This window comes from Cyanobacterium stanieri LEGE 03274 (genome assembly GCF_015207825.1).
Lineage (GTDB): Bacteria > Cyanobacteriota > Cyanobacteriia > Cyanobacteriales > Cyanobacteriaceae > Cyanobacterium > Cyanobacterium stanieri_B.
In genome coordinates this window covers 57672-115342 of sequence record NZ_JADEWC010000003.1, presented here as the reverse complement: position 1 = coordinate 115342, position 57671 = coordinate 57672, and the positions used below count along the sequence as shown (strand labels likewise).

Below are 57671 nucleotides of genomic sequence, written 5' to 3'. Positions count from 1 at the left end.
TTTGAGATTATCTATATGACGGCCCCCATATAAGATGTGGTAAGGGCGATCGGAGTTTGCTTCTGAGGCGCTGATGGTGCGCATTAAAGCCCTAATATAAGGATTTCCCCCTTCCATTTCCAAGGGTTCTATGTCGTAATTTTGGGTAATATTAGAAATGATCTGTTGTCCTGCTCGTCTTATTTGTGGCTCTTTTTCCCTGAGCAACACTTTACCTACTCCCCATAAAATAAGTATTAAAATAAACGTCTTGAGAATATTTTTACTGATCATAAATATTTTATTGGGTTGGGAATTTGTCAGGTGTGTCATACAGTAGTTAATTTTTGCTCCATACTTTTTGTAACATAAATTTAAGATTTAGTGTAACAGTTCATACAGCAAAAAAAGAAATAACACCAAATATCATGACCATTGACATGAAAATCATATCAAATCCGATGGGTAAAATATATTCTCACTCCCCTTGCAATGGATTATATCAAGTTTGGATAATTCGTTATAAATAGATTGTACTTTTGCAGTTGCCCCACCGTGTAATGAATTACACGGCTAATAGTAGTTCGTTCAATTTATTGAACTATTCTACCTTTACGGACATATCATGTTACGTCCCTACCATACTGACAAACCCCAACCCGAGGTTAAAATATATTTTCTAACCACCCTGGTTTAGGGATTCGGTATCAGAGAGTAGGTATGATTTTTTTAAAGTCATTATCCCTACTTCTCATCATCCAAGAATTAACCGTTAATGCCTTGCCCGAAAAATTTAGGGGGTTGTTTCATGGTGTAAACCTCCGTTTCATTTTTAATAGCCTGACGAATATAACCGGGGGTATGTAACATTCCTAAAAGACTTATGCCATCAAAAGAGCGAAAATCGTTGGTCGTTTTCTGCTCGAGGAGACGATCAATTTTTTCAGGATTGGGCATGGTGTCAAAACTTTGCTCAGAAGCAATGGCAAAGCCCCAAGCTGAACCATAGGTACAAGTGGGGGTAAAATAAGAATGAACGTTACTAAAGACGGTTTTCAGGGTATTTACTAAACGTCCGTGGATGTGCAAATTAGCGGGGGCAACTGGCCCGGCTTGTATCACCACAATACCGTTATCCCGTAAACATCCTTTTAGTTGAGCGAAATATTCTTGGGTAAATAGTTGAAAAGAAGGACCTTCTTCGATAGGATCGGAAAGGTCGGAAATAATCACATCCCATTGAGCTTGACTATTATCCAAAACATTAAAAGCATCCCCGATCACTAATTCTAAACGAGGATCATCAAAAGAGCCTTGGTGCATTTCGGGTAAATGTTCCTTACAGGCTTCCACCACATCCCCATCAATATCTACCATCATTGCTTTTTTAACAGAAGTCCAGCGGAAAACTTCCCGGGTGGTTGCCCCTTCTCCACCTCCTAAAATGAGAACATTTTCAGGGTTAGGGTGAGCTATCATGGCAGGATGTACTAACGCTTCATGGTATAAAAATTCGTCTCCCGTGCAAGATTGCCATTTACCATCTAATACTAGGGCTTTGCCATAAACTCCACTTTCGACTATGGACATATCCTGATAGGGGGTTTTTTTATGGGCTAAGATGTTGGTGATTCCGTGAACATAAATGTCATAGGGGGTTATATATTCACTAATCCAAATGTCTGCGTTTACTTGAGATCCTGCCATAGTTTGTTTATTTTTCTGTTACTTTTGTTACCGTTCACATCGAAATCGACTAATCTTCTATAGTAACTTAAAATAAATTTTCAGGCTAGATATTAAAAACCCCCATCCATAGACAGGGGTTGTGAATATTTTACTTAACCAAAAAATTAATTAACGAACGCAACCTTGTAGGGTGTCAGCTTCGATGGGTTTGATGAAGTATAAACCGATGAATTGTACGGCGTTAGATGCAAAGATAGGTAGTTTGCGTAATAATTTGATAGGTGCGATCGCCTTTGAATCATCAATGGCTCTTAATTTCTCACAATTATCAAAACATTTTTCTAACTTGTTGTAGAATTTAGGATTTTCAATGTCAAGGATAACGGGGAAAACTCTACCAGCGGTTTGATTAGTTTTCTCGATGACTGTTTTATCATATTCCTTTGCATCTAAACCGATGGAGGCATAAAAGCCAGAGCGATGTAAGTCATTAAGATACATGGTAGCGAATACAGATAACAAGAAGAAACGACACCATAATTTTGCTTTCCAATCGTTGAGAAATTCTGGTTTAGCTTTTAAGACAGCATCGAAAAAGTCTCCGTGACGGTTTTCATCCTGACACCAATTTTCAAAAAATTTGAAGATGGGATAGATGCGACTTTCGGGATTTTGCTCGAGGTGACGATAAATGGTGATATAGCGCCAATAACCAATTTTTTCAGATAGGTAGGTAGCGTAGAAAATGAATTTAGGTTTAAAGAAGGTATAGTTACGACTTTTGGTCAAAAATCCAAGGTCAAGGGATAGGTTAAAATCTGTTAGGGCTTTGTTGAGGAAACCTGCATGACGGGCTTCATCACGAGACATGAGGTTAAAGCCTTCAGCCAAGAGGGGGTTGGTGTTTTTTAAACGTCTGCCTAATTCTTTGTATAGTAAAAATCCAGAAAATTCTGCGGTGCAGGAGCGTTCTAAAAATTCTACGAATAGGCGACGGGTTTCACCGTCAATGTGATCCCACGATTGTTCAAAGTCGGCGTTACGGACAAAGTGATGACGGTTATAATCTTGTTTAAATTCGGCGATAATTGCTCTTAATTCGTCTTCGTTAACGCTGATGTCCATTTTCGCCATCTCGTCAAAATCTGTGGTGTAAAAACGAGGGGTGAGGATGGTTTCTTTGGCTGGGGTTTTAATCCCAGGGCGTAGTTCTTCAAATTCTGGTTTTTGAACTGTTGTTACCATAATTTTTTGATTGAGACAGTATTTTTGAATTTATATGTAATATTTTAATTCCTTCCTCAGTTTAACAGACCTAGGACTATATATTTTCGTGAAGTTTATTAATACTTGTTACAAAAATATTAACTTTTTTATCTTTTTTCTTGACTTCTATTAATTTTTATGGATAAACGATAAATAATTGGGCATTGCACGGATTATGGTATGAAATATAGTTGAATTACGCTAAAAACCAAGATTTCTAAATATTATAACCGTTCCCTATTCGCTTTCTCAACGAGAAATCATACCTAAAATCAGTAAAGCTAATAATGGATAATTGGAACAATGGTTAGATGGGTTTGATATAGGCGATCGCACTTAACCAAATTAAAGTTTTTTCTCTACCTTCCTCAAGAATGCAGATACAATTTTCATCTTGCCAGAGGATTTGTCCTTCCGTGCTTTGACTGGTGATTAAACCGATTTGGATGTTGGTTTTATCTTTTATAAATGCTTGGATTTGACGTACACTAGGAAGACCAGTATTAAATGTAGGCATCTTTTTTTATCTACTTGAGCGAAAAAATAATTATGCAGTTTAGCAAATATCACGGATTAGGTAATGACTTTATTTTGATCGATAATCGTCAATCTGATCAACCCCTCGTTACGCCCACAGAAGCAGTGAAAATGTGCGATCGCCACTTCGGCATCGGCGCCGATGGGGTAATTTTCGTTTTACCGCCCCAGAATAATTGTCAATATACCATGAGAATCTTTAACTCTGATGGTTCAGAACCTGAAATGTGCGGTAATGGGATTCGTTGTTTTGCCCAATTTGTCACGGAATTAGAAGGAAAAGAGGAAGTAGGTAGAACATATCCTATTCACACTTTAGCAGGTACTATTACCCCTACCATCAAGGGTGAGGGTATGATTCGAGTAGATATGGGAGAGCCTGAGTTAAACCCCGCCAAAATCCCCACCACCCTCAACCAAGGGGGAGAAAAGGTGGTTAAGGAATCTTTAACCGTAGGAGATAAGGAATATCAAGTATCCTGTGTGAGTATGGGTAATCCCCATTGTTTGGTATTTGTGGATAGGGTAGCGGATATAGATTTGGAAAAAATTGGCCTTTTATTTGAAACCCACGCAGTTTTTCCCCAAAAAACCAATACGGAATTTATTGAAGTAGTACGCCCTGATTATGTCAAAATGAGAGTATGGGAAAGGGGGGCAGGAATTACCCTCGCCTGTGGTACGGGAGCTTGTGCCACGGTGGTAGCTGGGGTTTTAAATGGTAAGTGCGATCGCACCTGCACTGTAGAATTACCAGGGGGATGCTTGGAAATTGAATGGAATGAAGAGGATAACCATGTATATATGACAGGGCCTGCATTGAAAGTATTTTCAGGCAATATGTAACCCCAATTCGGGATAACACAATTGTTCATTGTCAATTGTCCATTGTCCATTATCAATTACTCCTCTAGGGTTTTTCGGGCGCGGCGAATCAACTCCTCAGGGCTTAATTCTGCCACAAATTCTCGAAAAGCCTCCATTTCTTTCTCATCGGCTTCCCTATCCACAGGAATGGAGGCATCTAAAACCACCTCTTCCATTACCCAAATGGGGCAACCTTCCCTCACGGCGATGGCAATGGCATCACTGGGGCGACAATCGATGTTTTTTTCCTTCTTACCCATTTTTGTACAGAGAAGGGCATAAAAGGTGTTATCCTCAAGGGCATTAATTACCACTCGATCTAGTTTAATATTCCAAGTATGGAACATATTTAACATTAAATCATGGGTAAGGGGGCGGGGGGTTGGTTGTTGCTCCAGGGCTGCAATGATTGATCTGGCTTGATCTTGACCGATGTAGATAGGCAAAGCACGGCGCTCGGTAGCGTCTTTTAGTAGTACGATGGGGCTACGACTTACTGCATCAAGGGCGATCGCCGCTACTTTCATTTCAATCATTTATATTATCTCACTATAACAATATGGGTTGTGAACCATGACCTCCCCGTATGAGGTTGTTATCATCCTACCACAGTTTTTTGATTTTATAACCAGATTTTTTTTAATTTTATTGTTTTAAATAAACTTTTATAACCATTTTTATTGATTCTTTTTTTAGTAATTATAATAACTATGATTAATTTAATTAATTGTCGTATCATTGGTGAATCTACCTTAAAAAATATCACCATTAATAACCATAAAATTACCCATATTAGTAAGAGTGAAGAACAAAGCCAAACAGAACAGACCATTTTAAACTATATCGATATGGAGGGAGATTATATTTCCCTTGGTGGCTTAGATCTACAAATTAACGGCGGACTGGGTTTAGCATTTCCCGATTTAGCATTAAATGATTTAGAAAAACTCCACCAAATTTGTGCCTATTTATGGTCAGTGGGAGTAGATGAATTTATGCCAACTATTGTGACAACTTCGGTAGAAAAAATTCATCAATCTTTAGAAGTAATTAAAGTATTTAAACAGTCTAAAAAAAAGGATAATGAAGCAGAAATATTAGGAGTTCACCTAGAAGGCCCATTTTTAAATAAAGATAAAAAAGGAGCTCATCCCGAAGAATATTTATTATCTTTAAATTTAGAAAACGTAAAAAAAGTTTTCAATAATTATGAAAACATCATCAAAATTATTACTCTTGCTCCAGAATTAGACACCCAAGGGGATGTAATTCCCTATTTAACTGATTTGGGGGTGATTGTTAGTTTGGGACACTCTATGGCGACGGCAAAGGAGGCAAAACGAGCTTTTGAGCAAGGGGCATCTATGGTAACCCACGCTTTTAATGCTATGCCCAGTTTACACCACCGAGAACCAGGGATGTTAGGAGAGGCGATCGCCCGTAGCGGTGTTTATTGCGGTTTGATTGCTGATGGTAAACATGTTTCACCCACCATGTTAAAAGTCATTTTACAAGCCAGTAACTATGATGCAGGGATATTTTTAGTTAGTGATGCCCTTGCACCCATCGGCTTAGATGATGGCATATACCCTTGGGATGAACGTACTATAGAGGTAAAAAATGGTACCGCTACCCTTCCCGATGGCACGTTATCGGGTACAACCCTACCTCTATTCGTTGGCGCTCAAAATTTAATAAATTGGGACATTTGTACTGTTGAAAGGGCGATCGGCCTTGTTACTGATGCACCCCGAAAAGCCATGAAAATGCCAACCCTCACAGTGGGGCAAAAAGCGAATTTAATCCGATGGCATCATTACCCAGAAACGAAACAACTAACTTGGGAGAGAATTTTAATTAATAATAGTCTCAGTTAGAGATTTATCAGTATGCTTCAGCGCCCCTTGCAACATCCATGAGTTTAATTCATTAAACTAAAAATCCGTAGCCTCGGAATTCATTACGAGGCGGTATTAAACGATAGTCGATTATTACCATTATCCCACCATGAAATAAATTTCATGGCTAATGATTTCACGTTCAATAAATTGAACTAAGAGAATCATCACACCAACCGGCGCCCCTTACAACATCCAGCGCACCCTACCTCTTCATAATCGCCCCTTAACACCAAATCCCATCTAAACACCACCTGCCTTGCAATGAATTACAAGGCTAACGGTTTATCGTTCAATGAATTGAACTAAGGTATATTTTTATTGAGTATATCATCACCTTTCTACGGCTCTAAGCAATCTGTTAAGATGATCGGAGTATACTCTATGAAAAACAATGAGAATATAGATGAAAAATGAAAAAATTAATCAAATTAACCATTGAAAAATTAGTGGAAAAAGAAGAAGAATATTTCATCGCCACCAGTGAAGATTTACAAGGATTAGTGGCAGAAGGAAAAACTATTGCAGAAGTCATTGAAATTGCACAAGATGTGGCAGAAATTCTCTGGGAATTAGAAAAAGAACATAATCATATTAACTCAAATATTCAAGATTTTCCTTCTACATTTGAATATCCTTTAATTTTGGAGGTTTGATGGGTAGATTATCGGGTTTTTCTTACTTACAAGTAACCAAAAAAATGAAAAAACTAGGATTTCAGTTTTATCGAAGTGCAAAAGGAGATCATGAAATTTGGTTTAATCCAGAAACTAAAGCTAGAACAACTATTCCTCATCATCGAGAATTAAAAGAAGGTACTTTAAGAAATATATTAAAACAAGCAAATATTGATGTTGATACATTTCTTAATAGTTAACCTAAACAAATACCTAGCGCACTCTACCTCTCTATAATCGCCCCTTACAACAAACAGCGCACTTTAACCAAAAAATTGCATTCCTAATTCCTAAACAACATTAGTAATTGTTGAGGTGTCAGAATAGTGATGGTAGTATTTTGTGGATAATCTGTGGGATTACGAGTGAGGATAGCATCTAAATGATTCCAAAGTGCAGTATGATACTGTACATCATCTTCAAAATCTTTGTAGTGTTCTAATAAGGCTTGTTTTACAATTGTTTCATCTACGGTAGTAACTTTGCAAATAGTCAATAATTGTTGTAAAAACATTAATGTCCATTCTTTTCCTCTTGGTTTTTTAAAATGTAAAACATATCTGTAAAAGTTGTGGCACTAATATACGCCTCTAATTTTTCTTGCTCTATCAGACTAAAAATAAGATCCGCATCATCATAAAATGGCTGACGTATCAAAGCATAATCAATGATAATGTTAGTATCTATTTGAATTTTCACAGGTTATATTTTTCCTTAAAGTAGTCTTCTTTAGCTTGATCAATGTCAAAACTTTGGGGAATTGGTTTAACTTGTTGTAGTAGGCTTTGAAAAGTTTTTGTACGATATTTAATATTATTTTGTGTCTCTTGTGCTATGGTTTGACTCAATTTTATTTGCTCCGATGTGAGTAATTTTCTGACAAGATTTAATATATCTTCAAAAGTAAAATTAGAGTCCTTTATTTGTGATTTCATATTATTAAATTATATTGGTAAACAATTCTATTTTACTTCTACATGAACCCAACCAGCGCACTTTAAACCCACCCAGCGCACTCTACAACATCCATGAGTTTAATTCATTAAACGAAAAATCCGTAGCCTCGGAATTCATTACGAGGCGGTATTAAACGATAGTCGATTATTATCATTATCTCACCATCAAATAAATTTCATGGCTAATGGTTTCACGTTCAATAAATTGAACTACGATAATCATAAAACCCCAGCGCACCTTACCTCTTCATAATCGCCCTTAACCCCAAATCCGATCTAAAAATCATATCACTATCCGCCTTGCAATGAATTACAAGGCTAATGGTTTCACGTTCAATAAATTGAACTATGATAATCATAAAACCCCCGGCGCACCTTAAATAAAAAACGCCCCCTTACTAAGGGGGATATAGGGGGATCAAACCCAGCGCACCTTACTTTAAGCAACAATTTTTTGAAACGAAAAATGCTCATCGTCTGATAGTCGTTCAGAGAACTTTAACCAATTTAGTATGGCTTTTAAAATAATCGCACCATAACACTCAAAAATCGCCCCGAAGGGGCGATTAATTAAATTTAATTATTGGATGCTTCTACTCTTTCATATCCTTGAATAGAGCCAATACGAACAGAGGTAGGATCTGTTTTGAAAAGTTCTAAATATTCAAAGTTTTCGGCAACTAAAGAAGGATTCATCGTACTATTACCGCCACCACGAACGTTAATCGTTTCAGCCCAAATAGGTCCTGTATGAGTTCCGTTGCCACCACCGTTAATTCTAAACTCAGACTTGGGGGCAAAAATGAAACCAGATGAAGTTAAATTACCTCTTGTTAAAACATCTCCAGATGCGACATAGTATTGAATATGTTTCCATTGATCAGCATTGGATAGGGTAGAACTTCCTCCAAAATTTAAACCATCATTACTATAAACAATTACCCTACCTGGATTATCATTCATACCCGTTGCTTGAATTGTGGGAACTGCTACATCAGAATAAATAGTAACGGTTTTATTCCCACTCACATCTACTGAAATGGAAGAACCACAACCGCCAGTATATTCATAGGAAGATGAACCTGTGGGATTTAATGTACACTTTCCACTTGTGATAGTATCTAAACTATCAGGAATATCAAATTTATCTTGGTTATTTAGTGCTAATGGTAAAGGAGGGAAAAGTTTATTAAATTCTACATGATCTCCATTATGCTTAAATGCTCCGCTTGGGGGTTTAGTCCAAGGAACACCATTAACACAATCAGAAGAATCAAGAATATCTGAGTTAATAGTTTGATTACCACCTCCGCTGACGCTAAAGTTTTGAGCCCAAAGGCCAGGTGCGTCAGGAAGTTCGCTTGAGGGAAATCCTCCAAGATTTACTTGTCCAGGCTCTGGTGGTATGACGGCAAACTTAACTTGTATTCTAGCTTTAGAGTCTTTTGATTTTCCTTCAACAGTTAAGGTCCCTGTTTCTTCGCTATCATCAAACTGATAACTAATTAATTCAAATTGTTTTTCGTTTGATTGTTCAGACTCAATACCTTCTTCAGACTCTGAATTCGGCACAGAAATCAATGCTGTAATTGTTGATAGATCATCTTCTGTTAGTTGTGGAATAGAGTTTTCACTGTCTGTATTATTCTGTCCTAAGGGGGTACAGGAAGCCCCTGTTGTACTGGATTCAGAAGGTTGTTGAGTGTTGTTATTGGAAGGTTCTTCCTTGTTTTTATTATTTCCTTTACCCGCAGGAGGTCCAGCTATTAAAAAACTATTGGGTAGTTTTGCCATTACACTATTGCCGTTGGTATCTAAGTCCCATATAGATACATCACTAACAATCAGATTGTAACGACCTATATTTTTTGCTGTGTTACTATCAGATGCAAATCTTTCTGCTAATCTTTGATTTAATTGATCTATGGTAGTCTGCCCTGTGGCTAAATCTTCCCAATCTTCTTTACTAAAAAGTGCTAGAGTTGGATTCTCTACCAACATTGCTTGAACTGTAGCTATTCCTGCTTCTGCTTGAGCAACTGCTTGTGCCGTTTGCTCTTGAGCTACCACATTAGTTTTATTCTGGCTAGAAGTGGCGATCGCCATGGTTGTCCCTGCAATCATCAGCGCCCCTAGCCCAACACCTACTGCAAGGGTAGAGCCTTTTTGAGAGCTATTTTGTAACACAGAAAGGAGGTTAAACTTGAAGTTTGCTCCGAAGCTATCTTGTTTTGATGTTTTATTTTTGTGTGACATAATATTTACCCGTCCCCTTTTTTTACAGTAAGTGTAATTTTAGTAATCTTGTAATTCTAATATTTTCAATTTTTATGCCCTTAATGATGATCCACTATCGCTGTGTTTTTCTTATCACCCGTCGAGCTGTTTAAACTTTGTTTATGAATATATTTTTACCTACACTATTAATGTACCAAAAAACTTACTAATTAATAACAGTAAATATACGTAATCTTTCTATGTGTTTCGAATAAATGCTAAGTATTTGTAAGGATATGACAGTTTATGTGGAGGATAATATAATAGGATGTATTGTTAATTTACTTATTCAAAGTTTAACTCACCTAAGACAGTAATGGCTAAAAATTATTTAATTTCTTCGATGAAGTAGTTGATTAATATGACCATAAAAAAAGGGTTTATCTTAAACAAATATCTATACTTAAGGTTTTTTGATATCCAAAGTAAAATATTTTTTTGCTAAGATAAGAACCCCATAATATGATGTTTACTAACTTAAAATTGATCCATGACAATGGCATTGGCTTTCCTGGAGGCGATCGCCCTTTGCAAACAATCCTGAGCCACATCGATTAAAGTGCTAGAATGAATGGCCTGGGTAGGAATGCCCGTGGCTAAACCAAAACTAAAGGTAATATATTCACTAATAGAGGAGAAATGATGGGGAATCTGGAGAGCCATAATATGTTCCCCGATTACTTGGGCAACCCTTTCTGCACCCATGGCATCGGTACTAGGTAATAGTACAGCGAAAGTATCTTGATCAAATTCTGCCACTAAATCCCCTGCTCTTTTGGCAGTATCTTTAACATCTTCAGTAATTATACGGAGACAACTATCAATAATTTCTTTTTCATGGTTCTTTTTATAGGACTGAAAGTCATTAATTTTTGCTAAGATAACCGAAATATTTGTTCCTTCTGTGTCAGAAAAAGAGGTTCTTTGTCGAGAAGCCCTTAACCATTCTTTTTGTAACATTTCTTCAAAATATTTACGATGGGGAATAAGATTTAACTGTCCTTCATGGGAATTTCTTTGAATAGTTAAATGATGTTTTTCGACTATTTCTTGTAATCGTTGATAGTGAGGGATAATTTTATGTAACCGATTGGTCGTTTCTCGTAAATTATCTTTTAGGTCTTTAATAAGTAGTTGTTGATTGAGACGATGAATAACTTCTCTTTTTATGAAGGGATAATTAATATAGTCGTCCGCCCCTGCGTCAAAGTTTTGTTCAATATTAAAATAACGATCATCTCGATTGATAATGATAATGGGGATGTTTTTACCCTTATCTAAGAGTTTAATTTTTTTACAAACGAGATAGCAGTTAAGATCTGTTATGGTGCTACTAATTAGGATTAGATCAGGATCTTGTAGTTGGACTAAATCTAGTAAGTCAGACTCGTTGTTAACATCGATAAAAGAATGATTTGACTGGGTGATTAGTTCTCTAAAAAAACTTATTTGCTCCTCTAAATCATCTAAGATAATTATACTTTTCTTCATAGATTTATTAAATATTAATTAAAATCCAATTAACTTTTACTATCAAAATTTAAAATCTCGGTAATAATAAAAATGATACTAACAATCTGATTAATTATTCCGATTACTTATGAAACCTTTACTAAAAGCAAGACTTAATGACAATAACCTTTCGGCGGAAAACACTAGCACTCAAAGACAATTAGAAATTAGTGTTCAGGCGGTGAAAGATTCTTCTTTAAATCGTTTACCTCTTAATTTATGTATTATTTTGGATCATAGCGGTTCAATGGTGGGTAAACCGTTAGAAAATGTAAAACAAGCGGCGATCGCCCTTATCGAGAAATTAAACCAAGAAGATCGAGTTTCGGTGGTGGGTTTTAACCATCAAGCGACAGTGGTAGTCAATAGTCAACCCGTTGCCGATTTAGAAACCATCAAAACCCAAATCAACCAACTACGTGCCGATGGAGGCACAGCCATTGATGAGGGCATGAAACTAGGAATCCAACAAATTAATTTAGGAAAAGAAAATCGAGTTTCTCAAATTTTACTCCTTACCGATGGGGAAAATGAGCATGGTAGTAATGAAAAATGTTTAAAACTTGCCAAAATGTCTTCGGAATATAATATTACCCTCAATGCCATGGGCTTCGGTAATAATTGGAATCAAAAAGTATTAGAGGCCATTAGTGATTGTGCCAATGGTACTTTAACCCATATTGAATTTGCTGAACAAGCCAAAGATGAATTTCAAAAACTGTTAACCCGCATGGAGTCGGTGGGTTTAACCAATGCTTTCTTGATTATGGAATTAGGGGAAGATGTACGCATGGCAGAATTAAAACCCATGGCCCAAGTAGCCCCCGAAACCGTGGAATTAGAACCCCAACGGGAAGATGATTACACTAATAAATATACCGTGCGTTTAGGGGATTTAATGACCACAGAAAGGATTATTTTAACTAATCTTTATCTCGGTAAACTTTCCCTTGGTTCACAGGCGATCGCCAAGATTAAGGTACAATATGACGACATAAAAGGGCAAACCATGACCTCCGAGGAAATTCCCGTTAATATTCAAGTACAAGCCCAATATCAACCCCAAAACGATGCAGAAATTCAAAAATCATTACTTACCCTAGCTAAATATCGCCAAACCCGCCTAGCCCAAGAAAAAATTGAACAGGGAGACAATAAAGGTGCGGCTACCCTGCTCCAAAATGCCGCTAAAACCGCTTTGCAACTAGGGGATCAAAGTGGTGCAACCGTGCTACAAACCAGCGCTACCCGTTTACAAACAGGGCAGAAGTTGTCGGAGTCTGAGAAGAAAAAAACTCAGATGGCAGCGAAAACAACCTTACAATTATAATTTTTTTTACCCCATACCTTTTAAAAGATGAATCAATCTAACCTTCGGCAACAGGTACAAAATTTCGTAGCGGAATGGTTTAACCGTAAAAAAGTTCGGGCGCTTTGGCGCTGGCTTAAATTATCCGTAAATCGTATTTTACCCCGTGTTTCTGCTACCCGCATCGCTAAGTTACATCAAGAGTTAACCAGTGATTCTCGTTGGGGGGTTGACTATATTTTATGTACCATTGCTTCTTGTCTAATTGCTTCTTTTGGGTTACTTAGTAATAGTGCAGCGGTGATTATTGGGGCGATGATTGTTGCCCCGTTGATGTTACCTTTACGGGGGTTAGCTTTTTCTGCTTGTGAGGGAGATTATCGACTATTTGAAAAGTCTATTCTTTCTTTGGTGGGGGCTACTTTTTTAGCTCTTTTATTGTCTTGGTTTATTGCGGTGGTGGTGGCTTTACCCGATGTGGGTTCGGAAATTGTGGCTCGAACTGAGCCTACCCTCATTGATTTGGGTATTGCCATTAGTGCAGGGTTAATTAGTGGTTTTGGTAAGGTGCGATCGGGGATTAGTGATACTTTGGCAGGAACTGCGATCGCCGTTGCCCTCATGCCTCCTTTATGTGTGGTGGGAATATCCCTTGCTTCGGGTTTGTATGGTTATGCCACAGGGGCTTTCTTATTATATATTACTAATTTATTAGGTATTACCCTTGCTTGTATGGTGGCTTTTATACTTTCAGGCTACACTAAAGCCACAAAAGCCCTTGGATGGGCAAGTATTACCACTGCTTTTTTAGTTATCCCCCTAGGGGCTAGTTTTTTTCAGTTAATTCAACAACAACAAATAGAGAAAGAAATTAACCGTCAGTTAGCCAATGAAACCATTACGGTGGGGCAAGATGTAGAAGCGGTTAAGGTGGGCATTATCTGGACACAAAAACCACCTCTTATTAATGTAACAATGCAAACAGACAAGGAAATTACCCCCCGACAAGTGGAGTTGGTGCGAGATTATGTTAGCGTGAGGATGAATCGGGATTTTGAGTTAGTTTTTTATATTGTCCCCGTGAAAAGGGTTACGAGGGAGGTTGAGGCAGATTTTCCCGTAAATAACTCTAACGTTTTTGAAGATTTTGACCAAAATTCTAATTTTTCTATTCCTCAGGGTAATAATAGCCCCAGATTTAGAGTCGAAGGAGAATAGCACCTAGTAAATCAGCCCTGTTTAAATACCGTGGCTTTTACCTAATACCCAATGACGACGGAAAAAACGATATAACGATGATTCCTCAAGGGATAAATAAATAGGGCGTCCATGGGGGCAAGTATGGGGGTTTCTGGTCATTTTCCATCTATCTACGATGTCTTGCATTTGTTCTATGGTCAATTTTGTACCGTTACGAATGGCACTACGACAGGCAACGGCCACCATGGCATTATCGACATTTCCTCCCCAGCTTAACTCCATCAACGCATCTGCCATATCATTCCTTTGGGCTAACATTTGAGGTATGTTACGCACTGCCCATAGATTTTCGCCAAAACTTTCTATATCTAGTTGAAGATGGGTTAATTGTTCGATTTGTTTGGACAACAGATTTTCAAGGATGATGGGTTGAGAAAGGGGCATTAATTGCCAGTTATCTTGTAATTGTTCGTATAGTATCCTTTCGTGGGCAATGTGTTGTTCTATTAACCACATTCCTTGATCATGTTCAGCGATAATATAAGTATTTCTCGATTGGGCGATTACTTGTAAGTTGATTAAACCGAGACTTTCTTTTTTATCAATTTTTTTGGGTTTTTCTTCTATGTGATAAAGGGCTTTATTTTCTGCTACTTTTAGGATGTTTTCTACCCTTGAATTGGGAATTTTTTGATTTATATTATTATCGGTAATTTTAAAAATATTGTTAATAGCTGATATGATTTGTTCTTGCCAAAAATCGAGGTTATGTAAATAAATTTCTGCCTTAGCAGGGTGTCGATTCCAGTCTATTTGTCGGGGGGAAGTTTTGAGGTGTAAAAAGATTACGGGAAAACGATCGCGCCCTAGGGTACGATGAAAAGCGGAATAGATGGATGATTCTAATTCAGGGGATTTGATAACCCTACCATTCAATCCTATTTTGACCCAATCAGGACGGGGGCGAGAAAGGCGATCGGGTAATCCTAAGACTAAATCAAGGTGTGATAAACTATTTTCCTCGGGAGTATTGATGGTTATTTGTTGGGAAGTTAAATCATGATATTTAATAGTTTTAGATAGTTGAGAAAGAATTTTTTTTATTTCATTATCACCATGGATATAAAGGGTTAATTTATCATCTACAAATAGTTGCCAAGTTACCTGAGGATGACATAAAGAAAGTTGTCCGATGAGGGTTTGAATTTGTTTTATTTGTTGTTTAAAAGGGGGATTGGCTTGGCGACGCAGGGGAATATTTTTAAATAAGTTTTCCACCGTAATAATAGTTCCGGGGGCGATCGCCACGGGATTTATGGTACTACAATGATTATCATGGCAACAAATTTCATAACCACAATCATCCGCCACCCGACTAACAATTTTCACATCCGCCAATTGAGCAATACTATGTAAAGCCTCCCCCCGAAAACCAAGGGTATTAATACGATGTAAGTCGTTATAATCCTTAATTTTACTGGTAGTATGGGCTTGGGTACACAAAAAAAGATCATCCCTATCCATACCCCTACCATTATCCGCCACCTGCACCCGCCACAAAGAAGGCTGAATCGAAATCACAATACGCCCTGCCCCAGCATCCAAACTATTTTCTGCCAACTCCCTTACCACCGCACTCAGAGAGTCTATTACCTCCCCCGCAGCAATAAGTTTAATGACATCTATCGGAAGTTTTTGAATTAACATCACTCAACAATTAACAATGAAAAATTTAACCTCATAGAAAATCTTTATTGATTGTGTTTAATAATCTTTAACACGAAGTTTAAATGAAAAAAAATAAACTTTCCTCATAATTTGAAGACTACAAAGAGCAAAACCAAGCTCTTTTTTTATCACTAATCATTCAAACTTAATACAAACTCTTGCTTTTAACTTCTTGCTCCCCATTTTTTACTTTAACTTGGTATATTTATTTTAGTAATCATCCACATATAAAAGAATATGGCAGGTAAAATCAAAAAAGGATCCTTTGTAAAAGCAATCAAAGAAAAATTAGAAAACAGTCTCGAAGCCAAAGCCAGTGATAGCCGTTTTCCTAGCTACATATTTGAGAGTAAAGGAGAAATCCTTGACTTAAACGATGAATATGCCCTAGTCAAATTTTACACCCCTACCCCCAATGTTTGGTTTCGTCTCGATCATTTAGAAGTCATCGAATAAAAACCTACCATGGCAGAATCCATTTACCTCTCATCCTGTAACAAACTCGCCAAAGTATCCATTATTGGAGCGGGAAACGTAGGGCGCACCCTTTCCCAACGACTAATAGAAAGAAACTTAGCTGATGTCTGTCTTTTGGATATTGTGGAAGGTTTACCCCAAGGCATCGCCCTTGATTTAACAGAAGCTCAGGGGTTACAATCCCATCACTGCGAGATCATGGGTACTAACGATTATGCAGATACCAAAGATTCAGATATTGTAGTAATTACCGCAGGGGTTGCCCGAAAACCTGGAATGAGTCGAGATGATTTATTAAAAATCAATGCCAAAATCGTCACTGAAGCCACTCAAAAATCCCTCCATTACTCTCCCGATGCCATTTATTTAGTCGTTACCAACCCTTTAGATGTAATGACTTATTTGGTGTGGAAAACCAGCGGTTTGCCCCATGAAAGGGTTATGGGCATGGCAGGGGTGTTGGATTCTGCAAGGTTAGAAACTTTTATTGCCTTTGAATTGGGGGTATCTATTCACGATGTGCAGGGGATGGTATTAGGAGGGCATGGGGATTTAATGTTACCAATTCCCCGTTATTGTACCGTTAGCGGTATTCCTATTACGGAGTTATTATCACCCGAAACCATTGATAAGTTAATCCAGCGCACCCGGGATGGGGGAGCGGAAATTGTCCGTTTACTCAAGACGGGTAGTGCTTATTATGCCCCTGCCTCTTCGGCTTGTTATATGATTGAGTCGATTTTGTTTAATCAATCTCGGTTGCTGACGGCGGCGGCTTATGTGCAGGGAGAATATGGTTTGAATGATTTATTTTTGGGTGTACCTTGTCGCCTTGGTAGTAACGGAATCGAGCAGATTTTAGAGATTAAGTTAACGACGGAGGAAAGGGAAATCTTACAAAAATCGGCGAAGGCAGTGCGTAGTAGTATTAATATGGCTTTGAGTAAGTAAATTATTATGCCCATGGGGAGGGAAGTAGTATATTTTTCCCTTAAGGTACTAAACACAATACATCCCTAGATTTTTTTTATGATTGAGAGGATTTTCTAATTATGCCTCTGCTTCAATTTGTAAAAATAATAGTGCCATGGCTACTGCGGGCATAACTAAACCTACAGCGGGAACTAAAATGGATGGTAAGAAAGAAGCTGCGTATTCTCCAAGCATGATTGTTATTATCCTTATGCTAAACAATAAAATTAACTACCATGGATATTACAGCGAACCTAGGCAAAAATTGACGAAATATAAAGATTCTTAACAAAAAAACTTCGAGAATCAAATCTCAAGTTAAAGTAAGCTACAAACAATAATTTTTTGTGAAAAAACTATAAGGAGATCGAATAAAAGTCCATGAGTACTAACGTAGTTCATTCTGGTGGCGATCCTCAAGTAGGAAATCTTAGCACTCCTATTAACGGATCTGGTTTTACAAAAGCATTTATTAATGGTTTACCTGCTTATCGCAAGGGTTTGTCCCCTAACCGTCGTGGCTTAGAAATTGGCATGGCCCATGGTTATTTCCTCTATGGACCTTTTGCTTTATTAGGGCCTTTAAGAGATACTGATTTTGGTGCGCAAGCTGGTTTGTTGGCAACCATTGGCTTAGTTGCTATTTTAACAATTTGTTTGTCTATTTATAGTGCTGTAGGGGTTGGTAAACCTACTGAAACTCTTACCACTCCTCAAGTTCCCGCTGAATTAGCAACCAAAGAAGGTTGGAGCGAGTTTGCTTCTGGTTTCCTTCTCGGTGCTTCTGGTGGTGCTTTTTTTGCTTTTTTCCTCTGTCAAACTACTTATTTACAGCCTTTAATTGAAGCGGCCAAAAATGTTTGGTAAGTGAGGAATATTTTCTTAACTATCGGCAAAATTATATAAAAATCATTGGCAAGGGGATTTTTTCCTCTTGCTTTTTTTATAACTCTTTGAGGGCTTCTTCTAAACTTTGGGTTAAGTTAATGCTATTACGTCTAGGATTTTGAGAAGAAATATGATAATCTTTGACTATTAAGGGTTTACCAATGTTAATGGTTACACTAGCTCCCTTTCTAGGTATTTCTTGATCGTAGCTAACTCTGACGGGTAAGAGTTTTATTTGTACTTCTGGTTTTACTTCTTCAGTGTCGAGGGCAATTTTTGCGACTCCTCTTTTTAGGGATTGTACTTCTTGGGTGCGGAAAATTCCGCCTTCGGGGAAGATAACGACCATTTCCCCTTGGGATAGTAACTCAAAACTATGGTTTAGGCTTTCGATGCCGGGGTGTTCGGTGTTAACGGGAAATCCTCCTAATCGACGGATAAACCAACCTTGAATGCCTTTCATTTCGTTAGCGGATACCATAAAATGAAGATCTCTACCGCTAGATAGTCTTCCTACGGCGTAGGGTACGACAAGGGCATCCCACCTAGAGCGGTGGGTGGGGGCGACAATTACCGCACCGTTGCGGGGAATGTTTTCTTGTCCTGTAATGGTTATATTTTTGAAGAATAGAGGGAGAATGGTTGTTTTGCCGAGAAAGTAAGCGATTTTACTTAACCATGGGGCTATTTCTGAGGTAATTTGGGAGGAATGATTATGGCTAGGGGAGTGGGTTTGTTTTTGTTCACTAATCATTATTATTTTGATGATTTTGATTGGTTGTTATTTCTAGGTTAAAAGTTATAGTTATTTATTTGAGGATGATAATGACAGTTTTTTGAGTGTCTTTTTAAGGGTTGGTATGGCATATTTAATGGTGGTGAATATGATCATCATGGATAACATTAAGAAACCCATGGTTAATGGATAAATATTTAATGTCCACAAAATTATGAGGATTATTCCTAGTAATGCTCCTAATAATTCCCCTATTCTTTTATTTATTGTCCATGGATAAATGATAACTTCTTGGTTGACGATACTAATTTTTATTTTTGCTAAGCTGTTGAACCATAGTTGACTTAATAATATTATAGTTGCTCCAATATTTATGTAATAATACATCCAATAAAATCCTATGATTTCAAGGGCGATCGTTATACATAAAACAAAAAAATAAAAGGAAATATGTTTATTCTTATAATCTTGTGTTGCGATAAAATAATTGTTTAAATCAACAATAGCCATTCGACATTGTTCTAAACAAAATAGAAAAAGACCACCGCTAAAAAAACGGTAAGATAAATTATTCTCCACTAAAGCTCCCATTAATAAGTTTAGGGCTGGAGGAAAAAAAAGTAAGGAAATAGTAACTTTAATTAATAATATCTTCACCCAATAAAAGATAAAATATTGTTTAAACAGCATCTAATCTATCACACCACAGATAAAAAATGAATTTAGATACAATTATCCATAATCCTCCTACGGGGCAAGAAATTAAATATATTTTTGTTTTATTGCATGGTTGGGGGGCAAATTATCATGATTTATCGTCTTTACCTCCTCTATTAGATTTGCCCCATTGTCAATATATTTTTCCTAATGCACCATATCCCCATCCCCATGTATCTGAAGGTAGAGCTTGGTATGCCTTGGAAAACAATAACGAAGGTATTAAGGAAAGCGTTGATACTTTTTATCGTTGGTTAATAACCTTGGAGGATAAAACTAATATACCTCTGAGTAAAACTATTGTGGGAGGTTTTTCCCAAGGGGGAGCAATGAGTTTAGATGTGGGGTTACAATTACCTGTGGCGGGAGTGTGTAGCCTTAGTGGATATTTACATTTTGAGCCTAGGGCAGATAGAAATCCTTTTCCGCCTACTTTAATTTGTCATGGTACTAATGATCCTGTTGTGCCTATTAAGGGGGCAAGGGATGCTAGGCAAAAATTGGAGGCTGTGGGGGTAGAAGTGGAGTATAAGGAGTATTCTATGGCACATGAGATTATCCCTTTAGAAATTAACGTGATACGAGATTTTGTTTTAAGACAAGTTCAGTAATGGTTAATTTATCTATGTTAGATAATTTTTTTGATCAAAAAATGCTCAATTGAAAAGTAGATTATTTTCACCATGGGTATTAACTAAATAAGGTTTAATAATTGTATGTATTTAACTGATAAAGAAGAAATTAAAGATATTATTCTTGATTTAAAGGATACGGATATACTTTGGCTTGATACGGAAACGGCTGATTATAAAAGTAATAATCCTCGAATTTCTTTAGTTCAAGTTTTGGCTTATGCTGATAATGTTGATGGTAGTAGAACGTATCTTTTTGATGTGTTAAATCAGAGGGATTTGGTTGACTATTTTATTGAACATATTATGGTTAATGAAAGCATTACTAAGGTTTTTCATAATGCTAGATACGATTTAAGATTTTTAGGAGAGGGGAATGCTAAAAACGTTTTTTGTACTTATAATTTAGCTAAAAATATTCCTTATTATCTTTTGCCTATTAAAAGTAAATCTCTTAAAGCATTGACGGAACATTTTACGGATTTTAAAGATATTGATAAAGGCGAACAAGGGGGAGATTGGGGGGTACGTCCTCTGAGTAAGAATCAATTATATTATGCTCAGATGGATTGTGTTTATTTGGCTCAGGTTTATCATCATTTAGTGATTTTAGAGGAATTTATGAATAAACGAGAAGAAGAAAAAAGCCTAGATTTTTTGTGTGAAAGATATAAGGAAATAGAGGAAGAATGGTTATTTTTGGATTCAGAGATTAAGGATTTGAAAGAGCAAATAAAACGTAAAATGATTAATGATGGGATAAAAAATAATGATTATTTTAAATTATCTGAAAGTAAAACAAATACTATCAAAACTAATTTACAAGAATTGGTAAAACTAGTTAATGAGGGAGAAGTTAATTTAAATTTTTCTGTTACTCTAACAAAGGATATTCAAACGATTTTGGGGGATAATTTAAATGATTTATCTACTGAGATAATTACTAAGAGTTCTTACCGTTTAACGGAGTCTAAATAGAATGATAATATTATTTTAATTTCTTTATTATGCAATGGGTTCTATTATGAATAGATAATTTGTAATTATTTTGGCTAATAATATTTATAAGCTAAACAACTTGATGTAAGTAATTAATTGACAAGTTATAAATGTTTTTAATGGTTATAAATTAGTTTTATGATCAAGAGTTTTTTATCATTTTTATTTAAGTCTAGTTGTGTATTATGTGAACGGAAAACCAATGACATTATTTGTGAATATTGTCATAATCAGATAATCAGTTGTGAGATTACGAATCCTTTAATCAACACGAATAAGGATTATGCTTTATTTATTTGGGCTAGGTATGAAAATTATATTAAGAGGGCTATTTTTACTTTTAAGTATGATAATAAGGTCGAATTAGGAGAGGTTTTTGGACAGTTTCTGGCGAGGGCTTGGGTTGATAATAAGTTACGAAAAAAGGGTAAAAAAATTACTGTGGTGCCTATTCCTCTCCACAGAAAAAAGTTGGAGGAAAGGGGTTTTAATCAGGCAGAATTGGTGGCAAAGTCTTTTTGTGAAATTACTGGTTATAATTTTCTACCTAATTTATTGATAAGGGTTAAAAATACTGATGCGATGTTTAATTTAGGTACGTTAGAAAGAGAAAGTAATATTAGTCAAGCCTTTACTATAGGGAAGGATTATTCTCGATTTAATCGTCAGCATTCTGTTATTATTTTAGATGATATTTACACTACGGGGGCAACGGTGGAGGAGGCAATAAGGGTGCTTAAAACTCTTAATATTAAAGTTTTGGGGGTAGTTGCGATCGCCTCTAGTCTTACATCAATTAATAAGAAATAATAGACCATGAATAATGAGATTATAGAACAAAATATTCAAATAATATGTAGAGAATTTAACTTAGTAAATGATCGAAAAATTAAAGAATTATATAATAACTTATGGTTTCCCCTTGCCCTCAATTTACAAGAAAAATTTAAAGAAAAATCAAAACCTTTATTAGTTGGTATTTTGGGAATTCAAGGAACAGGAAAAACAACCCTTAGTAAAATTTTAAAATTTTTATTAAAACAATTAAATATTAGTAGTGAAACAATTTCTCTTGATGACTTCTATAAAACCTACGAAGAAAGAAAACAATTACAAAAATTTGATCCTCGTTTAATTTGGCGTGGTCCTCCCCTCACCCATGATGTATCCTTAGCTATGGGGGTGTTAACGTCTTTGTTAGAGTCTCGCCCTGTGGCTATTCCTCGTTTCGATAAATCTTTGCATAATGGTAAGGGCGATCGCACTTTATCATCTTATAATGGCAATATGGCACTTCCCAACACAACCCTACTCAATAATCAAATAAGCCATAACATTGATGTCATCTTCTTTGAAGGTTGGTTTGTCGGTGTACAACCCATAGATGAAAATGAATTTAATAACCCTCCCCATCCCATTATTAGCCCCGCAGACAAAAAATTTGCCAGAGACTGCAACCAAAGACTAAAAGAATATTTGCCCCTATGGAAACTTATTGATTATCAAATTATATTGAACCCCTTAGACTATCGTTATAGCTTACCTTGGCGTCAAGAAGCCGAAGCAAAAATGAAAGCCCAAGGAAAAACAGGCATGAGTAATCAAGAAATTCAAGAATTTGTCGAATACTTTTGGAAAGCCCTACATCCAGAATTATTTATTCCAAAACTTATTGATAACTTATCCTTAACAGACTCATTAGTAATTACAATAGATAAAGAACATTTCTGTCAGGATTATATGATAAGAAATACTAAGCAACTATAGATAAAAGTCTATCCATGAATAATCATCCCTCGTGATTCCGACTCATTCGAGCTTTAGAGAAAGTAGATCATTAGGAATTTGATACAATAGTAAAATCAAAACCTTTTCATAAAAATCATTATTAAAGCAAAATTTTAACTTACTACAGTGACTATTTTTGTGTAAGTAAACTTAACTTTTTGTTATTAATAAATAATAATCATAAACTAAATATTTAGTGGTTTACATAATATTTGTTTAAACATTATAAATCTTTTTTTAGCAAAAAAAATATTGTAAAACTAAAAATAACCAACATTTTTAGAAAATATTAATTTTCTCAATTATAAAAAAGCTAAAAAATAAATAATAATAACTTTCGTAAAAAAGAATAACTTACAATGCAAATAATAAATCCAATCAAATTTGATAACCTCAAAGGTGATATTTTTGGAGGTTTAACCGCAGCAGTGGTGGCATTACCCATGGCACTAGCTTTCGGTATCGCTTCTGGTGCGGGAGCATCAGCAGGTATTTGGGGAGCTATTCTCGTGGGCTTTTTCGCCTCTATCTTTGGCGGTACTCCGAGCCTAATTTCTGAGCCTACTGGCCCGATGACGGTAATTGTTACCGCCGTAATTGCCGAATTAATAGCACGTAACCCCGACACAGGATTAGCCATGGGCTTTACCGTAGTGATGATGGCGGGGGTATTCCAAATTTTGTTTGGGGTGTTAAAGTTGGGGAAATATATTACCATGCTTCCCTACAACGTTATTTCGGGTTTTATGACAGGGATTGGGGTAATCCTCATTTTCTTACAACTAGCCCCTTTCTTGGGTCAAGAAACCCCCACAGGGGGAGTAGTAGGAGTGATTACCAACCTACCAAATTTGATCAATAATATAAATCCTCAAGAATTAGTTTTAGGAGTATTAACCCTAGCAATTTTATTTCTCTATCCTCGTCAATGGAAAGCCATTGTACCTCCACAATTAACAGCGTTATTGATTGGTACATTAGTAACGGTTTTTTTATTGAGAGATTACGATATTCGTACCATCAGCACCATCGGTGAAATTACCCCTGGTTTACCAGAGTTGCAGATGCCCACTTGGAATATGGAAAATTTGCGCTTGATGTTTGTAAATGCGATCGTTTTAGCGACGGTGGGTTGTATTGATTGTCTTTTAACTTGTTTGGTGTGTGATAGCTTAACCCGTCAAGAGCATAAATCTAATAAAGAATTAGTGGGGCAAGGAATTGCCAACATTATCACGGGGCTTTGTGGTGGCATTGCTGGTTCTGGGGCTACAACTCCTAGTGTGGTGGCAATTCAGGCAGGGGCTCGTTCTACTTTAGCTAGTGTGGTGAGGGCTTTAGTTTTATTTATCATTGCTATTTGGGCGGCTCCTTTAACCACTGATATTCCTTTAGCTGTGTTGGCAGGGATTGTGATTAAGGTTGGTATTAGCGTTATTGACTGGGGTTTTCTCAAAAGGGTTCACAAAATTTCTTGGAAAGCGGCAGGAATTGTCTATGTGGTGATTTTATTAACGGTATTTGTTGATTTGATGATTGCGGTGGCTGTGGGGGTATTTATCGCCAATATTTTAACCATTGAAAAGTTATCGGAGTTGCAATCTACGGCGGTGAAAACTATCACTGATGATGATGATCAAATTAAGTTAAGTGATGAGGAGAAACAAATTCTTGATTTGGCGGATAATCGTTTGTTACTTTTTCATCTCAGTGGCCCAATGATTTTTGGGGTGGCGAAGGCTATTTCTCGGGAACATAGCGCCATTGATAATTATGATGTGTTGTTGGTAGATTTGGGTGAAGTGCCTGTGTTGGGTGTTACTTCTTCCCTTGCCATCGAAAATGCGATCCAAGAAGCTCTTGATTTAGGTCGTGATGTTATTGTGGTGGGGGCTACAGGCAAGGTGAAACGTCGTCTGGAAAATTTGGGTATTGCTGGGTTAATTCCTGGTCATCATTGGATGGGCGATCGCCTCACAGCCTTGGAAGAAGGTTTAAAACTGATTCAAACAAAGCAGGGTATGAATACTTCTACCGAGCAAGTTGTTATGGATAGTTAAATTTTAGGTGTTATATCAAGTTCAGATTATTCGTTATCAATAGGGGCGTTGGTGAATTAAGGTATGATTTCTTGTTGAGGAAGGGAACAGGGAACGGGGAATAGGGAACAGTTATAATATTTAGAAGTCTTAGTTTTTTGTGTAATTCAATAATGCTTCATACTCAAAATAAGCAATGCCTCAATAGGTTGTATCGTCGTACCCCTATCGTATAATAATATGAAATATAAAAAAGATTGCTATAAATATAATTAACTTCAGTATTTCCCGCCTTGTAATTCATTACAAGGCTACGGATTTTTCGTTCAATAAATTGAACTAAGATATTACTAATTTGTAAGTGATCAAGCGGACTTGATATTAGGGACTAGGAGGATGGGAATGGACAATTAAACTATTATTATCCTTATTCCCCATTTCCCGCCTTAACTAAGGGCAATGGATTTATTTTTATTAATTAATTTACGCCACCATCCCAAGAGGGTACTAGCCACAAAGATACTCGAATAAGAACCAGCCAAAAAGCCGATAATTAGGGCGAGGGCAAAATATTTGAGGGTTTCACCGCCAAAAAGAAAGATCGCCACAAGGGGTAAAACAGTGGTTAAACTGGTGTTGATGGAACGGGTAAGGGTTTGATTAACTGCTATGACGACGGTTTCGTTCATGGTTTCGGTGTCAATGTGTTCATCATTACTAATTTCCCTGATGCGATCGTAGATTACCACGGTATCGTTAACGGAAAAACCAATGATGGTTAACAGTGCCACTAAAAACAAACTATCCACTTCTACTCCCAATACTAAGCCGAACATAGCAAAAGCGCCCATGGTTATTAAAGCATCGTGGAAAAGGGCAAGAATGGCAAATATAGCGTAATCGGTTTTAAACCTGACACTCAGATAAACAACAATGCCGAAAAAGGATACTAATAAGGCCAGAATACCCGATGTAAATAATTCCTGTCCAATGCTAGGCCCTACGGTGTCAATTTGTAGGGTTTCTTGATTAAAAGCTCCTATTTCTTGGGTGAGGGCTTCTTCTAGTTGGGTTCTCGATTCTACATCAAGGGTTTGGGTACGAATAGAAATACTTTGTCTGGCTTCTCCGACAATTTGGATGCTACTGTTGGCCAGATTTTGGGCTTCTAATACTTCTCTTACTTCATTGACGGTTAAAGGGCGATCGCAATTACCTTCTACAGTACAATCTAACTCTAACTGTAATCTTGTACCACCGACAAAGTCGATACTAGGGCGTAAAGGTGCGCCAATGGAAGTATAGGAAACTATCATGGCTACCACACTTAGAAGACATAACACAGCGGAAATGCTCCACCATATTTTTTCCCATTTGACAACATTAAATTGAATCATGTTCAAATAATTGATAATTGATAGTTGATAATTGATAGTTGATAATGTTTTTGTACAAAATCAGACTATGACAAATAACCATAAACAAAAGCAAATTAGATTAGTTGTCTATGGTTAAGGGTTTTTGGTTTTCAAATCCGGGCAAAATAATTGAGGTTTTTGACGCACGGAGGGAAATCCTAACACCGTAATTAATAAGAAAGTACGACTACAGGTAAGAGCTGTAAACATACTGACCAATACCCCAATAGCAAGGGTGAGGGCAAAACCCCTAACCAATCCTGCACCAAGCCAAAATAAAGCACCACAGGCGATGAGAGTAGTTACATTACTGTCTAAAATACTGGAAAAAGCTCGAGAAAAACCAGATTCCACCGCCCGATATAAAGTTTTACCGCCCCTTAACTCCTCTCGGGTACGTTCAAAAATTAGTACATTAGCATCTACCGCCATACCGATACTGAGGATAAAACCAGCAATTCCGGGTAACGTGAGGGTGACTCCTGCAAGGGAAAAACAAGCAAGGGTAAGTAAACCGTAGATAATTAGGGCAAAATCAGCTAATAAACCAGGTAAACGATAATAAACCGCCATATAAATCAAAACCAACACTAAACCCGCTAAGGCGGCGATAATACTACGGCGAATACTATCTTGTCCGAGGGTGGCGCCAACGGTACGATTTTCGACGATTTCTACAGGTACGGGTAAAGCCCCCCCTTCTAGTTGTAGGGCTAATTCTCTAGCACCTTCGAGGGTAAAACCTGGACTACCTCCAGAAATACTCGCTCTACCCCCCATGATTCCCGTACTACGATATTCGGCACTAACGCTAGGGGCGCTGATTAATTCTCCATCAAGGAAAATTCCCAATGTTCTACCTGTACCCGCTATTTCTCTGGTTAATTCGGCAAATAGTTGCCCCCCTTCATTGTCAAACTCCAAAACCACTTCCCAGACGTTGGATTGTTGGGCTGGTTGATAACTAGCTCGGCGCAGTTTTTCTCCGTTTAGTTCACTTTTGACATATAAATTTTCTGAGAGGGTAGCAATTTCCTGCTGTTTTTCTTCAATCAGATTTAATTGGGCTTCACGTTGTTCGGGATCTTCAATGCCCTGGGCTTCAATAATCAGTTCTTGCAATTCCTGTTGACGGACATTGATTTGGGCTTGGATTTCGGGGTTGTCTGTTTGAATCCTGAAGTCTAGTTGGGCTGTACCTCCAAGGACTCTCTCTGCCTCTTGGGGGTCGCTTACCCCGGGTAGTTGTACAAGGATACGGTCTTCCCCGACACTTTGCACCACAGCTTCAGAAACCCCTAATCCGTTAACTCTTTTATCGACTACTTGTCTAACGGCTTCGAGGCGATCGCCCGTAATTTCTGGTACTTCGTCGGTAGTTTGCAATTGAATGGTTAACTGAGAACCACCCCGTAAGTCTAACCCCAATTGCAAGGGTAAATTAACAAGGGTGACGATCGCCGTTACCACCAAAACTATAATTAATATAATAAAAGCTCTTTGTCTTTCCACAATAAAAATTTAAAATAAAAGTTGTTTTAAAAGTTCTACTACCCATTGGGAATGGGGAATAGGCAACGGGAATAAATCCCATAAATTAACTAATGCCTCGCCCCTAATTCCTAATTATGAAACCTAATCTTCATGAATAGAAAATAAAAGTTTTAAATTTGACCGTTCATTATTTTTTGCACCGCTTCCACAATTTGATTAGGTTGAACAATGGTTAACCTCTCCAAAGTACCGTTATAAGGAGTAGGAATATCTTGGGAAGCTAAACGCACTACGGGTGCATCCAATTCATCAAAGAGTTGATCATTAATAGATGCCGTTAATTCTGCCCCAATACCACCACTTTTCATACATTCTTCCACAATAATCACCTTATGGGTTTTGCGGATAGACTCGCCGATGGTTTCCATATCAAGGGGTTTGAGGGAAATTAAATCAATAATTTCAGGATCATAACCCTCTTTTTCTAACTGCTTAAGGGCTTGGGTGCAATGGTGTCTCATTCTCGAATAAGTCAAAATGGTGACATCTTTTCCCTTACGAACAATTTCCGCTTTATCTAAAGGTAAAGTATATTCGTCTTCGGGTAAATTTTCTTTATGGTTATATAATAAAACGTGTTCAAAAAATAAAACGGGGTTATTGTCCCTAATAGCTGATTTTAATAATCCTTTGGCGTTATAAGCAGTGGAACAAGCAACGATTTTTAAACCTGGTACGGCTTGGAAATAGGCTTCTAATCTTTGGGAATGTTCTGCGCCTAATTGTCTTCCTACCCCTCCGGGGCCTCTGATAACACAAGGAATTTTAAAGTTTCCTCCAGAGGTGTAGCGCATCATCCCTGCGTTGTTAGAAATTTGGTTGAAAGCGAGGAGTAAAAAGCCCATGTTCATCCCTTCAATGATGGGGCGTAACCCTGTCATGGCTGCTCCCACTGCCATTCCTGTAAAACTGTTTTCGGCGATGGGGGTATCTAAAACTCTAAATTCGCCGTATTTTTCGTATAATCCTTTAGTAACTTTGTACGATCCACCATAATGCCCTACATCTTCACCGAGGACAAATACGCTTTCGTCTTTTGCCATTTCTTCGTCAATAGCTTCACGCAAAGCGTTAAACATCAAAGTTTCTGCCATTTATTTTCCTTTATTAATTCTAGCTATAGCAGATCTAATCTTATCATTTTTTGCCCTTTTCTCAAGTTAGCTGTCGGCGGTTCGATTACAGACAGATGGTAGTCGTTATCTTGATTATCAACCAGGGGGCCATTTTAAGGGGCGATCGCCCAATATATGTAAATGAAGATGATCGACGGTTTGCCCTCCATCGTTACCATTATTAATTACCACCCGATAACCATTGCTGAGATTTTCTTGGGCAGCTACTTTTTTAACGGTGAGGAGTAAATGGCCCAATAATGCTTGATCTTCTGTGTGAGCGTCATCTATCCTAATGATCGGTTTTTTAGGAATAACAAGGATATGGGTAGGGGCTTGGGGGGCAATATCCCGAAATGCTAAACACAAATCGTCTTCATATACGATGTCGGCGGGAATTTCACGGCGAATTATTTTACTAAAAATGGTTTCGCTCATATTATCTTATTTATCAATTTCAGGGGTTTATAACTTAATTTTTGACTATATCTGGTCAAGATGCAAGGAAGTTGGGGAATATTTTTTATGTGTTATTATTTGAGCAAAAAAAGGTAACTTATGGATAGTAAAGAATTAGCCAATTATATTGAACAAACCGAAGGTATTTCCAAACCTTGGTTATTGGTGCAATTAAGACTCAAAAAACTGCAAGAAAATAGAAATAATATGTCTGTGGAAGACTACGATCAAAAATTGGCTGAAATTTATGAGGATTTAATGAACTTGGGTGAATGGTGGCAAGGCATAGAAGACCAAGTTTTTTAATATTTGTCAACAAATATCACAGATAAAATCAAATTGATTATAATCAAAACAAAATAAACTTCATTACAGAATTAACCATGGTAGAATTCATCATCACTTTATCCATTACCGCCGTATCCATGTATATTGCGTCTGTGATTATCCCTGGCATCGTGATGGAAAGTGCGGGAGCGGCTTTTATTGGGGCTTTTGTTTTAGGATTGGTAAATGGGATCATTAAACCTATTTTGGTGTTTTTCACTTTCCCCATAACCATTGTTACTTTGGGATTATTTTTGTTGGTGGTTAATGCCATTTGTTTTTCTTTGGTGGGTTATTTTACCCCAGGCTTCAAGGTAGGAGGATTTTTAAATGCTTTATTTGGTTCGGTAATTGTTTCGGTGGTATCTACCATCATTAATCAAATTGTATTTTAGTTGGGTTTTGTTTCCTCCACCCAACCAGTGGCTTAAAATTCAGCACTCATGGGGGTGCGGGGGAAGGGAATCACATCCCGAATGTTGTCGATACCCGTCATAAATTGTACTAATCTTTCAAAGCCTAAGCCGAATCCTGCATGGGGCACTGTACCATATCTTCTTAAGTCTAAGTACCACCATAGTTCTTGAGGGTTGATATTCATTTCTTTAATTCTACTCTCCAGAATATCGTATCTTTCTTCCCTTTGAGAACCGCCGATTATTTCCCCAATGTTTGGGGCTAAAATGTCCATGGCGGCCACTGTTTTTTGATCGTCGTTAAGGCGCATATAAAATGCTTTTATGTCTTTGGGATAGTTACTGACAATGACAGGTTTTTTGAAGTATTCTTCCGCAAGGTATCTTTCATGTTCTGATTGTAAATCAATACCCCATTCTACGGGAAATTGGAAGGTGCGATCGCACTTTAATAATATATCAATGGCCTCGGTGTAAGTAATCCGTGCAAATTCATTATTGATGATATTCTCAGCATTGGCCAAAACAGTATTATTAATACGAAGATTAAAAAACTCCATATCTTCAGGACAAGTTTTGAAGACATAATTAAAGACATATTTTAAAAACTCTTGGGCCAAATTTTGATCCCCTTCCAAATCACAAAAAGCCATCTCAGGTTCAACCATCCAAAACTCAGCAAGATGTCGGGAAGTATTAGAATTTTCAGCCCTAAAAGTTGGCCCAAAAGTATAGACATTTTCAAAAGACATGGCCATAATCTCCGCCTCTAATTGCCCACTAACAGTGAGATAGGCTTTCTTGCCAAAAAAATCTTCCTTATAATTAGTTTTACCTTCATCATTACGGGGAATATTATCTAAATTAAAATTCGTTACCGTAAATAATTCCCCTGCCCCCTCACAATCACTGGCGGTGATAATAGGAGTATGCACCCACAAAAAACCTTTTTCTTGGAAAAATTGATGGATAGCATTAGCACAAGCATTGCGCACCCTCATCACTGCCCCAAGGGTATTGGTGCGCCCCCGTAAATGAGCTATGGTACGCAAAAATTCTAAGGAGTGACGTTTTTTTTGTAAGGGATAGTTTTCCCCATCGCACTCTCCATAAACAATCACTTTATCAGCGTGTAGTTCTATTCTCTGCCCCTTGGCGGGGGATTCTACCAAAATTCCTTCTACTGCTAAAGATGCCCCCGTACTCAATCTTTTAATAATATCGCCATATTCGGGTAAATCCTGATTTAAAATAACCTGTAAATTAGCCAGGGATGAACCATCACTCACTTCAATAAAGCTAAATTCTTTTAATTCTCTTTTGGTACGTACCCATCCTTGAATTTTTACTTTTTGGTCAGGTTGTCCTTGGCGTAAAATATTAATAATACGGTTATTCATTTTAAGATAAAAGATTTTTATGTTATTTATTTTCTACTGTTTTATTTTAACATAAATGGTTATAAATACTTCTATTTTGTTGTTAAAATAAGTCGTATTTTTTCTTAAAATAATATATTCTCACCTTTTAAAAAAAAGATACCACCTAACAGGGATTTAACTAATTTATTGCAAAAAAAAATCTATGCAATTTTTAAAAATATCAGATAAATTTAGTTCGTGAAATAGCTTTCGTTTTCAGGCTCAATTATTTATTCTATATTAAACATAATTATTTATTAGCTTATAGCAAGTCATACTGATGCATTTCTAATTTTTTGTCTTGAATATATTTAATCATCTTCAAATCTTCCCCTTTAATGTGATGAATTAACCAATCAGTTAAAAACCTTGATACTTTAGCCGTAATAAATTGTTGATGTTCTAACAACTCTTGTTGTAAAACAATTACATCATTTTTAAGGCTATCATGTTTTTCTTTATGGATTATATAATTAGGATAATTATAATCAATCATCAACTGTTCTTCCGCATCAAAATGCTTTATGGTATATTCCACAAGTCTTCCTAAAGTATTATTAATCACATCTTGCCCATGACCTTCCATCATTGCATTATGTAACTGATTAATCAACTTAAATAGATATTTGTGTTGTTGATCAATAGCATTTTCGCCCGTTAAATATTCATCTCTCCAAAAAGCAATAGACATAACATTTATACCCGATTCAGCCTATATATCTTTATTTTAAACCATACTTTCTTCCATTAGATAAAATAATCAAAAAATTCACAATAGTTAATCAGATTAATTATTTTTAAACTGTCTATATATTTTAGCTAGTTGATCAGGATTAATTTTTAAATAATAGCCAATGATCATTATTTGATTAATAAGAGTTGTTTTAAAAATCCCCAGTTTTTGCCACCGACGAGCCGAAGTTGTTACATAACCATGGGCAATGTTTATTTTACCTATTTTTTGTAGTTTTTTAATCATGGCAAAGTCTTCCATAATGGCAATCTCTGAAAAACCCCCCACCGTTTTAAAGGTTTCCTTTTTCATAAAAATTCCTTGATCTCCATAAGGTAAAGAGAATAAGTGCGATCGCACCTTAACCATCCAACTAATAAAATAAAATAGAGAATTATTGCCCTCAATCGCCAAATTAAAAGCTCCCGCCACAACCCTCCTGCGACTTAAAAGATCATTAATTTCTTGATAGTAATTAGAAGGTAAAAAAGTATCACCATGGAGAAATAATAAAATATCTCCCTTCGCTATTTTTGCACCCAAATTCATTTGAAAACCTCGATTAGCCCGAGGAGATAAAATCACACAAAAACCATTAGTTATAAGTATTTCTCGAGTCTTATCATCACTACCCCCATCCACAAAAATAACCTCACTATTTTTCGCTAACCCAATAAAAAAAGAAATATTTTTTTCTAAAAAAAATTGCTCATTAAATACAGGAATAATCACACTTATTTTAGAATCATAAATCATAACAAATAAAAAGCTATCTCACAATAAATAAGCAATAAAAACAATCCCAAATTAGTCCATTAACTATTAACAAAAATAACCAAATATATTTACCTTTTCCCCATCAATATTATTACCCAAAACTAAAAAATAAGATTCTTATATCGTCTCACCCTAACCACATCAAAAAAACATCAAAATAATAATCTAGTATTGCCATAAAACAAACAAAACATTAAAATATAACATATATAATAGGGCTGATTTTGCAAAGAAAGACCGCCGCCCAAATAAAAAAAAATTGTTTCCACTAAAAATTAGGAGGTTTTTTAATGTCCACCCAGGTTATCAACAAACCAGATACAAAATCCAATACCAAGCGCAGACACGATCCAGGCTATCGAGTCTTATTACATAACGATAGTTACAATACCATGGAATACGTAGTTCAAGTATTGATGGAAACCGTATCCCTCAGTGAGCCTCAAGCCGTTAGTGTCATGATGGAAACCCATCAAAACGGCATCGGTTTAGTGACAACCTGTGCCTTAGAACACGCAGAGTTTTATTGTGAAAGTCTCAAAAGTCGTGGTTTAACCAGCACCATAGAACCAGCCGAATAACAAACATAAATATATATACTATATCAAGTTCAATCAATTAGTTATTAAAACCACCTAGGAAAAAGCCAAAAATTAATTATTCCCTAGCAAAATAAATAAACTGCGATATAATTTAAGCTAATTTAAAGCCTATTGCAGAATAAGACCATTTTTGACTTGTTATTAAATAAAATTCATAGTTATCCCATAATACCAAGGGTGGGGGTTTTTATCCTCACCTTATCATTTATCTGGCTTCCCCTAGCCGCCCCAGTCTATCTCACCCTACAAAACACAGATGAAAACCTAACCACCATCATCACCATGGCAATGTTATTCGTTGCCTTTCTCATTCTTGTCAAACTGTGGGGAAAATATATCTACAAAAATAATAATATTTTTCGTTCTTATGGCTTGGTAAATAGTCGTAAAAATGTTCTGCACTTATTCAGCGGTTTATTAATAAGTTTTACCATCACATGGTCACTATTTGGCTTACAAGCATTATTCGGCTGGGTAACTTTCAGCGCCCCTAAAATTAACATAATCTATCTCGTGATAGAAGGCTTCATCAGTGCCATTTTAATTAGCTTTGCAGAGGAACTATTTTTCAGAGGTTGGTTATTATCAGAATTAGAAAAAGACTTTTCCCCCGCCACCACCACCGCCCTAAATGGATTTATTTTCGCCCTACTACATTTCATCAAACCCCTAGATGAAGTAATTCGCACCATCATCACCTTTCCCGCATTATTTGTATTGGGTTTTTCCCTTGTATGGGCAAAACGAAAGCATAAAAATTTATTAGGTATCTGTATTGGATTCCATGGGGGTTTTGTGTGGGGTTACTATGTGTTAAACGTGGGAGAAATGCTCACTTATACAGACGTGGTGCCTCCGTGGATTACGGGAATCAATCAAAACCCCATTGCTGGTTTAATGGGCTTAGGATTTTTAATTATTTTTGCCCTATTCAATCTCCCCAAGCAAAAGCAAAAAACCACTGTAGATAATTAATATGGCATTGCTGATTTTGAATATGAAGTATTATTGAATTACATTAAATGTATAGTATTAAAACTATTATTGCTATTGCCCATTCCCTATTGCCAAACTCAACTAAAAATCATACCTTAATTCACCAACGTCATTAATCTCAATGAAACAAATTTATTTCCTGTGTCATGAAAAATAGGAAAGTTTTCAACTAGACAGCGCACCTTAACCCAACCATGAATAGTGTAATATTAACCAAACTAATTGTCGCCATGATTTTGGGGGCATTTTTAGGGCTAGAAAGAGAATTAAGACAAAAACCGGGGGGCATCAAAACTAACGGTTTAGTTTCCCTCGCCTCTTGTGCCTTTGTTTTAATCGTAGAAGAAGTTAACCCCGAAGAAAAAGCAAGGGTAATCACAGGCATAATTCAAGGAGTTGGTTTTATTGGCGGTGGCATGATTCTCAAAGGGGGCAACAATGCCAAAGGATTAACAGGGGCGGCCGAAATTTGGATTTCCGCAGGATTTGGTTTAGCCTGTGCCGTGGGTTTGTGGCGCTTAGCCATCACCGTCTTATTACTATCTTTGATTTTATTGAAAACCATGAAAATGTTTTTTAGAAAATTTATCAACCACTGAAAAAGTGTGCAGACAGAAAACCATCTACGCCATAAATAAACAGATCATTTTTCGTACTAATTCAGCTATGATCTAATCTAAATAGTGTGCATAAAAAAATATCCATGGAAACTTGGAAAAAGGGAAAAAAATTACATAATGGACAATATATAATTGAATCCATGTCCCTCAGAGGTGGACTCGGAATTACTTATAAAGCAATGGACGTGGCGAGGGGAAAAGTAGTCGCCTTAAAAGCTATCGAGAAGGTATGGCAAAATTTTGAGCAAAGTGCCTCCTTGGAAAAACCACTAATCAAACAAGCGGTAAAAATAGCTCGTTGTAACCATCCTTCCCTAGTGAGAGTCTATCCCGAAGTTTTCCAAGAGGATAATTTAGTTTATATGGTGATGGAATATATCGAAGGAGATGATTTAGCTTCCTTTGTGGATCGTTATGGTAAGCTAGGAGAATCAGAAGCCCTCGGTTTAATCACTAAAATTGCTTCAGCTATTAACTTACTCCATCAAAACAGGGTTTTACATCAACGCATTAAACCTCAAAATATTATTCTTGATAAGATTTCCCAAGAGCCTATTTTTGTTGATTATGGTTTAGCCATCAAGTTATTTGCCTTTGAAGGGGATAAAATTAAGAATGCCATGACGGATGCCTTTGCCCCCCCTGAATTGACTCAGGAAAAGGTTAAAATTGGTGCTTACACTGACATATATTCCCTTGCCGCCATCTTATATGTATTAGTAACAGGGCAGTTACCCACTCCCTCACAATTTCGGCAATATAAAGATTTAATTTCACCACAACAATTATCCCCGAATTTAAGCGATCGCACCAATGAAGCTATTCTAAAGGGTATGAGTGTAAATCCTCAAGAGCGTCCCAAATTTATTAGAGATTGGTTTAATCTTTTGCCCCTAGAAAAACTAACGGAAAATAAAGCCCCAACGGCTACAACCAAAAAACAACCAACCGAGGAAGAAGAAAACCCCACCACCAGCCCCACCAATTCAGAAATTAGTATTTCTTTACCTCCCGAAGAAGACTTTATTATTGGAGATGATCAAGTAATTCCCCTCAAAAATAATCAAAATCCCTTGCCAGAAAATAATTTAGTAACCGACTCACCCACCATCGAAAATTTTGAGTTTGACTCCATAACTATCCAAGAAAAGAAAAAGCTATTTGGTTTAGTAGGAGGTATTGATAAACAAGTCATTACCAGAAAAAACAAATTTTTTGTCGAATATTTGGGAGAAGGGGTAAACTTAGAAATGATTTTTATCCCCGCAGGAACTTTCTTAATGGGTTCACCTAACGACGACTCAGAAAAAGAAAAAGACGAAACCCCCCCTTACCGAGTTAATATTTTTCCTTTTTATATGAGTAAATATCCCATTACTCAAGCTCAATGGCGTTTTGTTAGTAATCTTCCGAAGGTAAAACGTTTTTTAAATGAAAATCCCTCGGGTTTTAAAGGGGATAACTTACCCGTGGAAAAAGTATCTTGGGATGATGCCCAAGAATTTTGTGCCAGATTGAAACAATATACTAAACGTGGTTACCGATTACCCAGTGAGGCGGAATGGGAATACGCCTGTAGGGGGGGCAGTAATTCTATTTTTTCCTTTGGAAATATTATTAACCCTCAATTTGCTAACTACGATAATCGTAAAAATAGTAATAATAATGGTGGTAACGATGACAAATTTGACCGTAAAACTACCCCAGTAGATAGCTTTTTCCCCAATGGTTTCGGTTTATACGACTGTCATGGTAATGTGTGGGAATGGTGTCAAGATCATTACACCCCGAATTATACCAATAAATCCAAGGATGGCTCTGCTTTTCGTTCCCAGCTTAGTACCACTCCTCGGGTAGTCAGGGGTGGTTCATGGTCTTTACCTAGTAACTATTGTCGCAGTGCGAAGCGTAGTAGTTATGTGGCAGATTCTACTTATAATTTTATTGGTTTTAGGGTGGCTTGTATTTTAGATGGTTAGGTTTTGGCGAATTACTTTTTTTTGTTTGTGGATGACTGTGTTTTTGTCGGCACAGGCTAGGGCTACTCCTTGGCAAGACATAGAGAGTAGGGGACGTTTATTGGTGGGAGTTAGCCAATATGATCATCGTCCTTTATCTTTTCGGGATGATCATGGAAATTTACAGGGGTTGGAAGTAGATATTATTCGTCGTCTTAGCCAAGAGTTATTGGGCAATTCTATGGCGGTGGATTTAGTTCCTCTCACCAATACCCATCGCCTTAGGGCGGTAATTGATGGGGAGGTAGATTTGGCGATCGCCTCTCTTACTGTTACCCGTTCTCGGTTACGGGTTGTGGACTTTAGCCACCATTATTATCTTTCTGGTACGGCTTTAGTTAGCTCACAAAATTCCTCCATATCCCCTAGAGATACCATCGCTGTTTTAGAGGGTTCTAGTGCGATCGTTCTTCTCAAGCAAAATTTTCCCTCCACACAACTACGAGGAGTTAAATCTTATCAAGAAGGATTATCATTAATCCAAGAAGAAAAAGTAACCGCTTTTGCAGGAGATGTAACCCTACTCACAGGATGGGTACAAGAGAACCCCTCATATTATCTATTACCCCAAATATATGGAGCGTATCCCTTGGCGATCGCCCTTCCCAAAGGTTTACAACATCAAGAATTTAGACAAAAAGTAAATAAGATAATCACTTCCCTAGCCCAAGAGGGATGGTTACAAGAAAGGATTGAATATTGGGGTTTACCTCAGTAAACCATTGACCATGAACAGTTATTCTCTTTCAAGGTGTCAGGTGTTAGGGGGTTGGTGAATTAAGGTATGATTTCTCGTGGAGGAAGGGAACCGGGGACGGTTCTAATATTTGGAAGTCTTAGTTTTTAGCGTAATTCAACTATATTTCATACCATAATTAACAATGTCAAAAATCTATGTAAATTAACTTTTTCGTATTCACTTCCTTAATCGATTGACAAAGGCTGGTAATATTTTAAACCGGCAATCTGTAATACTAAATCCATGAATCAAAATATATTTTAGTTCAATTTATTGAACGATAAACTTTTAGCCTTGTAATTCATTACAAAGGGAGTGATAATATATTTTCTCAATCAGATTAGATATAACTTGGCTACACGAACGCACATTTATAAACCTCTCTAAGCAATCAACTATATTACTAGCTACCCAACGAACGTTAACCCACTAACAACGACTTAGGGATAAACAGCAAAAAATCTTATCGCTAATTCCTCTCAAAAACAGTTGCAAATAAATATCAATTAAGCTATACTATTTTTAGTAGTTATTTAAATAAGTTTGCAGTAACGAAGGCAGTCCCAAGGGTTGTTGACAATTACCACAAACTTGCTTGGCTTTATCGGTGATTTATGAATCACTCATTAAGCCTCGATGGCGAAGGTGAAAATTGTTCTTAATGTGTTAAATTGTTTCCTCAATTTATTTAGGGGCTTCCCTCATGAAGAAGTCCCTTTTTTTTTCAAATATTTAAATAATTGCCGTAGTTTTTTCTTTTTTCCTTTCTCTTGCTTAGGAGAAGGGATTTTTTTTGACTATAAATAATCTGAGTGTTATCAAGACTTATCAATATCGTTAACTATTATCTACCTCACTCCTCATCACCCTATCCCCTTATCCTCCCCACTCCCCATCTCAACTAAAAAACATTATTGCGGACTCAAACTACATATAAGGTGCGCTGGAAAAGTTTCTTTCCTGAAAATAATGTAACAAACTATTTTTGTTTGTAAATTTTTAATAAAAAAAGTTTACTAAAATAACTCTGTCATGTATATAGTCAAAAACTATATAAACAAAAGGTTTTGAGAATATAGTTATCCCTCCCGTAGAGGAAGACAATGATGAGTACAATTACTTATTGTTCATGATGAGCAGTTATTTTAAAAATCCTGTTGCTATGATAGATACAGTTAGTAATTCCAATAAATAGTGAATTTTATGTAAGGAATTATCTAAAAATGATTGTAAATAAAAGGAGTGTATGAAAGCCATGACTAACAAAGCACAATTATCATTAGAGCAACAATTTAACCTACGTTCATTTGAAACTCAAGTAGCGCAAATGAGTAGGGATCAAGCTCAGGATTTTTTAATAAAACTCTATGAGCAAATGTTGGTTAGGGAAAATATGTACAAAGACGTATTAAAGCACCAATGGGGCTTAGAGTGATTATTAGGTAACTAATTTGATATTTCATACACCTCCTTCTCTTGCTTAGTTCAAATGCTGAAAAAAGCTGGGGATGTTGGGGTTTTTTTATGGAAAAAATAGGTATTTTGCCCACCACAAATCATAGTAGGTACTTAAGTGATTAATTATGCTATTCACTAAAATTAATTAGAAAATTTTGACCGTCTAATTTTCCGCTTCCCATGAAATTATTAATAGAATTATTCGCTCCATATTCTAATTTTAATAATCCACTGGCATCAGCCATACCCGATGAAGTTGGCTCAATATGGATGGTATAAGCATCTTGATGGGATACTCTACCTCGAAAGTTAATAATTGTATCATTGCTTAAAGATATACCGATGGTGGCACTGTCTTGGTCTTGAAGTTGTATCATAACCGAAGAAATATTTTCATTCTCTCTCCCTTCTAAGCTAAAAATACCCCTGCCCTGTTGTTGATAGAAGGGAATAAAGTCAGAAGACTGATTATCAGGGGTTGTAGTGTTATTTTCTGGGCCAAAACTAATGGAAAATGATTGAGAATCTAATAAACCATCTCCTTGTAAGAGAGTTATGGTGTCGTTTTGATATTGCATTACTAAATAACCTTCTGCGTCTGCCATTCCTGAGTTAGTGAGGGAGGTGACGATGGTGTAAGGGTTTTCTGGTATGGCTTCCCCTGTAAATTCAATGGTGCGATCGTCGTTTAGGAAAAGGACAATGTTACTTTTTTGAGAGTCTATCATGGAGAAGGAAACGGCTGATATGCCTACGGTATCTCGGTTTTCTAGTTCAAAAATTCCTTGCCCTGAGTTTTGTAGATTAAGACTGGAATTTTGGGCTAGGGAAGATGTTTCTGAGATGTTTTCTGAGGGGGTAATGGTTTCTGGTTGATTTTGGTTAAGGGTTTGGTTGATGTTTTTTTCTAAGTCGCAGCCTGGTAAGAGTAAAATGGCACACAGAATTAGGGGGAATGGATGTTGGGTGATTTTTAGCATGGGATATTTATTTTTTAGTGATGTTGATTATTTCTTGGGCTACTTTTTCTGTGGCAAGGATGCCTTGGTTACCTTGATGGAGACTATCTATCATTCTCTGATAGTCTTTTTGGGTAGATTTTTGACGATCGCCATTTAGCAGTAAATCGAGGGATTCTGTGAGAATATTAGTTACGGTGGCTTCTTCTTGTAGTAATTCGGGAACAATATTTTCCATTAACACAAGGTTAGCCATGGACATATAAGGAATAGAAAATTTTAAAAATGTTCTACCTACCCAAATGGTAAAAGGATTTACCTTATAAATTACTACTTGAGGAATTTTGAGTAGGGCTAATTCTAAATTAACAGTGCCAGACTTAGTAATAGCTAAATCGAGGGCGGGGAATAATTCTAAACTATTGCCATCATAGAGAGTAATATCTAAACCCGATTTTTTAATCATCGATTCTATCTCGGGGCGATATTGGGGTAGGGAAACAGGTAAAAAGAATTTAACCCTATCTACTTGTTTTGCTATTTCTTGGGCGCTTTCCAACATCACGGGTAACAAATATTTTAACTCCTGTTTTCTGGATGCAGGAATAAGGGCGATCGCCCTTTGCTCAGACTCAAGCCCTAAAAAACTTCTAGCCTCATCCCTCGAAAGATTATTTTTAAACTTCTCCAACAAAGGATGACCCACATAGGTACTAGATACCCCCTTATCTTCATAAAACTTTGCCTCCTGAGGAAAAATAGCCAATAACCGATCAGTTACATTGACCAATTGATTAACATTTTGTTCCATGGGAGTCCATACCCAAAACTGCGGTGCAATGTACCAAATAATAGGAATATCAGGAAAATTATCTTTCAAAAAAGAACCAATACTCAAATTAGGCCCCAAATAATCAATCAATACCACCACATCAGGCAAGTTTTCCCGCAAATGTTTTTTTGCCAACCGTTGCACCCGCCAAGTAGGAATAATAAAAGGTAAAGATTCCAATAAACCCACCGAGCCAATGGCAGTGGTATCCGCAATCAAATTAACCCCCGCCGTCGCCATTTTTTGCCCCCCCAAACCACTGATTTCCATCTCCAATCCCAAAGATTTACCTAGCCCCAACAAAGACTCCGTCAAAAGCCCCCCTTGTAAATCTCCCGACACTTCCCCCGTACTGATAAATATACGCATAACCTAAAAAAAATCCTAAAACACCATTGATTTTACATTAGTTGAATGGCTTATAATTGCAAGGTAATAAAGAAAACCATACATAGCCCTAAACAAAATAAACTTACTCAATATCCTTAAAACCTGAAAATATAGATACTTCAACCTAAAACCTAACACCTGAGCTATTGCCCATTGCCCGTTCCCTGTTCCCCTGATTATGATATAATTATAGGTTGCAGTTTCAAAAATATTAGGAAAAATGAGTTTAACCCAAGAGAAAAAACAAGAAATTATCGGTCAATTTCAAGCCCATGAAACCGACACAGGATCTTCAGCCCTACAGGTTGCCCTACTAAGTGCCAGAATCAGCCAATTAACCGAACATCTCAAGGTTAACAAAAAAGATCATTCCTCCCGCCGTGGTCTTTTAAAGATCATTGGTAAACGTAAACGTTTGTTAGGATATATCAAGAGAAAAGATCCCCAAGGATACCAAGATTTAATCAAAAAATTAGGTATTCGTGGTTAAAAATAGGAATTAAAAAAGAAATATATCAATTATGCCATCTCCTTCAGAAAGAAAACCATTACCCTTTGAGCCGAAAAGCAAAAAAGAAAAAGTAGAAAAAAAACCCCCTACTGAAAACAAATCCCAAAACAGTGTCAAGCCTACTCCAGAGACTGTGAAAAGGAACAAAAAGCAAGAAGCATCTTTAAAGGAAATTCCTGAAGAAGTAAGTAAAAGAATGGTTCGGAGAATGGCTATTTTTAGTGGTATTCCCACCGGATTGGGCATATCTTCCTTTTTTCTATTCTATTTAATTGTTACCCAAGAATGGTTCAAAATACCTAATACTGCAGTTTTATTGGTCAGTTTAGGCTTATTTGGATTAGGTGTGTTAGGTTTGAGTTATGGCATTTTCTCCACCTCATGGGATGAAGGTAGAGTAGGTAGTTTGCTAGGCACGGAGGAGTTTTCTCTTAATGTCGGTAGGATGTTGTCCGCTTGGCGCACCGCTCGGCAAGAAGCCAAAGAAGCAAGAGAAGCCAAAAATCAATTAAAAGACTGATCAAAATTTGATTTGACAGTTGATAATGAAATAAATAGGTATATTAATTATGATCGTTGTAATGAAAGTGGGTACTCCCGAACCTGAAATTACCCGTGTAAGCGAGGAATTGGGTTCTTGGGGTTTGACACCCGAAAAAATTGTCGGACAAACGAAGGTGATTATCGGTTTGGTAGGCGAAACCGCATCCCTTAACCGTGAACAAATTCAGGAAGTTAGTCCTTGGATTGAGAGTGTGTTGAGGGTTGAAAAACCTTTCAAACGTGCTAGTTTAGAATATCGCCATGGCCAAGCTAGTGAGGTGGTTATTCCTACTCCTAATGGTGATGTGGCTATTGGTAGGGATAATCCTATCGCTATTGTGGCAGGGCCTTGCTCCGTGGAAAATGAAGAGATGATCGTGGAAACGGCGATGAGAGTCAAGGCGGCGGGAGCTAAGTTTTTACGGGGTGGAGCATATAAGCCTCGAACTTCTCCTTATGCGTTTCAAGGTCATGGTGAAAGTGCGCTCGGATTATTGGCTGCGGCTAGGGATGCTAGTGGTTTAGGGATTATTACTGAGGTGATGGACACTGCTGATGTGGAAGTAATTTCTGAGTATGCTGATGTACTACAAATTGGGGCAAGAAATATGCAAAATTTCTCCCTATTAAAAAAAGTCGGCAATCAACCTAAGCCTGTACTTTTAAAAAGAGGTATGTCGGCTACCATTGATGAGTGGTTAATGGCGGCGGAATATATTTTGGCAGCGGGTAATCCTAATGTGATTTTGTGTGAGCGTGGTATTCGTACTTTCGATCGCGCTTATGCCCGTAATGTCCTTGATTTATCTGTGTTACCTGTACTCAAGACTTTAACCCATTTACCAATTATGATTGATCCTAGTCATGGTACTGGTAAATCTGAATATGTTCCTGCTATGGCTAAAGGTGCGATCGCGGCGGGTACAGATTCCTTAATGATTGAAGTACACCCCAACCCTGCCAGAGCCTTATCCGATGGGCCTCAATCTTTAACCCCCGATGCTTTCGATGCTCTAGTTAAAGAATTAGCCGTTTTTGGTAAGGCTGTAGGGCGCTGGGAAGAAGCAGTTCCAGTTCTTGCTTAGATTTTAAATTAACATAATCTAACTAACAAGCCCCCTTAAAGGGGGTTTTTTGATAGCTATTTACCCAAAGATAATTCTCCTTTTTTACCTAAAATTCCTTGAGGTCGTGAGACAATTAAAACCATTAAAACTAAACCAATAATCATCATTCTTAAAGAACTTAATTGAGCTGTAGTTATAAAATCATAATTATCAGAAATAAACCTAGTTAAAGACTCGTAAGCCCAAAAAATTACCGAACCGAGTATCGTTCCTGCATTATTTCCAGCGCCCCCTACCACAATAATAATCCAAGCATTAAAAGTAATTAAAGATTCAAAACTACTAGGATAAATAGTGGTAAATTGCCAAGCATAAAAAGAACCAGCCAAACCTGCGATCGCCCCTCCCAACATAAAAGCCTGTAATTTATACCAAAAAATATTTTTACCCAATGCCCTCGGTATTTCTTCATCCTCTCGAATAGCTTTTAAAACCCTACCCCAAGGGGAATGAACCAGTAAATCTAAACCATAATAAACCCCGACCAAGGCAATTAACATTAATAACATTAATCCTGACTTATAGGTATAATTATAGAGAGCAATTACCCCATTAATATAAGTAATTAAAACTAATAAAAAAGTAATAAATCCTTTAATATATACATCTCTTGCCTTGGAAAATTGAAAACTTTTTCCCTGTATTTCCTTTCCCCCTTTGAGCTGTTTTTTAATATTAATAAATAAACGCCAAATTACAAAAATAGCCAAAAAAGTTAAAATAAAAATCATCATTAACTTTCCCGCAAAATTAGGTTGAAAAGAGCCAAAAGGTAAAGGATAACTTTGAATACCAAAATTCCCTTTCGTTAACCATTCCTCATTTTGTGCCACCAAACGGAGAAATTCAGCCACACCAATGGTGACAATGGCAAGATAATCTTCCCGTAATCGAAGGGTAGAAGCCCCCATTAATAAACCTAGTAAAGAAGCCCCGACAATGCCCACAATGACAGCAAAAAAAATGGGGACTCCCCCAAGACTCAGTAAAACTGTAGTATAAGCACCGATGGTCATAAATGCCACATGACCAAAATTAATTAATCCTGTAAAACCCCACTGTAAATTTAAGCCGAGGGCAAACAAGGCATATAAACCCGTGGAAATTGTTAAGAAAACAAGGTATTGAACCATTAAAAATGTTTAGCCTCCACTATCTTTATAATTAATTTTTTATCTTAAAATCTTTTCGAGTATAGTGGAAAAACAATTAGTATGGGTAGAAAACCTTGGATAAAAAAAGGGCGTTGTAGAGCGCCCCTTATAATGATTAATTATTCAATTTCGATGGAAGTCGGTTTACTATCATCCCCACCACTATTGCCATTATTGCGGCTAGAATCATCTAACGGTTGACGATATTGGGCGTAAAGGCGATCGCGCCAGGTAAAGAAAGGCTCATAGGCACTATTATCCCCTAAACCTGGAATAGCCTTTCCTGTAATATCCATCGGTACATCATAATAAGCAACTTCGGGAAATTTGATAATGGTGCTAAGGGCGGCCACCGTTAAATCCGCCAAAGTAGGCTCATCACCCACTAAATAGGGTTGATTTTGTAAAATGAGACTTAGAGCCTCTAAATCTTGTTTTAAACCCCTCTGAGCTTGTTTATATATATCACTACCAATGGCACCTAAAAAATCTCCTGGGATAGAGCCAACAATATTTTTTAATAAATCAGGGGTATCAGTGGGTAAAAAAGCAGTGCGGAAATTTTGATATTGATTAAGAGCCCCTAAAAAAGTTTTACGCCCCTTCAAACCTAAAGACTCATCCGCCCATTCTTCCATGAGTAAACATTGTCCCCTAGCCACCGCATCAGTCGGGATAAGGGGCTTTTCAGGGTATTTACGATCCAAATATAAAGCGATTTCCGTAGAATCACTAATTACCGTGTCACCATCCTTTAAAACAGGTACTTGTCTTTGTCCAGAAATCTTGAAAACCTCTAACTGCCCGATGCCGGGGGTAACTTCAATTTTTTTGTATTCTAAACCTTTGAAATCTAATATTAAACGTACTTTTTCGGAAAATTGTGATAATTCAAATTGATATAGTTCTAACATAAACCGACCTCAGTCTTCATAAAACTTAACATCTATACTTTAACTTGTTTTTTAAGAGTTGATGAAAAAGTCTTTTATCTCGTTATCTGGGAGCATGGGTGATTTATGTTAAAATTTTCGGCTTAAGGCAGGGAACGGGGAATAGGGAACAGTTTTTGATGATTTATAACTATAAATGAAGAATCTAAATATTTTTAACTACTTCTTAATCCTAAAAATTCAAAAACGCCGTATTCTTTTACTGGTAAAATTTGAGCGTTTCTGGGGGATTTTCTATTGTAATGATTTATGTAAACTTAATATTAATCATCGTATGAAATATAATTAAATGATGCAAAAAACTAAGCCTTCAAACAAAATATTATCACTATTGCCTGTTCCCCATTCCCTGTTCCCTTAAATGATAAATTAAATGATAAATTGTATCTAAAATCAGCAACGCTTAAGTTAACATTTCACTACCAATGAGCTTTTTATAACGTCTTGCTAACTCATTTTTCAAACTAGAGCCATCCTGCAAATACTTATCCTGTAACAAAATCTTCTCCGCCGCATCCCTCGCTAAAACCAACACTTCTTGATCTTCTACCAAACTCGCTAGGGCAAAATCAGGCAAACCCGATTGACGAGAGCCTAACACCTCCCCAGGCCCCCTTAACCTTAAATCCATCTCTGAGATGAAAAAGCCATCCTGTGACTGTTCCAACACTTTTAACCGTTGTACCCCATCGGGGGATTTACTACCGCTGATGAGTAAACAAAAGGATTTATGACTGCCACGGCCTACCCTACCCCTCAACTGATGCAGTTGTGACAAGCCAAAACGTTCGGCATTTTCAATTAACATTACCGTGGCATTGGGTACGTCAACCCCTACTTCGATAACGGTGGTGGAGACGATTATTTGGGTTTGGTTATCCCGAAAAGCGGTGAGGGCGGCTTCTTTTTCGTCTGATGACATACGCCCATGGAGTAAGCCCACATTAAAATCGGGAAAGATTTTCTCGCTAAATTTTTGATGTTCAACTACGGCGGCTTTTACATCTAATTTTTCTGATTCTTCAATCATGGGAAAGATTACATAAGCCTGTCTGCCTTGGGCAACTTCCCTTTTGATTAATTCATAGGCCTGGGTGCGCTGTTTTCCTGCCAATACCGTAGTTTGAATGGGTTGCCTACCGGGGGGAAGTTCGTCAATTTGGCTTACGTCTAAGTCACCGTGGAGGGTGAGGGCGAGGGTGCGTGGAATGGGGGTGGCTGTCATGGTAAGTACATGGGGCGCTTTTCCTTTAGCCAAAAGACGGGCGCGTTGTTGTACTCCGAAGCGATGTTGTTCGTCAATAACGACCAAACCAAGGTTACGGAATTTGACGGGATCTTGAATTAGGGCATGAGTACCGATTAACAGGGGTAATTCACCGCTTTGGAGGTGGGCATGGATCTCCCTCCTTTTGGCGATTTTGGTTGACCCTGTAAGCAATTCTACGGGCAAATGGAGGAGGTTAAACCACTGTACTATCTTGCGGTAATGTTGTTCTGCTAATACTTCGGTGGGTGCCATGAGGGCGGCTTGATACCCTGATTGGAGGGCGGCAAGGATGGCGAATACGGCGACGATGGTTTTTCCTGAGCCCACATCCCCTTGCACTAGACGATTCATGGGGGAGGATGATTCTAAGTCGGCTTCGATTTCGTTGATTACTCTTTGTTGGGCATCGGTGAGTTGGAAGGGGAGGAGTTTGTTAAATTCTTCGATGAGTTTCCCTTGGGGGATGAAGGGGGAGGCTTGGCGGTTTTGTTTGTCTTGTTTTTTTCTTTCTAAGAAGCCTAGTTGCAGGTAAAAGAATTCGTCAAAAATTAGTCTTCTTCTAGCGTCTGATAGTTGTTTTTGGTTGTCTGGGTAATGGATATGGGCGATCGCCCTTTGTAGCTCAACTAAGCTATACTGTCTTTTAAGATTAACAGGTAAAGGATCATCAATTTCCGAGAGAGTTGGTAAACACTCCACCACCGCCTTACGAATTAAATCCGCCGCCACCCCTTCGGTGAGAGAATATACAGGCAACAAACGACCTATTTTCAAAGAGTTAATATTACCCCCAGCCGAATCCAAAACCTCAAATTCAGGATTATCAAGGGTGATACCATACTTATTTCCCTTCACCAACCCTGAAGCCGCAATTAACGCCCCCATAGGATAAGAGCGCTTCATCTTCTCCTGCCATCCCCTACTACTAAAATAATTTCCCGCAAAAAAACGGCTTATTTTTAAGTCTCCTGTCTTATCTCGAATAACAAGACTCAAAATAGTAAGTTTTTTATTTTTAGGACTACTAAAACAAGAACATTTCTTCACCGTCCCAATCACCGTAACAGTGTCCCCTACCTCCAAATCCTTAATGGCAATCTTATTACCATAATCAATATGCTCCCGAGGATAGTAAAATAGAACATCCCTAACCCGATAAATACCCAACTTTTCCAACAACTTATTTTGTCGATTATTGACACACTTTAAGTTAATTACAGGACTATTTAAAGTAATCTTTTCAACAGTTTCCTTTACCTTGGGAGTTACACTTACAGTTTCCACCTTAGAAGGAAAAGGTATTATATTATCTTCTTTTATCGCTTCTTTTCTTTCGGCTTCTTCCTTTTGTTTTTCCTTTACTTCATCAATGAAATTCTCCACATAATCAATCAAATCTTTTTTTTCCTGTAAAGTTAGTCGAGGATACTCCGCAAAATCCTTCGCCACTTTTTGCCACTTAAAAGCAATCATCAAATTTAGCACGGGAGGAATCCCCCCAAAACTAAGACAGAGAAACTCATGGAAGCGATATTGATTCCCCTTCAAATTTTTATAACCATATTCCCTCTCCACCGACAAAGCCCTTTCAATTCTTTCCCAATCAGGGGATTTTCTACCCTCTCCACTCATGACTATTCCCTAGTCTCATCCGAAACTTTACGCTTTCTAGGATAACTGATTCTTGGTTTTTCCCTGACGAATTGAGTTGAGAATCAGAAAAAAGGTTTTAGAATAGGTTTAATTAAATTAACTCACCTGTCATTATGATAGATTTTACTGTTGCCATCTGTACCTATAACGGGGAAAAAAGAGTCCCTGATGTTCTCGACAGACTCAAACAGCAAATTGACACAGAGGATATTAACTGGGAAATAATAGTTATTGATAATAACAGTAATGATAATACTGCCAAAGTAATCAAAGAATATCAAAATAATTGGAATTTTTCTAATCCTATTAAATATTATTTAGAAACCAGACAGGGATTAGCTTATGCCCGTAGATGTGCTATAAAGAATTGTCAATCAGAATTGATCGGTTTTTTAGATGATGATAACTTGCCAAGTCAGAATTGGGTAAAAGAGGCTTATATTTTTGGTAAACAACATCCCAACGCAGGGGCTTACGGTGGTCAAATTCATGGTTTATTTGAAGTAGAACCACCTCCCGGATTTGAAAGAATTGCCCGTTATTTTGCCCTAATCAAAGGAGATAAAACCTATTGTTATAACGAAAAATATAAGGATACTAGAAAAAAAATGTATCCTCCTGGGGCAGGAATAGTAATTAGGAAAAAAGCATGGCTAGAAAGCGTACCAGAAGAACCCTTATTACCTCAAACCAATGAAGATTTAGAAATGCTATCCCAAATTTTTAACCAAGGCTGGGAAATCTGGTTCAACCATCTTATGGAAATAGAGCATTTTATTCCTCAATCACGTTTTGAGCCTGAATATTTAAAAAAATTCTTCCGTCAAAATGGATTATGTCGTTATCAAGTGAGGATGTTTAACTACTCTAATTGGCAAAAGCCTTTTATAACTATTTTATATTTTATAAATGATTTAAAAAAAATTATTGTATTTTATATAAAGAATAAAAAAAACTTAAAAAAAGATGTAGTGTGTATGGGAGAAATGGAGCTTTTAAGACATATATTAATGAGTCCTTTTTCTTACTAAATTGTTTATCTAATATCCTATTTAACACACATAATATATAATTCAAAATACATATTTTTATATAATAATTAATGATAATTCCACCTATCTACTTCTATCTACCAGAATCAAAATGCTCTATTCATGAATTGCCAAAAAATGTTGGTGAATATTGGCAATGGCAAATACGGAAAGGAACTCATGAGTTTGGAGATTGCGCATGGACATTATTAACTTATTTATATTTGAAAGAAAGTAACTTTCCTTGTTATTTTACTAATATGATACCTTTGGAAGGGATTTGCATTTCTCACCGACCACTTTTATCGGATACTCTTAAGCCTAACTCGCAATTATTACTTGTTGCGATACAGGGCGATCGGGGAAGACATCCCTATGCACAACTTCATGTTGTGCAAAATCCTTTACAACAAGTGCATAAGAAATTTTTAAATTCTTGGGAAAGTTCATATATTCCCTTTTGGACACAACCTGGACTAATTCCTAGAAATCCTCAACGTGGTAATTTTTTTAAAAATATTGCTTTTTTTGGACAAAAAAATAATCTTATTCTCCCACTCCGACAATCATCTTGGAAAAAAACACTAAAAGAATTAGACTTAAATTGGCAAATTATTCCGCCCACTTCTTGGAATGATTATAGTGAAGTAGATGCGATCGTTGCCATCCGTAAATTTGGTTATAGTTGGGATCACACTTGGAAACCAGCGTCAAAACTTCACAACTCTTGGTTGGCTGGTGTCCCCGCTATATTTGGGTGTGAATCTGCATATCAGGCAGAAAGACAAAGTGAATTGGATTATTTGGAAGTTAGTTCTTTTGACTCTCTTTTATCAACTATTAAGCTACTAAAAGAAAATATACCGTTAAGAGAAAAAATATTTAAAAATAGTCAAGTCAGAGCTAAAGAAGTACAACCGGAGAATACTATCTCTAAATGGCAGAATTTTTTGACTACCAAAGCTGTTCCTAAATATCAAGACTGGGTTTCAATGCCTGAGTCGAAAAGACAAGAGTTTATACAATTACGTGCTTTGACATATCCTTTCTATCTAAAACAACGTCAGTTAAGATTTATAAACGCTAAATTAACTAATATATTTACTCCAGAAAATTTTGTTGGTCAAACAGGGAAGTATTTATAACATTAAGTATAATTTTTATACATATCAGGTTGTGTATTTTTAATAGAAAGTATTGAATAGTTTTCTAATTAAAAATTTCCAAAATTTAGTATCTCCAAATTTATCTATAATACTTAAAATTCTTAATTTTATATATCGTTTGGAAGGATGATTTTCAGGGTTTATTGTGAGGACTCTACGGGCGGCATTTGCTAATACAGCATTATTGCGAGTTTGAATATAATTGATTCCAGCGGTTTCCATTATTCTGCCACTGATAAAGTCTTTGTCCTTGTCGTCAAGATTATCACAAAATTCTTCAAATAACTTATCCCATTTTGCTTCAATGGGGTTTGAAATTTCCTGTAATCGTTGTTTTGACAAAAACACGGCAAAACAAAATAACTTAGCTTGATACTCCACTTTTTTGTAATCAGAAGCCACTGAACTATTAGGCATATATATTTGTTCATAAAGAATAGAGTCAATTTTTGCCAACTTGGAAAAATCTAGCATTCTCAACCATAGATCTATATCTTGAGCATATTTGAAAAAACGTCTATAACCTCCAGTTTGAATATATGTTGAACGCCTAAAGGTTACTTCTCCATGTGTATAGTAGTTACCAAAAAATAATTCTTGAGGATCATTTATTAACAGTTTATTTTTCTTATCTTTAGTTGTTCTTATAGTTTTTCCTTCATGTGTTAATTTTCTTACGTGACAGCCAACAGCACCGATAGAAGAGTCAGACTCTAATAGTTCAATTTGTTTTTCTAGTCTTGTTAGATGAGAAATATCTCCCGCACCATGAATGGCAATATAAGGGGTATCAATTCCTTCTAAAGTATCAATTAGGCTATCAATAAATCCTTTATTTTTTTGGTGAATTATTGTTAACTGAGGATTATCGAGTGCCGTAAATTCATCTAAAATTTCTTTTGTGTTATCAGTAGAACCATCATTAACGATAATGTACTCAAAATCTTGATAAGTTTGATCTATGATACTTTGTAGTGAGGCTCTATTAGACTCGCCTTTATTGAAAGTACAAGTTACAATGGTTACTTTTTTTGTCATGATTGCTGGGAAGTATAATTATTTAATGATATGTGATTTGCTCAAATTAAATAACAAAACAAGCGCATTTATACATTCATTTTGTGCTTATACCTTCAAAGAGGAACAGAAAAAAGATCTACATACTGTTGCGTAACTTTTGCTAAGGTAAACTGTTCCAACCATTCTGTATCAATAGATTTAATTTCTCCTGATAAAATATCCAGTATTGCTTCAGAAAGAAGTTTAACATCTAAAATAGGTACTAATGTACCGTATTTACCATGATCAAGAATTTCCTCTGGACCACTAGGACAATTAGTTGAGACAACAGAGGTACCAACAGCCAAAGATTCGATTAAAACGGTGGGAAGCCCTTCCCATTGAGAAGATAGTACTAGCATTGTTGCCTTTTTCATATAAGCATAGGGATTCTCGACAAAACCTTGTAAGATTATGTCTTCTTTTAAATTTAATTGATTAATTAAATCATTAAGTTTTTTCTTTTCAGGACCTTGACCTAAAATCATTAAACGGCAAGGTTTTATTTGTTTCACTTTTGCAAATGCTTTAATAAGAGTCGGATAATCTTTTTGTTGATTTAATCTACCGACCGCTAAAATCACTGGTGGTTGTTGGGCCTCAAACCAAGGATGATTGATTGATTGTTGGGCTTTTGCTAATAATTCTGGTGTAATAACAGGGTTATAAATTACTTTTATTTTTGACGGTGGGATACCTGTCACTTTGGCTAAATCTTTAGCAGAACCATGAGACACAGTAACAATCTCATTCGCTAAGGGATAAAATAGTTTTGCGAATAATGGAGACCATTTTTCACTACCCGTTTGATTTTTGGCATGAACAGACAAAGTGTTATGTTCAGATACGATAACTTTAGTTTTTACCCTTGCTAAGTATTTAGCCCAAATAGCAATTTCATTGTTGTAATGCATTGCAGAAAAAAGAATTTGAGGTTTTTCTTTTTTTAAATAATTAACTAGCTTCGGTAAGCCCTTTAATAATTTAGGAGTGCCAAGAGTAATAATTCTTACTTCAGGAGATACTTCTTTTAAATAAGGACCTGCTGGTATATTTAAAATCAAATCAACCGTAATTCCCTTTTCAACAAGCCCTTTGGTTAGATTGATTATTACTTTTTCTGCTCCTCCTCCAGAAAGCATTCTTAAATAAAAAGCTACTTTTGGCTTGACTTCATTATGCATATTGAATTTATGAGAACTTTAATATATATTTTTTTTACGAAGTAATTTAAACATTATCGATCGGTTATACCTTAGCGGAACACAAAAATATAGGGAGATTATTTAAAAAGATTATGACGAGTTAATCTGATTGCCAATTGACTCCTAATTGGGTCAATTTTTTCTCCAGCTGATCGTATCCCCTAAATATTTGCCAAGCATTAGTAATAGTAGTTGGACTATTAGCAATGAGACTGGCTATCATTAGAGCTGCTCCAGCCCTCAAGTCAAGAGCTTTTACTTCATTGCCTTGAAGATTTTTTCCTCCTTCGATTAATAATAAATTATTTTTCACTTGATAAATCATTCCCATCTTTGCTAATTCTTGTGCATAAGCATAACGTCCTGGAAAGCGTAGATCAATGATACGGCTTTCTCCTTGAGCCATGGCACCTAGTACAGCAAAAAGAGGTTGCATATCGGAGTTAATCCCAGGATATGGACCGGTGCTGATGTCGATGGGATAACATTTTGATCCTCTCACTATCAAATGATTTTCGGAGCGATAAAAACGGACTCCACTTTCACGTAAATGAATAAGAGGCACTTCTAAATGCTCGAAAGGAAAATCAACAATTTCAACATCGCCATTGGTAACAGCAGAACCAATTAGCCATGTAAGAGCTTCTATATTGTCAGGAATTACTTCGTGGGTTGTACCTCCTAATTGTTCTACACCTTCGACAATAATACTTTCTTGACCTCGTACTTCTATTTTTGCCCCCATAGATCGCAAAAAATTGATTAAATCATGAATTTCAGGTCTAATGTGAGGACCCCAAATACGGGTTTGACCTTCTGCTAAACACGCACAAATAATACTATTTTCAGTTGCTCCTGTAGAACGAATAGGCAGATAAATATCTGAGCCTTGAAGTTTTTTGTTTCCTGAAATTTCTGCACAAAGATAATTATCTTCTTGCCATACTTTAGCACCTAAAGATTTTAAGATCATTATGTGAAGATCATATTTACGATCGCCCAGTTGACACCCCCCTGGTAATGGAACTTTCCCTTGCCCTGTACGGGCGACTAAAGCTCCCAAAATCAAAAGAGTATTACGAATGGATCTTTTATTCCAAATCAAGTGTGAGGAAGGAAAGCGAAGCTCGGTAATCTCGATTTCATTTTCATTTATTAATTTACAATGTTTTCCCAACACTTCTAACATTTCAACATGAATATCAACATCAAGTAGAGTGCTAGGATAATTTTTTATAATCACAGGAGATGAGGTAAGTAGAGATGCTGCTAATAAACGAAGGGCAGAATTTTTAGCGCCACCGACTTTTATTTTCCCTTCTAACCGTGAAGGATGAAGAATTAATTTATTTACATTTTTAGCCATTTTCATAAATTCACAGTTGTGTTATGGAGTCATTCTAAGGCAAAAAACAAACTTCTGTTTCCAAATTAATTCCTATTTTTTCTCTTACAACATCTTGAATATGGTTTATCAATTCACGGACATCATGGGATGTGGCATTGCCCAAATTCTCAATCCAGTTTGCATGAACGGGGCTTACCCTTGCACCCCCAATCTGAAAACCTTTTAAACCTGCTTGTTCAATACACCATCCAGCACTTTTACTACCGCGGGGAGATTTAAAGGTGCTTCCTGCTGTGGGTTTATCTAAAGGTTGCTTACGCTTACGCTCTGCGAGATGGGCAAATGTATTCTTTTTTATTTCTTCAGGATCGCCCGAGTGTTCTAATATAAAACGAGCTTCTACAATTAGGCGTTTCCCGTCCAATAAATTTGTTTGTCGATACTGTGCATCAATATCCTTCATCGTTAGGGTTTCAACACTGCCATCAAGATTCAAAACATCAAAATCCTTGACAATGGATGTCATTTCACGGGGACGGAATACTGTAAGCCCGGCATTCATAGCTATAGCTCCTCCCACGGTTCCAGGAATACCAATCAGAAATTCAAAACCAGAGAAACCTTGTTTGGCGGCAAACTGTGACAAATGAGGCAAAAAAACACCACTTCCAGCGATGATAACATCATCTTCTCTTTGCAAATCAGTTAAAGAATTACGAGTTACTATTACTAACCCTGGTAATCCCGCATCATCTATTAATAGATTTGAACCACGACCAATAAAGTATGTAGGTATGTTATTGGTGAAAGCCCACTTTATCACTTGAGGTAGTTCTTCTGGAGTTGGTTCAGTAAAATATTTTGCTTTTCCACCTATTTTCCAAGTAGTGTAAGGAGTTAACAAAATATCTGTTTGTATCTCTTTTGGTAAATTCATCGTCTGTATTATTTATTATTTTTGTAGGGAATCCCCACTGCCGTAGTGTTTGCTGGTACATCACTTAACACTAAACAGTTCGCTCCAATAATAGAATTTTTTCCAACCCTTACTCCCCCTATAATAATAGCTCCTGCAAATATTTTTACTCCCGATTCAATGTAAGGATATTCCTGAGGGCTGTTTTTTTTCCATGACTACCGATAGTGACATTCTGCCATATTTTGACATTTTCTTCTATCACTACTCCTTCACCAATAACAATACCGACACTATGAGGAAAAACTACTGTTTCGTCAATTATAGATTTTTCAGAGATATAACATCCATATTTTGCTTGTTTATATCTAACTAATTCTGCTAAAAATAAAAACCCTCGATTATGTAAATATCGTGAGATTTTGTAATACATCATTATTTTACTTTGAGGGTTAAGAAATGTTTTTAGTATTCTTTTAGTCTTTGATATTAATTTTGACTGTAACATTTTGGCACATCATAATATATTTTGTATTTTACTTATTCTATGATTTCTCATCATAATAATGAGTCGGACATCAAAAGCACAATGACCATCGCACTTTACCATTTACAAATAAGTGCGATCGCCTTTATCTCCTTAGAAACAGAGGAGATTTCGAGAAAATTACCAGGCTAAGTAGTTAAAATTAGTTGATTGAGCAAAAATGTTTTTCTAACTAACCTGAAATACTATGCAGTTAATGCACCCCTGTTTAAAAGACTTACTTTTAATTCCTGAATACAATCAAAGTGCGATCAACAAAGAGATATAAGCTATAATTTCTATAGAAACCATAGAAGCTATATAAATTAGAAAAAATGATGGGAAAAACTCTCTCTGCCCATGTTGATATGGAAACTTCAGAACGAATTACCGCTTTGTCAAAAAAAGAAAATCGTTCAAAATCTCAAATTGCAAGTACGGCCATTAAATTAGGTTCTATCTTACCACCTAATGCTTGGTCGGCTTTATTGCAATTAACTAATGTTGCTTCAAAATCACAATGGCTCGAAATTAGTCAAGACATTACCAGAGTACTGTTACATCATCAATACAAATTAGCCCAAAAAAGAATTGCTGAAAATATAGATCAAGAATGGTTAAGTAGCTTGAAAACAGAAGATGATATTTTATCCGCATCTATCGGATTAACTGGTGATGTGTAAGCCTTTAAAGTTATGCCTTGATTTGAATATTTGGTGTGCAGCATTATTAGCTGATATTAAAGGTAATCAAAACTCTGCTTGTCAAAGTATTGTTGATTTTGTTCGTTATGGGCATTGTTATTCAAGAAAAGTAGAACTTATTATTTCTTGGGGAATGTTAAATCGTTTAGAACAAGTTTTATTGCGACTAACTCCCCTCGCTGAGGATGCTTCTTTTTATGTCAATATTATTTCTAGTTACGCTCAGCTTAGTAATCCTCAGTTAATCTTAGGCGGTACAGGAGTTCTTGCTATTGATGACTTGGAAGATCAACAAGTTTTAGAAACTGCTGTAGCTGGAAAAGCTGATCTATTGATAACTGCTAATTTTCAGGATTTTCTCAACAAAGATGTGAAAACCATTATTCCAAACAAGCACGCTATTTATGATTTTCCTCATTATAATATTCATATTGTTCATCCTTATTTAGCTATTAATTGGTTAAATAAAGGCACAATTCCTCCTATATCTCAACCATCGTAATTTCCTGTGTCATTTCCTCAAAGTTC

The 57671-nt window shown here is 36.7% G+C and carries 61 protein-coding genes and 1 pseudogene (2 of these 62 cut by a window edge); 31 read left to right on the top strand and 31 right to left on the bottom strand.

Annotated features, from left to right (window positions below; translation table 11 throughout):
* From IQ215_RS02390 to IQ215_RS02375, 4 genes are all read right to left on the bottom strand, one after another.
* On the bottom strand, nt 1-312 hold the start of the coding sequence (locus tag IQ215_RS02390; protein WP_193799728.1) for a glycoside hydrolase family 24 protein. 423 nt of this gene lie to the left of the window's left edge; only the first 312 of its 735 coding nucleotides appear in the window; its start codon is at nt 310-312; its stop codon lies off the left edge, out of view.
* Between the two features lie 432 nt (nt 313-744).
* Entirely contained in the window at nt 745-1686 is a 942-nt protein-coding gene (locus IQ215_RS02385) for a spermidine synthase (protein ID WP_193799727.1), read from the bottom strand.
* 150 nt (nt 1687-1836) lie between these two features.
* The gene (acsF, locus tag IQ215_RS02380; RefSeq protein WP_193799726.1) at nt 1837-2913 is read right to left on the bottom strand and encodes a magnesium-protoporphyrin IX monomethyl ester (oxidative) cyclase; all 1077 of its coding nucleotides are present in this window, start codon (nt 2911-2913) and stop codon (nt 1837-1839) included.
* Nucleotides 2914-3241: 328 nt separating this feature from the next.
* On the bottom strand, nt 3242-3451 hold the full coding sequence (locus IQ215_RS02375) for an Hfq-related RNA-binding protein (protein ID WP_193799725.1): 210 nt from the start codon (nt 3449-3451) through the stop codon (nt 3242-3244).
* A gap of 32 nt (nt 3452-3483) precedes the next feature.
* Between IQ215_RS02375 and dapF the strand changes: the two genes are divergently transcribed.
* Nucleotides 3484-4317 (top strand): diaminopimelate epimerase, encoded by an 834-nt coding sequence (gene dapF / locus IQ215_RS02370; protein WP_193799724.1) that lies wholly within the window; start codon nt 3484-3486, stop codon nt 4315-4317.
* Between the two features lie 56 nt (nt 4318-4373).
* Here dapF and IQ215_RS02365 read toward each other — a convergent pair whose 3' ends face one another.
* Nucleotides 4374-4874, bottom strand: coding sequence for a bifunctional nuclease family protein (locus tag IQ215_RS02365; RefSeq protein WP_193799723.1), 501 nt, complete (start codon nt 4872-4874; stop codon nt 4374-4376).
* Between the two features lie 174 nt (nt 4875-5048).
* Between IQ215_RS02365 and nagA the strand changes: the two genes are divergently transcribed.
* From nagA to IQ215_RS02350, 3 genes are all read left to right on the top strand, one after another.
* Nucleotides 5049-6215 carry an N-acetylglucosamine-6-phosphate deacetylase gene (nagA, locus tag IQ215_RS02360; RefSeq protein ID WP_193799722.1) on the top strand — a complete coding sequence of 389 codons (1167 nt, stop codon included), beginning with the start codon at nt 5049-5051 and terminating at the stop codon, nt 6213-6215.
* A 434-nt stretch (nt 6216-6649) separates the two neighbouring features.
* A complete protein-coding gene (locus IQ215_RS02355) occupies nt 6650-6892 on the top strand; it encodes a DUF1902 domain-containing protein (RefSeq protein ID WP_193799721.1) in 243 nt (80 codons plus the stop codon).
* Nucleotides 6892-7113 carry a type II toxin-antitoxin system HicA family toxin gene (locus tag IQ215_RS02350; RefSeq protein ID WP_193799720.1) on the top strand — a complete coding sequence of 74 codons (222 nt, stop codon included), beginning with the start codon at nt 6892-6894 and terminating at the stop codon, nt 7111-7113. The genes IQ215_RS02355 and IQ215_RS02350 overlap by 1 nt, the downstream gene beginning before the upstream one ends.
* A gap of 83 nt (nt 7114-7196) precedes the next feature.
* Here IQ215_RS02350 and IQ215_RS14515 read toward each other — a convergent pair.
* The 4 genes and pseudogenes from IQ215_RS14515 to IQ215_RS02330 form a co-directional block, all read right to left on the bottom strand.
* Nucleotides 7197-7612, bottom strand: a pseudogene (locus IQ215_RS14515) (PIN domain-containing protein).
* A complete protein-coding gene (locus IQ215_RS02340) occupies nt 7609-7848 on the bottom strand; it encodes a hypothetical protein (RefSeq protein WP_193799719.1) in 240 nt (79 codons plus the stop codon). Before IQ215_RS02340 ends, IQ215_RS14515 begins: the two are co-directional and overlap by 4 nt.
* Nucleotides 7849-8445: 597 nt before the next feature.
* Complete coding sequence (locus tag IQ215_RS02335) at nt 8446-10125, bottom strand: DUF7305 domain-containing protein (RefSeq protein WP_193799718.1); 1680 nt, start codon at nt 10123-10125, stop codon at nt 8446-8448.
* Between the two features lie 498 nt (nt 10126-10623).
* The gene (locus tag IQ215_RS02330) at nt 10624-11637 is read right to left on the bottom strand and encodes a diguanylate cyclase domain-containing protein (protein WP_193799717.1); all 1014 of its coding nucleotides are present in this window, start codon (nt 11635-11637) and stop codon (nt 10624-10626) included.
* Nucleotides 11638-11746: 109 nt separating this feature from the next.
* Between IQ215_RS02330 and IQ215_RS02325 the strand changes: the two genes are divergently transcribed.
* Both IQ215_RS02325 and IQ215_RS02320 read left to right on the top strand, forming a co-directional pair.
* A complete protein-coding gene (locus IQ215_RS02325) occupies nt 11747-12988 on the top strand; it encodes a vWA domain-containing protein (RefSeq protein ID WP_193799716.1) in 1242 nt (413 codons plus the stop codon).
* Nucleotides 12989-13015: 27 nt separating this feature from the next.
* Nucleotides 13016-14185 (top strand): TIGR00341 family protein, encoded by a 1170-nt coding sequence (locus IQ215_RS02320; RefSeq protein ID WP_193799715.1) that lies wholly within the window; start codon nt 13016-13018, stop codon nt 14183-14185.
* 21 nt (nt 14186-14206) lie between these two features.
* Here the strand turns inward: IQ215_RS02320 and mutL are convergent, their stop codons facing one another.
* The gene (mutL, locus tag IQ215_RS02315; protein ID WP_193799714.1) at nt 14207-15874 is read right to left on the bottom strand and encodes a DNA mismatch repair endonuclease MutL; all 1668 of its coding nucleotides are present in this window, start codon (nt 15872-15874) and stop codon (nt 14207-14209) included.
* Nucleotides 15875-16132: 258 nt separating this feature from the next.
* On the opposite strand from mutL, the gene IQ215_RS02310 reads away from it, so the two are divergent.
* Both IQ215_RS02310 and mdh read left to right on the top strand, forming a co-directional pair.
* Complete coding sequence (locus IQ215_RS02310; RefSeq protein WP_015221697.1) at nt 16133-16351, top strand: NAD(P)H-quinone oxidoreductase subunit O; 219 nt, start codon at nt 16133-16135, stop codon at nt 16349-16351.
* Nucleotides 16352-16360: 9 nt separating this feature from the next.
* Nucleotides 16361-17323, top strand: a complete 963-nt coding sequence (gene mdh / locus IQ215_RS02305; protein WP_193799713.1) for a malate dehydrogenase — start codon at nt 16361-16363, stop codon at nt 17321-17323.
* Nucleotides 17324-17422: 99 nt separating this feature from the next.
* Here mdh and IQ215_RS02300 read toward each other — a convergent pair whose 3' ends face one another.
* Nucleotides 17423-17539: a photosystem I reaction center subunit VIII gene (locus IQ215_RS02300; RefSeq protein WP_015223948.1), complete on the bottom strand. Its 117-nt coding sequence runs from the start codon at nt 17537-17539 to the stop codon at nt 17423-17425.
* Between the two features lie 186 nt (nt 17540-17725).
* Here IQ215_RS02300 and IQ215_RS02295 point away from each other — a divergent pair, with 186 nt between their 5' ends.
* Nucleotides 17726-18211, top strand: a complete 486-nt coding sequence (locus IQ215_RS02295; protein ID WP_193799712.1) for a photosystem I reaction center subunit XI — start codon at nt 17726-17728, stop codon at nt 18209-18211.
* A gap of 76 nt (nt 18212-18287) precedes the next feature.
* On the opposite strand, the gene IQ215_RS02290 is transcribed toward IQ215_RS02295, so the two are convergent.
* Complete coding sequence (locus tag IQ215_RS02290) at nt 18288-18986, bottom strand: lysophospholipid acyltransferase family protein (protein ID WP_193799711.1); 699 nt, start codon at nt 18984-18986, stop codon at nt 18288-18290.
* A 51-nt stretch (nt 18987-19037) separates the two neighbouring features.
* Nucleotides 19038-19658, bottom strand: a complete 621-nt coding sequence (locus IQ215_RS02285; RefSeq protein ID WP_193799710.1) for a hypothetical protein — start codon at nt 19656-19658, stop codon at nt 19038-19040.
* Nucleotides 19659-19684: 26 nt separating this feature from the next.
* On the opposite strand from IQ215_RS02285, the gene IQ215_RS02280 reads away from it, so the two are divergent.
* The 5 genes from IQ215_RS02280 to bicA all read left to right on the top strand — a co-directional run bounded on the left by IQ215_RS02280 (nt 19685) and on the right by bicA (nt 25164).
* Complete coding sequence (locus IQ215_RS02280; protein ID WP_193799709.1) at nt 19685-20296, top strand: alpha/beta hydrolase; 612 nt, start codon at nt 19685-19687, stop codon at nt 20294-20296.
* A gap of 105 nt (nt 20297-20401) precedes the next feature.
* Nucleotides 20402-21295 carry a 3'-5' exonuclease gene (locus IQ215_RS02275; RefSeq protein ID WP_193799708.1) on the top strand — a complete coding sequence of 298 codons (894 nt, stop codon included), beginning with the start codon at nt 20402-20404 and terminating at the stop codon, nt 21293-21295.
* Nucleotides 21296-21454: 159 nt separating this feature from the next.
* Nucleotides 21455-22126 (top strand): ComF family protein, encoded by a 672-nt coding sequence (locus IQ215_RS02270; protein ID WP_206688479.1) that lies wholly within the window; start codon nt 21455-21457, stop codon nt 22124-22126.
* A 6-nt stretch (nt 22127-22132) separates the two neighbouring features.
* A complete protein-coding gene (locus tag IQ215_RS02265) occupies nt 22133-23083 on the top strand; it encodes a glycerate kinase (RefSeq protein ID WP_193799707.1) in 951 nt (316 codons plus the stop codon).
* 380 nt (nt 23084-23463) lie between these two features.
* Entirely contained in the window at nt 23464-25164 is a 1701-nt protein-coding gene (bicA, locus tag IQ215_RS02260) for a bicarbonate transporter BicA (protein ID WP_193799706.1), read from the top strand.
* A 425-nt stretch (nt 25165-25589) separates the two neighbouring features.
* Here bicA and secF read toward each other — a convergent pair whose 3' ends face one another.
* The 4 genes from secF to IQ215_RS02240 all read right to left on the bottom strand — a co-directional run bounded on the left by secF (nt 25590) and on the right by IQ215_RS02240 (nt 29668).
* Nucleotides 25590-26537: a protein translocase subunit SecF gene (gene secF / locus IQ215_RS02255; RefSeq protein WP_431355516.1), complete on the bottom strand. Its 948-nt coding sequence runs from the start codon at nt 26535-26537 to the stop codon at nt 25590-25592.
* Between the two features lie 117 nt (nt 26538-26654).
* Nucleotides 26655-28073: a protein translocase subunit SecD gene (gene secD, locus IQ215_RS02250; protein ID WP_193799704.1), complete on the bottom strand. Its 1419-nt coding sequence runs from the start codon at nt 28071-28073 to the stop codon at nt 26655-26657.
* A gap of 152 nt (nt 28074-28225) precedes the next feature.
* Nucleotides 28226-29209, bottom strand: a complete 984-nt coding sequence (locus tag IQ215_RS02245) for an alpha-ketoacid dehydrogenase subunit beta (RefSeq protein WP_193799703.1) — start codon at nt 29207-29209, stop codon at nt 28226-28228.
* A 117-nt stretch (nt 29210-29326) separates the two neighbouring features.
* Nucleotides 29327-29668, bottom strand: a complete 342-nt coding sequence (locus IQ215_RS02240; RefSeq protein WP_193799702.1) for a histidine triad nucleotide-binding protein — start codon at nt 29666-29668, stop codon at nt 29327-29329.
* Between the two features lie 120 nt (nt 29669-29788).
* On the opposite strand from IQ215_RS02240, the gene IQ215_RS02235 reads away from it, so the two are divergent.
* Nucleotides 29789-29995 (top strand): hypothetical protein, encoded by a 207-nt coding sequence (locus IQ215_RS02235; protein ID WP_193799701.1) that lies wholly within the window; start codon nt 29789-29791, stop codon nt 29993-29995.
* Nucleotides 29996-30072: 77 nt separating this feature from the next.
* A complete protein-coding gene (locus IQ215_RS02230) occupies nt 30073-30411 on the top strand; it encodes a phage holin family protein (RefSeq protein ID WP_193799700.1) in 339 nt (112 codons plus the stop codon).
* A gap of 32 nt (nt 30412-30443) precedes the next feature.
* On the opposite strand, the gene asnS is transcribed toward IQ215_RS02230, so the two are convergent.
* The 3 genes from asnS to IQ215_RS02215 form a co-directional block, all read right to left on the bottom strand.
* A complete protein-coding gene (gene asnS, locus IQ215_RS02225; RefSeq protein ID WP_193799699.1) occupies nt 30444-31832 on the bottom strand; it encodes an asparagine--tRNA ligase in 1389 nt (462 codons plus the stop codon).
* Nucleotides 31833-32115: 283 nt separating this feature from the next.
* Nucleotides 32116-32544 (bottom strand): bacteriohemerythrin, encoded by a 429-nt coding sequence (locus tag IQ215_RS02220; protein WP_193799698.1) that lies wholly within the window; start codon nt 32542-32544, stop codon nt 32116-32118.
* A gap of 96 nt (nt 32545-32640) precedes the next feature.
* Nucleotides 32641-33342, bottom strand: coding sequence for a TIGR04283 family arsenosugar biosynthesis glycosyltransferase (locus tag IQ215_RS02215; RefSeq protein WP_193799697.1), 702 nt, complete (start codon nt 33340-33342; stop codon nt 32641-32643).
* Between the two features lie 311 nt (nt 33343-33653).
* Between IQ215_RS02215 and clpS the strand changes: the two genes are divergently transcribed.
* The 6 genes from clpS (at nt 33654) to IQ215_RS02185 (ending at nt 39773) form a co-directional block, all read left to right on the top strand.
* Nucleotides 33654-33944: an ATP-dependent Clp protease adapter ClpS gene (clpS, locus tag IQ215_RS02210; protein WP_193799696.1), complete on the top strand. Its 291-nt coding sequence runs from the start codon at nt 33654-33656 to the stop codon at nt 33942-33944.
* A gap of 132 nt (nt 33945-34076) precedes the next feature.
* The gene (locus IQ215_RS02205; protein ID WP_241735230.1) at nt 34077-34940 is read left to right on the top strand and encodes a CPBP family intramembrane glutamic endopeptidase; all 864 of its coding nucleotides are present in this window, start codon (nt 34077-34079) and stop codon (nt 34938-34940) included.
* Nucleotides 34941-35155: 215 nt separating this feature from the next.
* Nucleotides 35156-35560, top strand: a complete 405-nt coding sequence (locus tag IQ215_RS02200; protein ID WP_193799695.1) for an MgtC/SapB family protein — start codon at nt 35156-35158, stop codon at nt 35558-35560.
* A 104-nt stretch (nt 35561-35664) separates the two neighbouring features.
* Nucleotides 35665-37560 (top strand): bifunctional serine/threonine-protein kinase/formylglycine-generating enzyme family protein, encoded by a 1896-nt coding sequence (locus IQ215_RS02195; RefSeq protein WP_193799694.1) that lies wholly within the window; start codon nt 35665-35667, stop codon nt 37558-37560.
* Between the two features lie 31 nt (nt 37561-37591).
* Entirely contained in the window at nt 37592-38317 is a 726-nt protein-coding gene (locus IQ215_RS02190) for a transporter substrate-binding domain-containing protein (RefSeq protein ID WP_241735229.1), read from the top strand.
* 1276 nt (nt 38318-39593) lie between these two features.
* Nucleotides 39594-39773: an NblA/ycf18 family protein gene (locus tag IQ215_RS02185; RefSeq protein WP_193799692.1), complete on the top strand. Its 180-nt coding sequence runs from the start codon at nt 39594-39596 to the stop codon at nt 39771-39773.
* Between the two features lie 151 nt (nt 39774-39924).
* Here the strand turns inward: IQ215_RS02185 and IQ215_RS02180 are convergent, their stop codons facing one another.
* Together IQ215_RS02180 and lpxB are read right to left on the bottom strand one after the other, a co-directional pair.
* Complete coding sequence (locus tag IQ215_RS02180) at nt 39925-40776, bottom strand: hypothetical protein (protein ID WP_193799691.1); 852 nt, start codon at nt 40774-40776, stop codon at nt 39925-39927.
* A 7-nt stretch (nt 40777-40783) separates the two neighbouring features.
* On the bottom strand, nt 40784-41956 hold the full coding sequence (gene lpxB, locus IQ215_RS02175) for a lipid-A-disaccharide synthase (RefSeq protein ID WP_193799690.1): 1173 nt from the start codon (nt 41954-41956) through the stop codon (nt 40784-40786).
* A 241-nt stretch (nt 41957-42197) separates the two neighbouring features.
* Here lpxB and rpsO point away from each other — a divergent pair, with 241 nt between their 5' ends.
* From rpsO to aroF, 3 genes are read left to right on the top strand one after another with little or no spacing between them, the layout of a single operon-like run.
* Nucleotides 42198-42467 carry a 30S ribosomal protein S15 gene (rpsO, locus tag IQ215_RS02170; RefSeq protein WP_193799689.1) on the top strand — a complete coding sequence of 90 codons (270 nt, stop codon included), beginning with the start codon at nt 42198-42200 and terminating at the stop codon, nt 42465-42467.
* 31 nt (nt 42468-42498) lie between these two features.
* Entirely contained in the window at nt 42499-43008 is a 510-nt protein-coding gene (locus IQ215_RS02165) for a PAM68 family protein (RefSeq protein ID WP_193799688.1), read from the top strand.
* 49 nt (nt 43009-43057) lie between these two features.
* Entirely contained in the window at nt 43058-44116 is a 1059-nt protein-coding gene (aroF, locus tag IQ215_RS02160; RefSeq protein ID WP_193799687.1) for a 3-deoxy-7-phosphoheptulonate synthase, read from the top strand.
* 56 nt (nt 44117-44172) lie between these two features.
* Here the strand turns inward: aroF and IQ215_RS02155 are convergent, their stop codons facing one another.
* From IQ215_RS02155 to recG, 3 genes are all read right to left on the bottom strand, one after another.
* Nucleotides 44173-45291 carry a branched-chain amino acid ABC transporter permease gene (locus IQ215_RS02155; protein WP_193799686.1) on the bottom strand — a complete coding sequence of 373 codons (1119 nt, stop codon included), beginning with the start codon at nt 45289-45291 and terminating at the stop codon, nt 44173-44175.
* Nucleotides 45292-45431: 140 nt separating this feature from the next.
* Nucleotides 45432-46226 carry a glutathione S-transferase family protein gene (locus IQ215_RS02150; protein WP_193799685.1) on the bottom strand — a complete coding sequence of 265 codons (795 nt, stop codon included), beginning with the start codon at nt 46224-46226 and terminating at the stop codon, nt 45432-45434.
* 442 nt (nt 46227-46668) lie between these two features.
* Nucleotides 46669-49167: an ATP-dependent DNA helicase RecG gene (gene recG, locus IQ215_RS02145; protein WP_193799684.1), complete on the bottom strand. Its 2499-nt coding sequence runs from the start codon at nt 49165-49167 to the stop codon at nt 46669-46671.
* 134 nt (nt 49168-49301) lie between these two features.
* Here recG and hpsE point away from each other — a divergent pair, with 134 nt between their 5' ends.
* Together hpsE and IQ215_RS02135 are read left to right on the top strand one after the other, a co-directional pair.
* Nucleotides 49302-50219 (top strand): hormogonium polysaccharide biosynthesis glycosyltransferase HpsE, encoded by a 918-nt coding sequence (gene hpsE, locus IQ215_RS02140; RefSeq protein ID WP_193799683.1) that lies wholly within the window; start codon nt 49302-49304, stop codon nt 50217-50219.
* Between the two features lie 71 nt (nt 50220-50290).
* Nucleotides 50291-51364, top strand: coding sequence for a hypothetical protein (locus IQ215_RS02135; protein ID WP_193799682.1), 1074 nt, complete (start codon nt 50291-50293; stop codon nt 51362-51364).
* A gap of 39 nt (nt 51365-51403) precedes the next feature.
* Here the strand turns inward: IQ215_RS02135 and IQ215_RS02130 are convergent, their stop codons facing one another.
* The 6 genes from IQ215_RS02130 to IQ215_RS02105 form a co-directional block, all read right to left on the bottom strand.
* Entirely contained in the window at nt 51404-52423 is a 1020-nt protein-coding gene (locus IQ215_RS02130; protein WP_193799681.1) for a glycosyltransferase family 2 protein, read from the bottom strand.
* A 95-nt stretch (nt 52424-52518) separates the two neighbouring features.
* Nucleotides 52519-53628, bottom strand: a complete 1110-nt coding sequence (locus tag IQ215_RS02125) for a glycosyltransferase (RefSeq protein WP_193799680.1) — start codon at nt 53626-53628, stop codon at nt 52519-52521.
* Between the two features lie 121 nt (nt 53629-53749).
* Entirely contained in the window at nt 53750-55015 is a 1266-nt protein-coding gene (locus IQ215_RS02120) for a UDP-N-acetylglucosamine 1-carboxyvinyltransferase (RefSeq protein ID WP_193799679.1), read from the bottom strand.
* A gap of 34 nt (nt 55016-55049) precedes the next feature.
* Nucleotides 55050-55934, bottom strand: coding sequence for a UDP-N-acetylmuramate dehydrogenase (murB, locus tag IQ215_RS02115; RefSeq protein WP_277815518.1), 885 nt, complete (start codon nt 55932-55934; stop codon nt 55050-55052).
* An 8-nt stretch (nt 55935-55942) separates the two neighbouring features.
* Complete coding sequence (locus tag IQ215_RS14540) at nt 55943-56056, bottom strand: hypothetical protein (RefSeq protein ID WP_431355515.1); 114 nt, start codon at nt 56054-56056, stop codon at nt 55943-55945.
* A 23-nt stretch (nt 56057-56079) separates the two neighbouring features.
* Nucleotides 56080-56349, bottom strand: coding sequence for a hypothetical protein (locus IQ215_RS02105; protein WP_193799677.1), 270 nt, complete (start codon nt 56347-56349; stop codon nt 56080-56082).
* A gap of 111 nt (nt 56350-56460) precedes the next feature.
* Between IQ215_RS02105 and IQ215_RS14455 the strand changes: the two genes are divergently transcribed.
* The 4 genes from IQ215_RS14455 to IQ215_RS02090 all read left to right on the top strand — a co-directional run.
* The gene (locus IQ215_RS14455; protein ID WP_277815517.1) at nt 56461-56592 is read left to right on the top strand and encodes a hypothetical protein; all 132 of its coding nucleotides are present in this window, start codon (nt 56461-56463) and stop codon (nt 56590-56592) included.
* Nucleotides 56593-56777: 185 nt separating this feature from the next.
* Nucleotides 56778-57122: a hypothetical protein gene (locus IQ215_RS02100; protein WP_193799676.1), complete on the top strand. Its 345-nt coding sequence runs from the start codon at nt 56778-56780 to the stop codon at nt 57120-57122.
* On the top strand, nt 57115-57645 hold the full coding sequence (locus tag IQ215_RS02095) for a PIN domain-containing protein (RefSeq protein ID WP_193799675.1): 531 nt from the start codon (nt 57115-57117) through the stop codon (nt 57643-57645). Before IQ215_RS02100 ends, IQ215_RS02095 begins: the two co-directional genes overlap by 8 nt.
* A 6-nt stretch (nt 57646-57651) precedes the next feature.
* Nucleotides 57652-57671, top strand: partial view of a hypothetical protein gene (locus tag IQ215_RS02090; RefSeq protein ID WP_193799674.1) — the 5' end (the start) only. 121 nt of this gene lie beyond the right edge of the window; only the first 20 of its 141 coding nucleotides appear in the window; the start codon lies at nt 57652-57654; its stop codon lies beyond the right edge, outside the window.

Bases quoted from the DNA above. Each gene is read 5' to 3' on its own strand.
- IQ215_RS02245 (WP_193799703.1), bottom strand. From the start codon at position 29,209: ATGGCAGAAACTTTGATGTTTAACGCTTTGCGTGAAGCTATTGACGAA.
- IQ215_RS02330 (WP_193799717.1), bottom strand. From the start codon at position 11,637: ATGAAGAAAAGTATAATTATCTTAGATGATTTAGAGGAGCAAATAAGT.
- IQ215_RS02335 (WP_193799718.1), bottom strand. From the start codon at position 10,125: ATGTCACACAAAAATAAAACATCAAAACAAGATAGCTTCGGAGCAAAC.
- IQ215_RS02200 (WP_193799695.1), top strand. From the start codon at position 35,156: ATGAATAGTGTAATATTAACCAAACTAATTGTCGCCATGATTTTGGGG.
- lpxB (WP_193799690.1), bottom strand. From the start codon at position 41,956: ATGCGTATATTTATCAGTACGGGGGAAGTGTCGGGAGATTTACAAGGG.
- IQ215_RS02300 (WP_015223948.1), bottom strand. From the start codon at position 17,539: ATGCTTGGAGAATACGCAGCTTCTTTCTTACCATCCATTTTAGTTCCC.
- IQ215_RS02280 (WP_193799709.1), top strand. From the start codon at position 19,685: ATGAATTTAGATACAATTATCCATAATCCTCCTACGGGGCAAGAAATT.
- IQ215_RS02385 (WP_193799727.1), bottom strand. From the start codon at position 1,686: ATGGCAGGATCTCAAGTAAACGCAGACATTTGGATTAGTGAATATATA.
- acsF (WP_193799726.1), bottom strand. From the start codon at position 2,913: ATGGTAACAACAGTTCAAAAACCAGAATTTGAAGAACTACGCCCTGGG.
- bicA (WP_193799706.1), top strand. From the start codon at position 23,464: ATGCAAATAATAAATCCAATCAAATTTGATAACCTCAAAGGTGATATT.
- rpsO (WP_193799689.1), top strand. From the start codon at position 42,198: ATGAGTTTAACCCAAGAGAAAAAACAAGAAATTATCGGTCAATTTCAA.
- IQ215_RS02185 (WP_193799692.1), top strand. From the start codon at position 39,594: ATGACTAACAAAGCACAATTATCATTAGAGCAACAATTTAACCTACGT.
- asnS (WP_193799699.1), bottom strand. From the start codon at position 31,832: ATGAATAACCGTATTATTAATATTTTACGCCAAGGACAACCTGACCAA.
- IQ215_RS02365 (WP_193799723.1), bottom strand. From the start codon at position 4,874: ATGATTGAAATGAAAGTAGCGGCGATCGCCCTTGATGCAGTAAGTCGT.
- IQ215_RS02135 (WP_193799682.1), top strand. From the start codon at position 50,291: ATGATAATTCCACCTATCTACTTCTATCTACCAGAATCAAAATGCTCT.
- mutL (WP_193799714.1), bottom strand. From the start codon at position 15,874: ATGTTAATTCAAAAACTTCCGATAGATGTCATTAAACTTATTGCTGCG.
- IQ215_RS02100 (WP_193799676.1), top strand. From the start codon at position 56,778: ATGGGAAAAACTCTCTCTGCCCATGTTGATATGGAAACTTCAGAACGA.
- IQ215_RS02130 (WP_193799681.1), bottom strand. From the start codon at position 52,423: ATGACAAAAAAAGTAACCATTGTAACTTGTACTTTCAATAAAGGCGAG.
- IQ215_RS02285 (WP_193799710.1), bottom strand. From the start codon at position 19,658: ATGCTGTTTAAACAATATTTTATCTTTTATTGGGTGAAGATATTATTA.
- murB (WP_277815518.1), bottom strand. From the start codon at position 55,934: ATGAATTTACCAAAAGAGATACAAACAGATATTTTGTTAACTCCTTAC.
- hpsE (WP_193799683.1), top strand. From the start codon at position 49,302: ATGATAGATTTTACTGTTGCCATCTGTACCTATAACGGGGAAAAAAGA.
- IQ215_RS02295 (WP_193799712.1), top strand. From the start codon at position 17,726: ATGAGTACTAACGTAGTTCATTCTGGTGGCGATCCTCAAGTAGGAAAT.
- IQ215_RS02375 (WP_193799725.1), bottom strand. From the start codon at position 3,451: ATGCCTACATTTAATACTGGTCTTCCTAGTGTACGTCAAATCCAAGCA.
- IQ215_RS02195 (WP_193799694.1), top strand. From the start codon at position 35,665: ATGGAAACTTGGAAAAAGGGAAAAAAATTACATAATGGACAATATATA.
- IQ215_RS02265 (WP_193799707.1), top strand. From the start codon at position 22,133: ATGAATAATGAGATTATAGAACAAAATATTCAAATAATATGTAGAGAA.
- nagA (WP_193799722.1), top strand. From the start codon at position 5,049: ATGATTAATTTAATTAATTGTCGTATCATTGGTGAATCTACCTTAAAA.
- IQ215_RS02320 (WP_193799715.1), top strand. From the start codon at position 13,016: ATGAATCAATCTAACCTTCGGCAACAGGTACAAAATTTCGTAGCGGAA.
- IQ215_RS02095 (WP_193799675.1), top strand. From the start codon at position 57,115: ATGTGTAAGCCTTTAAAGTTATGCCTTGATTTGAATATTTGGTGTGCA.
- IQ215_RS02155 (WP_193799686.1), bottom strand. From the start codon at position 45,291: ATGGTTCAATACCTTGTTTTCTTAACAATTTCCACGGGTTTATATGCC.
- IQ215_RS02165 (WP_193799688.1), top strand. From the start codon at position 42,499: ATGCCATCTCCTTCAGAAAGAAAACCATTACCCTTTGAGCCGAAAAGC.
- IQ215_RS02325 (WP_193799716.1), top strand. From the start codon at position 11,747: ATGAAACCTTTACTAAAAGCAAGACTTAATGACAATAACCTTTCGGCG.
- IQ215_RS02235 (WP_193799701.1), top strand. From the start codon at position 29,789: ATGGATAGTAAAGAATTAGCCAATTATATTGAACAAACCGAAGGTATT.
- aroF (WP_193799687.1), top strand. From the start codon at position 43,058: ATGATCGTTGTAATGAAAGTGGGTACTCCCGAACCTGAAATTACCCGT.
- clpS (WP_193799696.1), top strand. From the start codon at position 33,654: ATGTCCACCCAGGTTATCAACAAACCAGATACAAAATCCAATACCAAG.
- IQ215_RS02270 (WP_206688479.1), top strand. From the start codon at position 21,455: ATGATCAAGAGTTTTTTATCATTTTTATTTAAGTCTAGTTGTGTATTA.
- dapF (WP_193799724.1), top strand. From the start codon at position 3,484: ATGCAGTTTAGCAAATATCACGGATTAGGTAATGACTTTATTTTGATC.
- IQ215_RS02105 (WP_193799677.1), bottom strand. From the start codon at position 56,349: ATGATGTATTACAAAATCTCACGATATTTACATAATCGAGGGTTTTTA.
- IQ215_RS02350 (WP_193799720.1), top strand. From the start codon at position 6,892: ATGGGTAGATTATCGGGTTTTTCTTACTTACAAGTAACCAAAAAAATG.
- IQ215_RS02180 (WP_193799691.1), bottom strand. From the start codon at position 40,776: ATGCTAAAAATCACCCAACATCCATTCCCCCTAATTCTGTGTGCCATT.
- IQ215_RS02310 (WP_015221697.1), top strand. From the start codon at position 16,133: ATGGCAGGTAAAATCAAAAAAGGATCCTTTGTAAAAGCAATCAAAGAA.
- IQ215_RS02290 (WP_193799711.1), bottom strand. From the start codon at position 18,986: ATGATTAGTGAACAAAAACAAACCCACTCCCCTAGCCATAATCATTCC.
- IQ215_RS02150 (WP_193799685.1), bottom strand. From the start codon at position 46,226: ATGTTAGAACTATATCAATTTGAATTATCACAATTTTCCGAAAAAGTA.
- recG (WP_193799684.1), bottom strand. From the start codon at position 49,167: ATGAGTGGAGAGGGTAGAAAATCCCCTGATTGGGAAAGAATTGAAAGG.
- IQ215_RS02240 (WP_193799702.1), bottom strand. From the start codon at position 29,668: ATGAGCGAAACCATTTTTAGTAAAATAATTCGCCGTGAAATTCCCGCC.
- IQ215_RS02190 (WP_241735229.1), top strand. From the start codon at position 37,592: ATGACTGTGTTTTTGTCGGCACAGGCTAGGGCTACTCCTTGGCAAGAC.
- IQ215_RS02230 (WP_193799700.1), top strand. From the start codon at position 30,073: ATGGTAGAATTCATCATCACTTTATCCATTACCGCCGTATCCATGTAT.
- IQ215_RS02340 (WP_193799719.1), bottom strand. From the start codon at position 7,848: ATGAAATCACAAATAAAGGACTCTAATTTTACTTTTGAAGATATATTA.
- IQ215_RS02120 (WP_193799679.1), bottom strand. From the start codon at position 55,015: ATGGCTAAAAATGTAAATAAATTAATTCTTCATCCTTCACGGTTAGAA.
- IQ215_RS02125 (WP_193799680.1), bottom strand. From the start codon at position 53,628: ATGCATAATGAAGTCAAGCCAAAAGTAGCTTTTTATTTAAGAATGCTT.
- mdh (WP_193799713.1), top strand. From the start codon at position 16,361: ATGGCAGAATCCATTTACCTCTCATCCTGTAACAAACTCGCCAAAGTA.
- IQ215_RS02275 (WP_193799708.1), top strand. From the start codon at position 20,402: ATGTATTTAACTGATAAAGAAGAAATTAAAGATATTATTCTTGATTTA.
- IQ215_RS14455 (WP_277815517.1), top strand. From the start codon at position 56,461: ATGATTTCTCATCATAATAATGAGTCGGACATCAAAAGCACAATGACC.
- IQ215_RS02355 (WP_193799721.1), top strand. From the start codon at position 6,650: ATGAAAAAATTAATCAAATTAACCATTGAAAAATTAGTGGAAAAAGAA.
- IQ215_RS02215 (WP_193799697.1), bottom strand. From the start codon at position 33,342: ATGATTTATGATTCTAAAATAAGTGTGATTATTCCTGTATTTAATGAG.
- IQ215_RS02220 (WP_193799698.1), bottom strand. From the start codon at position 32,544: ATGTCTATTGCTTTTTGGAGAGATGAATATTTAACGGGCGAAAATGCT.